Annotated in this window: 65 protein-coding genes and 3 tRNA genes (2 of these 68 only partly in view); 34 read left to right on the forward strand and 34 right to left on the reverse strand. The window is 62.1% G+C overall.

The window, feature by feature from the left end:
- From AC1RUK_RS09870 to AC1RUK_RS09880, 3 genes are all read left to right on the forward strand, one after another.
- Nucleotides 1-479: the 3' portion of a DNA-3-methyladenine glycosylase I gene (locus AC1RUK_RS09870; RefSeq protein ID WP_481835765.1), read on the forward strand. 235 nt of this gene lie to the left of the window's left edge; the window shows 479 of its 714 coding nt (coding positions 236-714); its start codon lies beyond the left edge, outside the window; its stop codon occupies nucleotides 477-479.
- A gap of 107 nt (nucleotides 480-586) precedes the next feature.
- On the forward strand, nucleotides 587-2,263 hold the full coding sequence (locus tag AC1RUK_RS09875; RefSeq protein ID WP_481835764.1) for an NAD+ synthase: 1,677 nt from the start codon (nucleotides 587-589) through the stop codon (nucleotides 2,261-2,263).
- Between the two features lie 607 nt (nucleotides 2,264-2,870).
- Complete coding sequence (locus AC1RUK_RS09880; protein WP_481835763.1) at nucleotides 2,871-4,676, forward strand: ABC transporter ATP-binding protein; 1,806 nt, start codon at nucleotides 2,871-2,873, stop codon at nucleotides 4,674-4,676.
- A 66-nt stretch (nucleotides 4,677-4,742) separates the two neighbouring features.
- Here AC1RUK_RS09880 and AC1RUK_RS09885 read toward each other — a convergent pair whose 3' ends face one another.
- The 5 genes from AC1RUK_RS09885 to AC1RUK_RS09905 form a co-directional block, all read right to left on the reverse strand.
- Complete coding sequence (locus AC1RUK_RS09885) at nucleotides 4,743-5,054, reverse strand: PilZ domain-containing protein (protein ID WP_481835762.1); 312 nt, start codon at nucleotides 5,052-5,054, stop codon at nucleotides 4,743-4,745.
- Between the two features lie 121 nt (nucleotides 5,055-5,175).
- Complete coding sequence (locus AC1RUK_RS09890) at nucleotides 5,176-5,664, reverse strand: NUDIX hydrolase (RefSeq protein ID WP_436171938.1); 489 nt, start codon at nucleotides 5,662-5,664, stop codon at nucleotides 5,176-5,178.
- 209 nt (nucleotides 5,665-5,873) lie between these two features.
- Nucleotides 5,874-6,374 carry a xanthine phosphoribosyltransferase gene (gpt, locus tag AC1RUK_RS09895; protein ID WP_481835761.1) on the reverse strand — a complete coding sequence of 167 codons (501 nt, stop codon included), beginning with the start codon at nucleotides 6,372-6,374 and terminating at the stop codon, nucleotides 5,874-5,876.
- Between the two features lie 214 nt (nucleotides 6,375-6,588).
- Nucleotides 6,589-7,422, reverse strand: coding sequence for a universal stress protein (locus AC1RUK_RS09900; RefSeq protein WP_481835760.1), 834 nt, complete (start codon nucleotides 7,420-7,422; stop codon nucleotides 6,589-6,591).
- Nucleotides 7,423-7,512: 90 nt separating this feature from the next.
- The gene (locus AC1RUK_RS09905; protein WP_481835759.1) at nucleotides 7,513-8,262 is read right to left on the reverse strand and encodes a competence/damage-inducible protein A; all 750 of its coding nucleotides are present in this window, start codon (nucleotides 8,260-8,262) and stop codon (nucleotides 7,513-7,515) included.
- Between the two features lie 152 nt (nucleotides 8,263-8,414).
- On the opposite strand from AC1RUK_RS09905, the gene AC1RUK_RS09910 reads away from it, so the two are divergent.
- Nucleotides 8,415-9,410: an alpha/beta fold hydrolase gene (locus tag AC1RUK_RS09910; RefSeq protein ID WP_481835758.1), complete on the forward strand. Its 996-nt coding sequence runs from the start codon at nucleotides 8,415-8,417 to the stop codon at nucleotides 9,408-9,410.
- A 159-nt stretch (nucleotides 9,411-9,569) separates the two neighbouring features.
- The gene (locus AC1RUK_RS09915; RefSeq protein WP_481835757.1) at nucleotides 9,570-9,860 is read left to right on the forward strand and encodes a hypothetical protein; all 291 of its coding nucleotides are present in this window, start codon (nucleotides 9,570-9,572) and stop codon (nucleotides 9,858-9,860) included.
- 86 nt (nucleotides 9,861-9,946) lie between these two features.
- On the opposite strand, the gene AC1RUK_RS09920 is transcribed toward AC1RUK_RS09915, so the two are convergent.
- Nucleotides 9,947-10,186, reverse strand: a complete 240-nt coding sequence (locus tag AC1RUK_RS09920; RefSeq protein WP_006200877.1) for a DUF2188 domain-containing protein — start codon at nucleotides 10,184-10,186, stop codon at nucleotides 9,947-9,949.
- Between the two features lie 31 nt (nucleotides 10,187-10,217).
- On the reverse strand, nucleotides 10,218-10,496 hold the full coding sequence (locus tag AC1RUK_RS09925; protein WP_120017346.1) for a DUF982 domain-containing protein: 279 nt from the start codon (nucleotides 10,494-10,496) through the stop codon (nucleotides 10,218-10,220).
- Nucleotides 10,497-10,802: 306 nt separating this feature from the next.
- On the opposite strand from AC1RUK_RS09925, the gene AC1RUK_RS09930 reads away from it, so the two are divergent.
- The 4 genes from AC1RUK_RS09930 to AC1RUK_RS09945 all read left to right on the forward strand — a co-directional run bounded on the left by AC1RUK_RS09930 (nucleotide 10,803) and on the right by AC1RUK_RS09945 (nucleotide 12,764).
- Nucleotides 10,803-11,360: a hypothetical protein gene (locus AC1RUK_RS09930; RefSeq protein ID WP_481835756.1), complete on the forward strand. Its 558-nt coding sequence runs from the start codon at nucleotides 10,803-10,805 to the stop codon at nucleotides 11,358-11,360.
- A 123-nt stretch (nucleotides 11,361-11,483) separates the two neighbouring features.
- Nucleotides 11,484-12,062: an NUDIX domain-containing protein gene (locus AC1RUK_RS09935; protein ID WP_481835755.1), complete on the forward strand. Its 579-nt coding sequence runs from the start codon at nucleotides 11,484-11,486 to the stop codon at nucleotides 12,060-12,062.
- A 215-nt stretch (nucleotides 12,063-12,277) separates the two neighbouring features.
- A complete protein-coding gene (locus AC1RUK_RS09940; protein WP_481835754.1) occupies nucleotides 12,278-12,526 on the forward strand; it encodes a hypothetical protein in 249 nt (82 codons plus the stop codon).
- Between the two features lie 152 nt (nucleotides 12,527-12,678).
- Nucleotides 12,679-12,764: transfer RNA gene (locus AC1RUK_RS09945), tRNA-Leu, on the forward strand.
- A gap of 413 nt (nucleotides 12,765-13,177) precedes the next feature.
- Here the strand turns inward: AC1RUK_RS09945 and AC1RUK_RS09950 are convergent.
- A complete protein-coding gene (locus tag AC1RUK_RS09950; RefSeq protein ID WP_436171929.1) occupies nucleotides 13,178-13,468 on the reverse strand; it encodes an HdeA/HdeB family chaperone in 291 nt (96 codons plus the stop codon).
- A gap of 662 nt (nucleotides 13,469-14,130) precedes the next feature.
- Between AC1RUK_RS09950 and AC1RUK_RS09955 the strand changes: the two genes are divergently transcribed.
- Nucleotides 14,131-14,204: transfer RNA gene (locus tag AC1RUK_RS09955), tRNA-Gly, on the forward strand.
- A gap of 13 nt (nucleotides 14,205-14,217) precedes the next feature.
- On the opposite strand, the gene AC1RUK_RS09960 is transcribed toward AC1RUK_RS09955, so the two are convergent.
- From AC1RUK_RS09960 to AC1RUK_RS09970, 3 genes are read right to left on the reverse strand one after another with little or no spacing between them, the layout of a single operon-like run.
- On the reverse strand, nucleotides 14,218-14,889 hold the full coding sequence (locus AC1RUK_RS09960; RefSeq protein ID WP_481835753.1) for a hypothetical protein: 672 nt from the start codon (nucleotides 14,887-14,889) through the stop codon (nucleotides 14,218-14,220).
- Nucleotides 14,873-15,043, reverse strand: a complete 171-nt coding sequence (locus AC1RUK_RS09965) for a hypothetical protein (RefSeq protein ID WP_481835752.1) — start codon at nucleotides 15,041-15,043, stop codon at nucleotides 14,873-14,875. Before AC1RUK_RS09965 ends, AC1RUK_RS09960 begins: the two co-directional genes overlap by 17 nt.
- Entirely contained in the window at nucleotides 15,040-15,234 is a 195-nt protein-coding gene (locus AC1RUK_RS09970; protein ID WP_481835751.1) for a hypothetical protein, read from the reverse strand. The genes AC1RUK_RS09965 and AC1RUK_RS09970 overlap by 4 nt, the downstream gene beginning before the upstream one ends.
- Nucleotides 15,235-15,337: 103 nt before the next feature.
- Here AC1RUK_RS09970 and AC1RUK_RS09975 point away from each other — a divergent pair, with 103 nt between their 5' ends.
- On the forward strand, nucleotides 15,338-15,559 hold the full coding sequence (locus tag AC1RUK_RS09975; protein ID WP_481835750.1) for a helix-turn-helix domain-containing protein: 222 nt from the start codon (nucleotides 15,338-15,340) through the stop codon (nucleotides 15,557-15,559).
- Nucleotides 15,560-15,686: 127 nt separating this feature from the next.
- Nucleotides 15,687-16,025 carry a hypothetical protein gene (locus AC1RUK_RS09980; RefSeq protein WP_481835749.1) on the forward strand — a complete coding sequence of 113 codons (339 nt, stop codon included), beginning with the start codon at nucleotides 15,687-15,689 and terminating at the stop codon, nucleotides 16,023-16,025.
- A 228-nt stretch (nucleotides 16,026-16,253) separates the two neighbouring features.
- Here the strand turns inward: AC1RUK_RS09980 and AC1RUK_RS09985 are convergent, their stop codons facing one another.
- The 4 genes from AC1RUK_RS09985 to AC1RUK_RS10000 all read right to left on the reverse strand — a co-directional run bounded on the left by AC1RUK_RS09985 (nucleotide 16,254) and on the right by AC1RUK_RS10000 (nucleotide 18,000).
- Nucleotides 16,254-16,469: a hypothetical protein gene (locus AC1RUK_RS09985; RefSeq protein ID WP_436174863.1), complete on the reverse strand. Its 216-nt coding sequence runs from the start codon at nucleotides 16,467-16,469 to the stop codon at nucleotides 16,254-16,256.
- Between the two features lie 75 nt (nucleotides 16,470-16,544).
- Nucleotides 16,545-16,718 (reverse strand): hypothetical protein, encoded by a 174-nt coding sequence (locus AC1RUK_RS09990; RefSeq protein WP_481835748.1) that lies wholly within the window; start codon nucleotides 16,716-16,718, stop codon nucleotides 16,545-16,547.
- A 459-nt stretch (nucleotides 16,719-17,177) separates the two neighbouring features.
- Nucleotides 17,178-17,480 carry a hypothetical protein gene (locus AC1RUK_RS09995; protein WP_481835747.1) on the reverse strand — a complete coding sequence of 101 codons (303 nt, stop codon included), beginning with the start codon at nucleotides 17,478-17,480 and terminating at the stop codon, nucleotides 17,178-17,180.
- A gap of 316 nt (nucleotides 17,481-17,796) precedes the next feature.
- On the reverse strand, nucleotides 17,797-18,000 hold the full coding sequence (locus AC1RUK_RS10000; RefSeq protein WP_481835746.1) for a hypothetical protein: 204 nt from the start codon (nucleotides 17,998-18,000) through the stop codon (nucleotides 17,797-17,799).
- Between the two features lie 77 nt (nucleotides 18,001-18,077).
- Here AC1RUK_RS10000 and AC1RUK_RS10005 point away from each other — a divergent pair, with 77 nt between their 5' ends.
- The gene (locus tag AC1RUK_RS10005) at nucleotides 18,078-19,238 is read left to right on the forward strand and encodes an acyltransferase family protein (RefSeq protein WP_481835745.1); all 1,161 of its coding nucleotides are present in this window, start codon (nucleotides 18,078-18,080) and stop codon (nucleotides 19,236-19,238) included.
- 288 nt (nucleotides 19,239-19,526) lie between these two features.
- Here the strand turns inward: AC1RUK_RS10005 and AC1RUK_RS10010 are convergent, their stop codons facing one another.
- Nucleotides 19,527-19,901, reverse strand: coding sequence for a laminin G domain-containing protein (locus tag AC1RUK_RS10010; RefSeq protein WP_481835744.1), 375 nt, complete (start codon nucleotides 19,899-19,901; stop codon nucleotides 19,527-19,529).
- Here AC1RUK_RS10010 and AC1RUK_RS10015 point away from each other — a divergent pair.
- The 3 genes from AC1RUK_RS10015 to AC1RUK_RS10025 all read left to right on the forward strand — a co-directional run bounded on the left by AC1RUK_RS10015 (nucleotide 19,891) and on the right by AC1RUK_RS10025 (nucleotide 20,590).
- Nucleotides 19,891-20,199 (forward strand): hypothetical protein, encoded by a 309-nt coding sequence (locus tag AC1RUK_RS10015; protein ID WP_481835743.1) that lies wholly within the window; start codon nucleotides 19,891-19,893, stop codon nucleotides 20,197-20,199. The genes AC1RUK_RS10010 and AC1RUK_RS10015 overlap by 11 nt on opposite strands.
- Nucleotides 20,200-20,265: 66 nt before the next feature.
- Nucleotides 20,266-20,421, forward strand: a complete 156-nt coding sequence (locus AC1RUK_RS10020; protein ID WP_481840303.1) for a hypothetical protein — start codon at nucleotides 20,266-20,268, stop codon at nucleotides 20,419-20,421.
- Between the two features lie 83 nt (nucleotides 20,422-20,504).
- A tRNA-Leu gene (locus tag AC1RUK_RS10025) sits at nucleotides 20,505-20,590 on the forward strand.
- Nucleotides 20,591-20,858: 268 nt separating this feature from the next.
- Here the strand turns inward: AC1RUK_RS10025 and AC1RUK_RS10030 are convergent.
- From AC1RUK_RS10030 to AC1RUK_RS10040, 3 genes are all read right to left on the reverse strand, one after another.
- Nucleotides 20,859-21,524 carry an outer membrane protein gene (locus AC1RUK_RS10030; RefSeq protein WP_481835742.1) on the reverse strand — a complete coding sequence of 222 codons (666 nt, stop codon included), beginning with the start codon at nucleotides 21,522-21,524 and terminating at the stop codon, nucleotides 20,859-20,861.
- A gap of 106 nt (nucleotides 21,525-21,630) precedes the next feature.
- Nucleotides 21,631-22,482 carry an alpha/beta fold hydrolase gene (locus tag AC1RUK_RS10035; RefSeq protein WP_481835741.1) on the reverse strand — a complete coding sequence of 284 codons (852 nt, stop codon included), beginning with the start codon at nucleotides 22,480-22,482 and terminating at the stop codon, nucleotides 21,631-21,633.
- Between the two features lie 110 nt (nucleotides 22,483-22,592).
- Nucleotides 22,593-22,805, reverse strand: a complete 213-nt coding sequence (locus AC1RUK_RS10040; protein ID WP_481840229.1) for a hypothetical protein — start codon at nucleotides 22,803-22,805, stop codon at nucleotides 22,593-22,595.
- Between the two features lie 158 nt (nucleotides 22,806-22,963).
- Here AC1RUK_RS10040 and ade point away from each other — a divergent pair, with 158 nt between their 5' ends.
- Nucleotides 22,964-24,775: an adenine deaminase gene (ade, locus tag AC1RUK_RS10045; protein WP_481835740.1), complete on the forward strand. Its 1,812-nt coding sequence runs from the start codon at nucleotides 22,964-22,966 to the stop codon at nucleotides 24,773-24,775.
- 21 nt (nucleotides 24,776-24,796) lie between these two features.
- Here ade and AC1RUK_RS10050 read toward each other — a convergent pair whose 3' ends face one another.
- From AC1RUK_RS10050 to AC1RUK_RS10060, 3 genes are all read right to left on the reverse strand, one after another.
- Nucleotides 24,797-25,960: an alpha/beta hydrolase gene (locus tag AC1RUK_RS10050; RefSeq protein ID WP_481835739.1), complete on the reverse strand. Its 1,164-nt coding sequence runs from the start codon at nucleotides 25,958-25,960 to the stop codon at nucleotides 24,797-24,799.
- Between the two features lie 119 nt (nucleotides 25,961-26,079).
- A complete protein-coding gene (locus AC1RUK_RS10055; RefSeq protein WP_481835738.1) occupies nucleotides 26,080-27,153 on the reverse strand; it encodes an alpha/beta hydrolase in 1,074 nt (357 codons plus the stop codon).
- A gap of 90 nt (nucleotides 27,154-27,243) precedes the next feature.
- On the reverse strand, nucleotides 27,244-28,647 hold the full coding sequence (locus tag AC1RUK_RS10060; protein ID WP_481835737.1) for an aminopeptidase P family N-terminal domain-containing protein: 1,404 nt from the start codon (nucleotides 28,645-28,647) through the stop codon (nucleotides 27,244-27,246).
- Between the two features lie 80 nt (nucleotides 28,648-28,727).
- Here AC1RUK_RS10060 and AC1RUK_RS10065 point away from each other — a divergent pair, with 80 nt between their 5' ends.
- The 3 genes from AC1RUK_RS10065 to AC1RUK_RS10075 all read left to right on the forward strand — a co-directional run bounded on the left by AC1RUK_RS10065 (nucleotide 28,728) and on the right by AC1RUK_RS10075 (nucleotide 31,447).
- Nucleotides 28,728-29,549, forward strand: a complete 822-nt coding sequence (locus AC1RUK_RS10065; RefSeq protein ID WP_481835736.1) for an O-fucosyltransferase family protein — start codon at nucleotides 28,728-28,730, stop codon at nucleotides 29,547-29,549.
- A 67-nt stretch (nucleotides 29,550-29,616) separates the two neighbouring features.
- Entirely contained in the window at nucleotides 29,617-30,873 is a 1,257-nt protein-coding gene (ilvA, locus tag AC1RUK_RS10070) for a threonine ammonia-lyase IlvA (protein WP_436175970.1), read from the forward strand.
- A gap of 10 nt (nucleotides 30,874-30,883) precedes the next feature.
- Nucleotides 30,884-31,447, forward strand: coding sequence for a DUF1697 domain-containing protein (locus tag AC1RUK_RS10075; RefSeq protein ID WP_481835735.1), 564 nt, complete (start codon nucleotides 30,884-30,886; stop codon nucleotides 31,445-31,447).
- Between the two features lie 8 nt (nucleotides 31,448-31,455).
- Here the strand turns inward: AC1RUK_RS10075 and AC1RUK_RS10080 are convergent, their stop codons facing one another.
- Nucleotides 31,456-31,749 (reverse strand): DUF2218 domain-containing protein, encoded by a 294-nt coding sequence (locus tag AC1RUK_RS10080; protein ID WP_481835734.1) that lies wholly within the window; start codon nucleotides 31,747-31,749, stop codon nucleotides 31,456-31,458.
- A 158-nt stretch (nucleotides 31,750-31,907) separates the two neighbouring features.
- On the reverse strand, nucleotides 31,908-32,348 hold the full coding sequence (locus tag AC1RUK_RS10085) for a VOC family protein (RefSeq protein WP_481835733.1): 441 nt from the start codon (nucleotides 32,346-32,348) through the stop codon (nucleotides 31,908-31,910).
- Between the two features lie 214 nt (nucleotides 32,349-32,562).
- Here AC1RUK_RS10085 and AC1RUK_RS10090 point away from each other — a divergent pair, with 214 nt between their 5' ends.
- The 4 genes from AC1RUK_RS10090 to AC1RUK_RS10105 all read left to right on the forward strand — a co-directional run bounded on the left by AC1RUK_RS10090 (nucleotide 32,563) and on the right by AC1RUK_RS10105 (nucleotide 35,200).
- Nucleotides 32,563-33,159: a cold-shock protein gene (locus AC1RUK_RS10090; RefSeq protein WP_481835732.1), complete on the forward strand. Its 597-nt coding sequence runs from the start codon at nucleotides 32,563-32,565 to the stop codon at nucleotides 33,157-33,159.
- A gap of 116 nt (nucleotides 33,160-33,275) precedes the next feature.
- Nucleotides 33,276-33,839, forward strand: a complete 564-nt coding sequence (locus AC1RUK_RS10095; RefSeq protein WP_481835731.1) for a DUF192 domain-containing protein — start codon at nucleotides 33,276-33,278, stop codon at nucleotides 33,837-33,839.
- Nucleotides 33,840-33,856: 17 nt separating this feature from the next.
- Entirely contained in the window at nucleotides 33,857-34,624 is a 768-nt protein-coding gene (locus AC1RUK_RS10100) for an alpha/beta fold hydrolase (protein ID WP_481835730.1), read from the forward strand.
- Between the two features lie 75 nt (nucleotides 34,625-34,699).
- Nucleotides 34,700-35,200, forward strand: coding sequence for a GNAT family N-acetyltransferase (locus tag AC1RUK_RS10105; protein ID WP_481835729.1), 501 nt, complete (start codon nucleotides 34,700-34,702; stop codon nucleotides 35,198-35,200).
- Here AC1RUK_RS10105 and AC1RUK_RS10110 read toward each other — a convergent pair.
- On the reverse strand, nucleotides 35,197-35,805 hold the full coding sequence (locus AC1RUK_RS10110) for an HD domain-containing protein (RefSeq protein WP_481839532.1): 609 nt from the start codon (nucleotides 35,803-35,805) through the stop codon (nucleotides 35,197-35,199). The genes AC1RUK_RS10105 and AC1RUK_RS10110 overlap by 4 nt on opposite strands.
- A gap of 123 nt (nucleotides 35,806-35,928) precedes the next feature.
- Between AC1RUK_RS10110 and cysE the strand changes: the two genes are divergently transcribed.
- Nucleotides 35,929-36,777, forward strand: coding sequence for a serine O-acetyltransferase (cysE, locus tag AC1RUK_RS10115; RefSeq protein ID WP_006200853.1), 849 nt, complete (start codon nucleotides 35,929-35,931; stop codon nucleotides 36,775-36,777).
- A gap of 137 nt (nucleotides 36,778-36,914) precedes the next feature.
- Nucleotides 36,915-37,118 carry a DUF3126 family protein gene (locus AC1RUK_RS10120; protein WP_027166457.1) on the forward strand — a complete coding sequence of 68 codons (204 nt, stop codon included), beginning with the start codon at nucleotides 36,915-36,917 and terminating at the stop codon, nucleotides 37,116-37,118.
- 81 nt (nucleotides 37,119-37,199) lie between these two features.
- Here AC1RUK_RS10120 and AC1RUK_RS10125 read toward each other — a convergent pair whose 3' ends face one another.
- On the reverse strand, nucleotides 37,200-37,931 hold the full coding sequence (locus AC1RUK_RS10125; protein ID WP_481835728.1) for a hypothetical protein: 732 nt from the start codon (nucleotides 37,929-37,931) through the stop codon (nucleotides 37,200-37,202).
- A gap of 66 nt (nucleotides 37,932-37,997) precedes the next feature.
- On the opposite strand from AC1RUK_RS10125, the gene AC1RUK_RS10130 reads away from it, so the two are divergent.
- The gene (locus tag AC1RUK_RS10130; protein WP_436175962.1) at nucleotides 37,998-38,399 is read left to right on the forward strand and encodes a DUF6949 family protein; all 402 of its coding nucleotides are present in this window, start codon (nucleotides 37,998-38,000) and stop codon (nucleotides 38,397-38,399) included.
- A gap of 67 nt (nucleotides 38,400-38,466) precedes the next feature.
- The gene (locus AC1RUK_RS10135; RefSeq protein ID WP_481839531.1) at nucleotides 38,467-38,994 is read left to right on the forward strand and encodes a gamma carbonic anhydrase family protein; all 528 of its coding nucleotides are present in this window, start codon (nucleotides 38,467-38,469) and stop codon (nucleotides 38,992-38,994) included.
- A gap of 24 nt (nucleotides 38,995-39,018) precedes the next feature.
- Here AC1RUK_RS10135 and AC1RUK_RS10140 read toward each other — a convergent pair whose 3' ends face one another.
- The 6 genes from AC1RUK_RS10140 to AC1RUK_RS10165 all read right to left on the reverse strand — a co-directional run bounded on the left by AC1RUK_RS10140 (nucleotide 39,019) and on the right by AC1RUK_RS10165 (nucleotide 43,363).
- Entirely contained in the window at nucleotides 39,019-39,579 is a 561-nt protein-coding gene (locus AC1RUK_RS10140) for an ankyrin repeat domain-containing protein (RefSeq protein WP_481835727.1), read from the reverse strand.
- A gap of 295 nt (nucleotides 39,580-39,874) precedes the next feature.
- The gene (locus AC1RUK_RS10145; protein WP_481835726.1) at nucleotides 39,875-40,480 is read right to left on the reverse strand and encodes a transglutaminase-like cysteine peptidase; all 606 of its coding nucleotides are present in this window, start codon (nucleotides 40,478-40,480) and stop codon (nucleotides 39,875-39,877) included.
- Nucleotides 40,481-40,758: 278 nt separating this feature from the next.
- Nucleotides 40,759-41,376, reverse strand: a complete 618-nt coding sequence (locus tag AC1RUK_RS10150) for a PilZ domain-containing protein (protein ID WP_481835725.1) — start codon at nucleotides 41,374-41,376, stop codon at nucleotides 40,759-40,761.
- Between the two features lie 128 nt (nucleotides 41,377-41,504).
- Nucleotides 41,505-42,143, reverse strand: a complete 639-nt coding sequence (locus tag AC1RUK_RS10155) for a PAS domain-containing protein (protein ID WP_481835724.1) — start codon at nucleotides 42,141-42,143, stop codon at nucleotides 41,505-41,507.
- A gap of 518 nt (nucleotides 42,144-42,661) precedes the next feature.
- A complete protein-coding gene (locus tag AC1RUK_RS10160; RefSeq protein WP_481835723.1) occupies nucleotides 42,662-43,072 on the reverse strand; it encodes a RidA family protein in 411 nt (136 codons plus the stop codon).
- A 120-nt stretch (nucleotides 43,073-43,192) separates the two neighbouring features.
- Complete coding sequence (locus AC1RUK_RS10165) at nucleotides 43,193-43,363, reverse strand: hypothetical protein (RefSeq protein ID WP_481835722.1); 171 nt, start codon at nucleotides 43,361-43,363, stop codon at nucleotides 43,193-43,195.
- Between the two features lie 377 nt (nucleotides 43,364-43,740).
- Here AC1RUK_RS10165 and AC1RUK_RS10170 point away from each other — a divergent pair, with 377 nt between their 5' ends.
- From AC1RUK_RS10170 to AC1RUK_RS10195, 6 genes are all read left to right on the forward strand, one after another.
- Nucleotides 43,741-45,144 (forward strand): S8 family peptidase, encoded by a 1,404-nt coding sequence (locus AC1RUK_RS10170; protein ID WP_481835721.1) that lies wholly within the window; start codon nucleotides 43,741-43,743, stop codon nucleotides 45,142-45,144.
- 173 nt (nucleotides 45,145-45,317) lie between these two features.
- Entirely contained in the window at nucleotides 45,318-45,668 is a 351-nt protein-coding gene (locus AC1RUK_RS10175) for a hypothetical protein (protein WP_436175953.1), read from the forward strand.
- A gap of 240 nt (nucleotides 45,669-45,908) precedes the next feature.
- A complete protein-coding gene (locus AC1RUK_RS10180) occupies nucleotides 45,909-46,655 on the forward strand; it encodes a rhomboid family intramembrane serine protease (protein ID WP_436175952.1) in 747 nt (248 codons plus the stop codon).
- A 101-nt stretch (nucleotides 46,656-46,756) separates the two neighbouring features.
- Entirely contained in the window at nucleotides 46,757-47,188 is a 432-nt protein-coding gene (locus AC1RUK_RS10185; protein ID WP_436175951.1) for a CBS domain-containing protein, read from the forward strand.
- 184 nt (nucleotides 47,189-47,372) lie between these two features.
- Complete coding sequence (gatB, locus tag AC1RUK_RS10190; RefSeq protein WP_481835720.1) at nucleotides 47,373-48,872, forward strand: Asp-tRNA(Asn)/Glu-tRNA(Gln) amidotransferase subunit GatB; 1,500 nt, start codon at nucleotides 47,373-47,375, stop codon at nucleotides 48,870-48,872.
- A 4-nt stretch (nucleotides 48,873-48,876) separates the two neighbouring features.
- Nucleotides 48,877-49,365: a GNAT family N-acetyltransferase gene (locus tag AC1RUK_RS10195; protein ID WP_481835719.1), complete on the forward strand. Its 489-nt coding sequence runs from the start codon at nucleotides 48,877-48,879 to the stop codon at nucleotides 49,363-49,365.
- A gap of 90 nt (nucleotides 49,366-49,455) precedes the next feature.
- Here AC1RUK_RS10195 and panC read toward each other — a convergent pair whose 3' ends face one another.
- Both panC and panB read right to left on the reverse strand, forming a co-directional pair.
- Entirely contained in the window at nucleotides 49,456-50,307 is an 852-nt protein-coding gene (panC, locus tag AC1RUK_RS10200; protein WP_481835718.1) for a pantoate--beta-alanine ligase, read from the reverse strand.
- A protein-coding gene (gene panB, locus AC1RUK_RS10205) for a 3-methyl-2-oxobutanoate hydroxymethyltransferase (protein ID WP_481835717.1) crosses the window boundary here: on the reverse strand, nucleotides 50,304-50,892 show its 3' portion. Its footprint extends 239 nt past the window's final position; the window shows 589 of its 828 coding nt (coding positions 240-828); its start codon lies beyond the right edge, outside the window; the stop codon is at nucleotides 50,304-50,306. The genes panC and panB overlap by 4 nt, the downstream gene beginning before the upstream one ends.

The following is a 50,892-nucleotide window of genomic DNA, read 5'->3' on the forward strand; positions in this document are numbered from 1 at the left end:
TGTTGTTCCAGCCCGACGATTTCTGGCACGAGCTGGCATCCGACAAGCGCATCGTGCGCAATCCGCAGAAGATCAAATCCGTCCGCGACAATGCCGTCTTCGTCGAGCGCGTGTCGAAAGAGCATGGCGGTTTCGGCAAGTTCCTCGCCCAATGGCCGGCCGACGACCAGGTCGGGCTGATGGCCTATCTCGGCAAGCATGGCAGCCGGCTCGGCGGCAACACCGGTCAGTATTTCCTGCGCTGGCTGGAATGGGACGCCTTCATCGTCTCGGCCGACATGGCGGCCGCGCTGCGCGATGCCGGTCTCGACATCGCCGAAAGCCCGACCTCGAAGAAGGACCTCGACAAGATCCAGGCTCAGCTCAACACATGGGCCGCGCAAACCGGCCTGCCGCGCCGGCACATCTCGCGCATCCTGGCGATGTCGATCGGCGAGAACCATTCGCCCGAAGCGTTGCGCGAGTATATGGGCGAGTAGGACACGATCGGCGATCGGTCCAACACGATCGACATCCTTCGATCAGTCCGGTTTGGTCCAAACGAACGCCATTGCCCGGCGAATTCTGCCACGCTAAACCCGCAGGCATGACCAAGAAGCCCGACATACTGCGCATCGCCGTTGCCCAGCTCAACCCCACTGTCGGCGATGTCGCCGGCAATCTCGCCAAGGCGCGCGAGGCGAGGGCGGATGCCGCCCGCCAGGGCGCCGATCTCGTGCTCTACACCGAGTTGTTCCTCGCCGGTTATCCGCCGGAAGATCTGGTGCTGAAGCCGGCGTTCCTGAAGTCCTGCGAACGGGCGGCGGAAGAGTTTGCCAAGGATACGGCCGATGGCGGGCCGGGGGTCATCATCGGCACGCCGCTGAAGCGCAAGAGCGGCACGCACAATTCGATCATCGTCGCCGATGGCGGCAAGATCCTGGCTGAGCGCTACAAGCTCGACCTGCCCAATTACGGCGAGTTCGACGAGAAGCGCGTCTTCCAGGCCGGACCGGAACTGCAGGGGCCGGTCAATTTCCGCGGCGTGCGCATCGGCATCCCGATCTGCGAGGACATCTGGGGCGATGTCGCCGTCTGCGAGACCCTGGCCGAGAGCGGGGCGGAGATCCTGCTGGTGCCGAACGGCTCGCCCTACTACCGCGCCAAGATGGACGTCCGCCACCAGGTCGTCATCCGCCAGGTCATCGAATGCGGCCTGCCGATGATCTACGCAAACCAGCTTGGCGGCCAGGATGAGCTGATCTTCGACGGCGCGTCCTTCGCCATCGGTGCCGACAAGACGCTCGCCTTCCAGATGAGCCAATTCGAGGAGGCGGTCGACGTCACCATCTGGAAGAGGACGTCCGACGGCTGGATCTGCTCCGAAGGGCCGATGTCGAAAATCCCCGAAAGGGAGGAGGCGGATTACCGCGCCTGCATGCTCGGCCTGCGCGACTACGTCAACAAGAACGGCTTCAAGAACGTTGTGCTCGGCCTTTCCGGCGGCATCGATTCGGCGATCTGTGCCGCCCTTGCCGTCGATGCGCTTGGCGAGGAACGGCTGCGCGCCGTGATGATGCCTTACCGCTATACGTCGAAGGATTCGCTGAAGGACGCCGAGGATTGCGCGCGCGCGCTCGGCTGCCGCTACGACATCGTGCCTATCTTCGAGCCTGTCGAAGGCTTTCTGCACGCGCTGACGCAGATGTTCGAAGGCACCAAGGAAGGCATCACCGAGGAAAACCTACAGAGCCGCGCGCGCGGCACCATTCTGATGGCGATCTCCAACAAATTCGGCTCGATGGTGGTCACCACGGGCAACAAGAGCGAGATGTCGGTCGGCTACGCCACGCTCTATGGCGACATGAATGGCGGCTTCAATCCGATCAAGGATCTCTACAAGATGCAGGTCTATGCACTGTCGCGCTGGCGCAACGGCCATGTGCCGCCGGGCGCGCTCGGCCCTTCCGGCGAAGTGATCCCGAAGAACATCATCGACAAGGCGCCGTCGGCGGAATTGCGCGAGAACCAGACCGACCAGGATTCGCTGCCGCCCTATCCGGTGCTGGACGACATTCTGGAATGCCTGGTCGAGCACGAGATGGGCGTCGACGAGATCGTCGCGCGCGGCCATGACCGGGCGACGGTGACGCAGATCGAGCACCTGCTTTACATCGCCGAATACAAGCGCCGCCAGGCGGCGCCCGGCGTGAAGATCACCCGGAAGAACTTTGGCCGCGACCGCCGCTATCCGATCACCAACCGGTTCAGGGATCGCGGCTAAGGCATGTTGATATTCAGGTGATGCCGGCCTGCAATCGCCGGTTTCCTGCGCTTCCGGTGCTCACGTACCTTAAGTACGCTCCGCTCCGGTTCTCGAAAACCACCCAGTTTGGTCGCTTCGCGCCCGTCTTCGACTCCGGCTCGGCCTGACCTGAATCTCAACTTACCTTAGATCATGGCGTCCGCTTCGGTATGCGGTTTGACCGCACCGCGCAGCCTGAGCAATAACGGCGCGCAACCAGCCGTTGTTGCAAAATCGTCTCACTGCTTGGACCAGTTGCGCTTTTGGCCACGGCCTCACTTGGCGATGCGCCGGGGCGTCTCTATAAGAACTCCTCCGCGCTTCCCCTTCAGGAGGAACCGAATGCCACGATTTGACATCGCTATGCGAGGCCGCGAAGCCTAGGTCCTGGTCAGCATGCCGCGAGGGTTCGCCTTCGCGACAAGAGCTGGACTGAGGACAGGCATTTGCCGCTGCCGGTCGCCGCCCCCTACGGGCGTGCCGCCAATATGCCGAACCTCCGCATCTTCGGGCGCCAATGGCGCCAGCGCGGTTTTTTCAATTTCTACCTTACCGGGACCGGGCATTTTTGCGCCCGGATGACATCATGGCTCGTTTTCGACTCGACTTGCGCGCCGACGCCTTCCGCAGCGTTCTCGGCTTCACACTCGCCCACTGGCGGCGTCAGCCGTGGCGGCTTTCGCTGATCATGGGCGCCTTCCTTTTGTCGACGCTAGCCGACGTGCTGACGCCGCTCTATTCGGGGCGGCTGGTCGATGCGGTTGCCAGCAGCGCCGCGGCGGACGACGTCGCCTGGAATGCGGCGATCGCTGCCTTTTCGATGCTGGTGGCCCTGGCGCTGGCCGGGGTCGTGCTGCGCAACGCCGCTTTCATGGCCATCGTCGAACTGACGCTGAAGATGATGGCCGATATCGCCGCCGACGCCTTCCACCGCGTCCAGCGCTTTTCGACCGACTGGCACGCCAACAGCTTTGCCGGATCGACGGTGCGCAAGGTCACGCGCGGCATGTGGGCGCTCGACCTGCTCAACGACACGATCCTGATCGCATTGTTGCCATCCGTGGTCATGCTCGTCGGCTCGACGCTGCTGCTCGGCTGGTTCTGGCCGTTTATGGGCGCGGTGGTCGCCGCCGGATCTGTGCTGTTCATCGCCGTCACGGCGATGCTGTCGCTCGGCTATGTCGCGCCGGCGGCGAGGCTTGCCAACACATGGGACACGCGCCTCGGCGGCTCGCTGGCCGACGCGGTGAGCTGCAACGCCGTGGTCAAGGGTTTTGGCGCCGAGGCGCGCGAGGAAACGCGGCTGGCGAGGGTCGTCGCCAAGTGGCGGGCGCGTACGCGCCGCACCTGGGTGCGCGGCACCGTCAACGGCACGACGCAAGGCACGATGCTCTTGCTGCTCAGGACGGCGGTGATCGGCCTGGCGCTGATGCTGTGGGCATGGGGCGAGGCGAGCGCCGGCGACGTCGCCTTCGTGCTGACCTCGTTCTTCGTGCTGCAGGGCTATCTGCGCGACATCGGCACGCATATCCGCAATTTGCAGCGCTCGATCAACGACATGGAGGAACTGGTCGACTTCCAGTCCGAGCCGCTCGGCATCGAAGATCGGCCCGGCGCCGGACCGATCCGCATCGGTGACGGACGCATCACCTTCGACAAGGTCACCTTCCACTATGGCAACCACCGGCTGCCGCTTTATCGCGACTTCTCGGTAGAGATCGCGTCCGGCGAACGTGTCGGCCTGGTCGGCCATTCCGGTTCGGGCAAGACGACCTTCGTCAAGCTGATCCAGCGTCTCTATGACGTTAGCGCCGGGAGGATCCTGATCGACGGACAGGATATTTCCGAGGTTGCGCAGGCATCGCTGCGCGGGCAGATCGCCATTGTCCAGCAGGAGCCGATCCTGTTCCATCGGTCGCTGGCGGAAAACATCGCCTATGCCAAGCCGAACGCCAGCCAGGCCGAGATCGAGCATGCCGCGAAGCTGGCCAGCGCGCACGACTTCATCGCCAACCTGCCGAAGGGCTACGGCACGCTGGTCGGCGAGCGCGGCGTCAAGCTGTCCGGCGGCGAGCGCCAGCGGGTGGCGATCGCGCGTGCCTTCCTTGCCGATGCGCGCATCCTGATCCTGGACGAGGCAACGTCGAGCCTCGATTCGGAATCGGAAGTGCTGATCCAGCAGGCGATGGAGCGGCTGATGGTCGGCCGCACGACGCTGGTTATCGCGCACCGTCTGTCGACGGTGCGGGCGCTCGACAGGCTGCTGGTGTTCGATCGCGGCCGCATCGTCGAAGAGGGCTCGCATGGCGAGCTGATCCGGCTGAATGGCGGCATCTACCGCCGGCTGTTCGAGCGTCAGGCGCTCGAATTGACCAAGGGTCTGGTGGTCTGATTTTGCCAGACGCCGGATAAACGGCACCCGGATCGAAATGGTCTGGGTGCCTCGATGGGAATGGCGTCAGCCGTAATGCAGCTTCGGCTTCGGCGCGGTGCCGGTGAAGCGGACACCGACGCGGTCATTGCGGCGCCAGCGGACTTCCGCGCGATAGGCAATTCCATCGACCGGCACGTAGAGCAGGAAATTATCGGGAACCCGCGAGTCGGGAGCAACCTTCAACTCGGCGCCGCCAGCATGCTGATTGCGCAAGGTGCAACTGACTTCGGAATTCTGGATGCCGGTGATGATCGTGCCGCCCTTGAGCACACGCTGGCGATGCTCGCGCTTGTGTTCGCCGGAATTCTTTTCGAGTGGTCGTGCGGTGTTCGTCATCGGTAAAACGCCAGAGCAGTCAAACCAACTCTAGACGCAATAGCCGCAATAGCAAAGCATTCGTCCCCGGCGCCTGGCGACGTCTGGCCGGGCTGGCGCCCCTCGGCCGGTCAGCTCCAGATCAGGCGTATCCGTGCGGATCGGCGCAGAAATGGGCGATGATCTGGCAGAGGTCCGGCTCGTTGATCATGCGCACGGCCTCTGCCGAGCTTACCCATTTGCGGGTGCGCGCGCGCTTTTCCTTCCAGCGCTCGGCGACGCGGTCGACCTGCAGCGGAAAGACCAGCACCTCGCAAGGCACTTCCTCGCCGGAAGCCAGTGCCTTGGCGTAGAAATAGCGACCGGCCTCGAAATGCGAGACTGTGCCGCGCAATCCGGCTTCCTCGCCGGCTTCACGCGCCGCCGCTTCGCAAAGCGGCTCCCTGGCCTCTGGCCAGCCCTTCGGCAGCACCCAGCGGCCGGTGTCGCGGCTGGTGATCAGCATGATCTCAACGCCACTCCCGGCCTCTCGCCAGGGCAGGGCGGCAACCTGCAGGCGGCACGGCGCGCTGCCGAAGAGTCGTCGGACTCTTTCGACCAGGTGGTTGTGCGTCGTTGGCCTCGTCAACATCGGAGAAGCTGCCCCAGCCTCCAGAATCATTTGCCGCCTGACAAATCTTACGACGTATCTTGGGCATTAAAAGTAAAAAACTTCACTCGGATTGGTTAAATTCCACCAAGACGGACTGGTTCCACAGAATATCGTGCCCTGCGATCCTCCTCGAGGAGCAAAGGGTGCTCGCCGAAGCGGGCTGGGTGGAAAAAATGGCTTCCGACGAATCAGCCGGCGTGGTCGTCGGCAATCGGCTTCTGGTACGTAAAACCCATGTCCCACGGAAAGTAGATCCAGGTGTCCTGGCTGACCTCGGTGACGAAGGTGTCGACCATCGGTCGGCCTTTCGGCTTGGCGTAGACCGTCGCGAAATGCGCCTTCGGCATCATCGCGCGCACGATGCCCGCCGTCTTGCCGGTGTCGGTGAGGTCATCGATGATCAGCACGCCGGCGCCGTCGTCGACGAGCAGCGCCGGCGTGATCTCCTTCAGCACCTGCAACTGCCCTTGCGAGGTGTAGTCGTGATAGGAGGCGACGCAGACCGTCTCGATGACCCGGATGCCGAGTTCACGCGAGATGATGGCGGCTGGCACGAGACCGCCGCGGGTGATGCAGACGATCGCCTTCCACTGACCCTTGCTGGCGCCTGCAAGCCGCCAGGCTAGCGCGCGGGCGTCGCGGTGGAACTGGTCCCAGGAGACCGGGAAGGCTTTTTCGGGAAGAGACATGGTCGCGCACTCCGCAGGCGCGCTCGCCGCGCGCAGTCACGATTGAATGCGCGCGGAATTAGCCGGAAAGCGCCGGCATTGGCAAGGGCGTCCCAGCTATTGGCTGTGGACTTGAAGCGCGTCGCATTCAAACGGCCATATGCGACGCGCTTCAAGTTCTTTGCGTGTGCATGTCGTTATCCCAAAACCGCTACGCACTTTTGGGCGACAGGCATTACCGCGACAGGAAGGCCGCAACCTGCACTGTGCGCAGCACTGTGCGCGTCACGCCGCCGAACAGAAGCTGGCGCAGCCAGGAGTGGCTGTAGGCGCCGAGCACCAGAAGGTCGGCGCTGGTTTCGGCGATCCTGGTCTGGATGATGTCATCGACCGAAATGCCGCCCGACTTCTGAACCGAGACGCTGACGTTTGCGCCGTGCCTGGAAAGTGCTGCGGCGATTTCGGCGCCGGCGGCGTCTGGGCTCTCGTCCAGCGTCTCCGGCGGGTCGATGACCAGTATGTCCGTCTTTTCGGCCTCGATGATGAATGGCAGGGCGTCGAAGGCCGCGCGTGCCGCTTCTTTGCTGCCGTTCCAGGCGAGCAGCACATGCTTGAAGGTGGTGACAAGAGGGCCGGCATGCGGCACGACGAGCACTGGCCGGCCGGCATCGTAGACCAGCGTGTCGACATCGGCGCTAGGATCACCGCCGGTGTCGCGCTGGGCGGCGATGACCAGATCGGCGGCGCGGACATTGGAGATGCCGGTCAGCGCGCTGTCGCCAGAAAAACTCTCGAGGCTGCGCCATTCGAAGGACAGGCCGGACTCCTCGATGCGCTTGAGGAAGAGAGCCTGCAATTTCTCGGCCCGCTCCTTGTTCATTTCGGCGGAGACCTGCAGGAACTCAGTGTCGGGAAAACCCGTCGCGGACGTGTAGGGGACGGGAAGCGCCTCGGCATGGATGCCGACGAGATGGCTCTGGAAGCGGTCGGCGAGCGGGATGGCGCAGTCGAGCACGCGCTCTGCATCCTGTTCGTTCTGCAATATCGCGACGATGGTCTTGAAGCGCATGGGAATCCCTCAAAGTCTGCTGGCGCAGGGTGCGCCCGGGGGAAACGTCAGAATGCCGCGCTTGGTTCCGGGCCGATCACGGCCCCGGGATCACGGATCAGTTGCGCCGCCGGCGATGCCGGCCACCATGGCTTCGACATCCTTGCGAGCCGCCTCCAGCGCCTCTTCGCTGCGGGCGCGGACGACGAGTTCGGTCCAGAACTTGCCGTCGCCATATTTCGGATAGGAGCCGATGATCGTGTCCGGATGGGCTTTCTGGATGTCGCCCAGCGGTCCGCCGACCAGGCCTTCGCCGAACGGGCAATGGACGGTGGCCGAGAGCATTTTGGTGCCCGCCTTCAGTGTCGGCACGACATTGTCGAGCATGGCCTGGAAGATCGACGGCACGCCGGCCATGACATGGACGTTGCCGATGCGAAAGCCGGGCGCGATCGAGACGGGATTGTCGATATGGTCGGCCCCGCGCGGCATGCGCGCCATGCGCTTGCGTGCGTCGGTGTATTCGATGCCGCGCGCGGCGTAGCTCGCTTCGAGCATGGCATAGGCCTTGGCGTCGTATTCGCACGGCACGCCGAAGGCCTTTGAGATCGAATCCGCCGTGATGTCGTCATGCGTGGGGCCGATGCCGCCAGTGGTAAAGACATAGGTGTAGCGGGCGCGCACGGCATTTACCGCGGCGACGATCTCGTCCTCCTCGTCGGGAACGATGCGCACTTCCTTTAGGTCGATGCCGATCGCGGTCATGATGTCGGCGAGATGGCCAATGTTCCGGTCCTTGGTACGGCCGGACAGGATCTCGTCGCCGATGACAAGCATGGCGGCGGTGACGATTTCAGGCATGAGAAACTCCGGCAACAAGTCGCCTTGGGAAGATTGGGTCGCCTGAGATAGCGCGGCGGGCGGCCGGCGGCAATGCGCCACGGATCGCGCGTCGATAGGCTTGCGGCGGTACCGGCGGCAGGTATGGTGCGGGGGTTCGCTTCGGGTGAAAAATGCTTCTGTCTGTTCTGTCGTGGTTGTTCGGCGGTCTACTGCTGCTGGCGGTGATCGTGGTCACCGGCCTGGCTCTGGCGACATGGAGGATTGCCGCGAAGGCGGAAAGGCTGGTGCCGGCACACGGAAAGTTCATCGAGATCGACGGCAACCGCATCCACTATGTCGAGGAAGGCGAGGGCAGGCCGATCGTCTTCCTGCACGGGCTTGGCGCGCAGCTCCACCATTTCCGCCACACGCTGTTCGGCCGTTTCGGCCCGGGTTACCGTCTTGTCGCGCTCGATCGCCCGGGCTCGGGCCATTCACTACGGGCAAGCGGAGCGACAGGCCGGTTGCCGGAGCAGGCGCAACTGGTGCGGCGCTTCATCGAGGAGCTCGGGCTGGAACAGCCTTTGGTCGTCGGGCATTCGCTCGGCGGCGCCATCGCGCTGACCCTGGCGGTGGAACATCCCGAGACGATTTCGGGCATCGCCCTGCTGGCGCCGTTGACGCATCTGGAAACCAGGGTGCGCCAGAGTTTCGACCTGCTCTATGTTCGTTCACGCCTGGTGCGCTGGGTCATGGCCTATACGGTGGCGATACCGGCAAGCTTGAAATACGCGGAGCCGACGATGAAATTCATCTTCGCGCCGCAAGCCGTTGCCGACGACTACATGATCGGAGGCGGTGGCTGGCTCGGGCTGCGGCCCGCCCATTATCATGCAACTTCGACCGACGTCGTGGCGGTGGAACAGGATCTCGGCCGCATCGCGCAGCGCTATGGTGAGATCGCCATGCCAGCCGGCATCCTGTTCGGCACGACGGACCGCGTCATAGGCATCGCTATCCATGGCGAGCCGATGCGGGACAGGATCAAAGGGCTCGATTTCGAGGCCGTCGATGGCCTTGGACATATGCCGCAATTCGCCGAGCCGGAACGCGTCACCGCTTTCGTCAAGCGCATTGCCGAGCGTGCATTTGCCGTCAGGAGTCTTTCGGGCGCCGATCGAGCCTGACCGAACGGCTGGCCGCGACTTCACGCATCACTCACAAAAAGGTGTCGAAGTTTCAGCGCTTTAACGGCTTTTGCCGCGGAACTTCGAGTCGGCGCATGGGTTCTAGCCCTGTCGTGCAAAGCGACGCAATCGAACCCCTAGACGAAATGGAGCATCTCCATGCTTAGCAGACTTCTCTCGGCCGCGGTCCTCACTGCTGGTCTCGCCACCTCGGCGATGGCGCAATCCAGTGATGTCTATGCATCGCACACCCGCCATCGCCCTGCTGCCACGAGCGAACAGTCGACGACCGTTGATCCGAACACCACAAGCAGCGTCAACGCCGGCGCTGGCAATCCGGGCCTGAACAGCCTGGGCAACACCGGTCCGCTTGGACCATGCGCGTCGGACACGGCAGGGCCCGACGCCAACGCCGGGCTGAGCGTAAACGACAAATACTGCGGCAAGTAGTCAGGCCGCAGGCTGTTGACTGACCGGCAGGATGCCTCCAGCGGGCATCCACGGCCGGCCGGCGGAGAGACAAGCAAAATCAAAAACTAATCGGAAACTTCGGTTTGCGGCCGATCCCGGCCGTCGGCCAGTTCGTCATGCCAATTGCCGTCGGCGTCCTCATACTGGATGCCGTCCGTGGTGCCGGCAATCTGCTGCTCGGCCGATGCGATCTCGGCGGCGCGCAGCGCATCCTGATGACTGGGGAACGTTTCCGAGAAGGTCGAGCCGACCTTGTAGGCCCAGCCGCCATCATGCTCGACGATCTTGTAAGTCAGCTTCGCCATGAAGTCCTCCGGTTGAAAATGCCCCCGTCGTTCAATGCAGCTTGCTGTCGAGCAGCCTGTCGTCGGGAACCAGCACTTCCGATTCCTTGGCGGCTTCGATCAATGCCCGCCGCGCATCCGCGGTCGAACGATATCCCTCCAGCACTTTGAGGCAAGTGTCGAGCGCATCACGATGCCGGGGGCCGCGGTTGAGCGGCCACACCGTCATCAGGCACTCAGCGGCTTCCCGGGTGCTGCGGATCTGGCGATATTTGCCGACATGGCCGAGTTCGACCACCACCGGCTTTTCAAAAGGTTTGCTGTCCATCATGGCCGCCAACGCAAAGCAGCCAATTTGGTTGCAACCGTGTCTTCAGCGTGCGCCCAAACGTCTCAGCAGCCGAAATCTTGGTGTTGTCAGCCCGTTGTCGACGAAGCCGGTCAACCCGTTGTCGATGAAGTCGATCAACCGCCGCCTTCATCCAGTGCCGCATCGTCGCCATCGAGCGGGCAAGCTTCGACGCCGGGTGGATTTCCTCGCCGAGGGTGGCCGCCGCGCGCCATCCTCAGCGCGGGCCAGCGCTTCTCTGGCGCGAAACAGGCAATGAGACTAGTCTTGAAGTCGGAGAGAGACCCAATGCCGGGCCCGTTCGAAGCCGTTAACACATACTTCTATGCGAAGGATGGGAACCGTCCATTCTTGATGCGGCGCGCCTTTACTGAAGACGTGCATCTGGAAATGGTCGTGAAGACCGAAGCCATCTCCTTTCCAAGTTCGGCCGACGGCGTGGCCGCGATCGAAGAGATTCTCAGTCGTGGTTTCGCGAATGATTTCGAGAACGTCTACACCTTCTGCCTAGCGCAACCAACGGAGGCCAACCGGCGCCATTTTCCCTGCCATTGGCTGGTCGGCATGTCGGGCAAGAACAATGGTCCAGTTCGGGTCGGGAGCGGGCGCTACGACTGGTATTTTACGCGGAATGCGCCGTGCAAGGTCGAAAAGCTAGTCATCACCATAGATGAGATGCAGATATTCCCTGCAGATGAACTCGACCGGATCATGGGCTGGATTACAAAGCTGCCTTATCCTTGGTGCGAGCCCGACGAGATGATGAGAGAAATGCCGCCCCTTGAGGGGCTTGCACCCATCCAGCGCTACCTGAAGGAGATTCGGCCAATTCCGCCGGAGCGCTGATGCCCGCCAAGTGCGCCCGTCAGGGCCTTTATCGCTGATCCAGACCAATCGCTGCCTGGATTGCATGAATGGCGGTTCGCGGCTACGCCTCGTGCGAGAGCACGCTGGTTATCGGAGTTCATCATGGAAGACCGCATTCGCATCCGTTCGGAGGAAGTGCTTTCCGATGACTGGGCGGTTCTGAAGAAGACTGTCCTCGACTATCGCCGCCGCGACGGGCAGTGGGAGACGCAGGTCCGCCAGACCTACGATCGCGGCGACGGCGCGGTGATCCTGCCGTTTGACCCCGAGCGCTCGACGGTGCTGCTGGTGCGGCAATTCCGCTATCCGGCCTATGTCACCGGCCATCGCGAGCCGCTAATCGAGGCTTGCGCCGGCCTGCTCGACGAAAACGACCCGGAAACCTGCATCCGCAAGGAGGCGGAGGAGGAACTCGGCTACCGGCTGAAAGACGTCGAGCGGTTGTTTTCGCCCTATATGAGCCCCGGCAGCGTGACCGAACGGCTTTGGTTCTTCATTGCCCGCTACACGCCCGCCGACCGCATCTCGGCCGGCGGCGGCGCGCCGGAGGAAGGCGAGGACATCGAGGTCCTGGAAATGACCCTCGACGATGCACTCGCCGGCATTGCCGACGGCCGCATCGTCGATGCCAAGACGATCATCCTCATCCAGCACCTGAAATTGTATCCGATTCCGGCCTGAAACGACGGGCTATTCCAGCGCATGAGTGCGTCTGGCGCCTGGATACCGAGGCGCTGCGCCGGACCTTGCCGTCCCGGGATCACCAAAGGCTCGTTACAATCTGCGAATTTGCTAATATACTGTTAACCAAGCCGTCGGCTCCGGGACAGGAGGATGTTGGCGGCAGGCATGGAGGCGCCTGTCGCAGGGCGCCTGCAAAAGTAAGGAGTAGTTCCATGCAACGGTTCATGCTCACATCACTGGTACTGGCGCTGTCGGCAGGCTTTGCCCTGGCGCAAACGGCCACCCCCAACGCCACCAAAGAGATCAAGGTCAATTACGGCGCGGCCGGCGGGATGAAGCTCGACCCGACGACAACGGGGGGCACAACGGCTGCGCCCGCGAAGGAATGCCCGACCGGCCAGCAGGCAAACAGCACGACGGCGAGCAGCCAGGACGCGAATGCTCCTGCTCCCAAGTGCTGAACAGATCATCCCGATCGATCGTCAGCGCACCAGCTGAGCCTCGGCTGTAAGCCTATTGCGACCTCCGGAGCCCATGTTCAGGAGGTGACGCATTCTTGTGCCTGCACAGAGGCGGTTGACGTTTTGGCGCGAAGCCCCGAAAAGCAACGGGCGCGGACGTGGCGGAATTGGTAGACGCAAGGGACTTAAAATCCCTCGATCTCTGATCGTACGGGTTCGATTCCCGTCGTCCGCACCACGTTGAAATCAAACATTAATTTACAATTTATGGGTTTGCTGGATACCCAAGAGAAAACCCACTTGGGTAGCCGTGGGGGTATCCTCCCTCCCGTCCGGTGCCAATTGCGGTGCCAATTCTTTCCTGCAACTATCGGCAAGTCCACGCGACATGGACGCGACATGGGAGAGAGCAGTGGCAGACGACAAATCGAAACGCGGCAAGCAGGATCGGGCGCGGGTTTCTGTAAAAGCCGTACGAGGTGAATTACTTCGCTAGGAAGCACACCATCACAAAGGACCAAGCCCTCAAAATCATCAAGGACACGAAGGGCAATCGGGTAAAGGCCAACGCTGCGGCCGAAAAACTCAAATAAGGATGCTCGCTGGCGGAAGAGTTTTCCGCCGCGTCAGTCTGTAGTCCGAATTATCGATCTACTTGGCGAGCTCCTCTATCGCGCTCGCCAGCGTGGCAGAATGGTTCTTTTTGCAATAGGCCGCGACCTTGGCTGCATTGGCCTCCGCCTTGTCACCATCCACCATGGTGTTGCCTGCCTTGCCATGGACATAGCCGTTCATCCACATGGCGACGGCAACAGTCTTGCGAGCCGACATGGCTCCGACTTCCTTGCAGGTGAGCTTCGACATGTCCACTTCCTTGGCCGTTGCTTGGCCGGCCAAGACGACACTTGCAACTGCGAGTGCAATTGGAAAATGGCGTTTCATGGTGAGGTCTCCTCCCAAAAAGCCCCCGCCTTGGCCTAGCCAATAAACACGCGTGTTCTGTTGGAAATATGACGCTCACCGCCATCTGGGGCGACGCTACGGCCGAGAGACGAAAACCTCCACCATCGCCGGCGCGGGTGTGAGGCTCAGGAAGGCTTTAGGCTTGGGCTCCGCAGGCGGCGTGTTCGGCTCTGGGCAATCAGGATTTGACCATTCCTCACACGGAGAAAGCCGACCGCCAACGCCGCCATAACGCTCCACAAGTTTTGCGAATCCGTAAGCGAAGGCGAAAAGCAGCGCCAGGACAACCACTATTCGAGCGGCCATAGGGGATTGTAGCAGGATTCCCTCATCCTGACGCGAAAAGGCCCGCCACCATGAGGCAGCGGGCGCTAGTTCGGGAGGAGTGTCGGGCGCGTCCCCTTTGCCCGTGAACACAACGGTACGCCTCACTTAGCTGGATAATAAGCGCGCGCCGGTTGAAGCTCTGCATATTCAATCTGCGTGACTTTTCTGCCACAAAATAAGAAAGCCCGCCACCGTGAGGCAGCGGGCGAAAGTGGCACTCAATCGAACCTTGCCCCTAATTCCAATGCATGTGTCGGTTACCCCCAATCTCTAAATTGTTCGAACGACCCTGTTCTTTTAGCCTGCCGAAGTTGGCGCTCGTAGCTCAATCTAGGACAGAGCGGGACCTCCCGGGCAGATGCAGGTTCGAGCCCTGCCGAGTGCACCAATTTTTTCTTGCTTCAGTAGTGGTCTGGCTGCTCCCGCTCATCGTCGCCTTTGCGGTCGTCGCCGGTGTCGCCGACCTGATAGCCTTTGCCGGGGTTGTTGCCCCAGCCTAGATCCGGCTCGCCGTCTGGAGTGTTCCAAGTGCCCTCAACGAGAATGACGGCCTTGCGCTGGTCGACATGCTCCGTCGTGCCTAGTTCGAGTTCTAGATCGCCCTCGCTACCAAAGCACTTCAGGTCGCCCGTTAGCGAAGCGGTCACGGTCCAGCCGAGCGAGTGCTCATCATCCTCCCACGTCCGCCCGTCGGCGCCGGCTTGAGGCTCGTCGTTGATGTCGCCTCCATGCTCGTTTTCTTCCTCGCGGTCGTCGTAGGCACTGCCCCTGCCATCGAGGAATAGATTGCTCGTGGCCTGCGGACCATTCGAGGTCCAGCCGAGGGACGGTTCGTCGTCGGCCGTCTCCTCTAGGTCTGGATCCGGGCTGATGTCGTCGAGCATGTCGATCAGCGCCTCGATCGAGGTTGCCAGCGCCTTCCGACTGGTGCGGTCGACCTGCAGGGTCAGAATGTCAAACGCGTTTGACTTTTGGCCGGTGTCAACAGTTGTTGTCGTGTCCGCCACGGCGGACATTTCGGCGGCGTAGCGCTGCCCCTTGCCCGTCAGGGCGATGTCAACCGTGGTTGTCATGGCGGACGTCCTCCTCGAGATTGTCGAGCACGCGGCCACCGGCGTCGTGCAGGGCGTTGGACGCCTTCAGGAGGACGAAGGCTAAGGTTACGCGTCCAAGACGCGTGCGGAGCGCCCCTGCGGCCAGCAGCATGGCTATGGCGGCGTAGGTCATGACTGCCTCACCACGAAAACAAACCCGGCCTCATGATCGATCTGGACGCGATATTCCGCGCCGCCGTCGATCAATGACATTGCAGTTGCGATAAAGGCGGCGTCGCGCGCGATCCGCAGCGCCGCAGCGCCGCAGCGCCGCAGCGGCCATCGGCTTGGCAGCGGGCATAGCTTCGCCGGCTGCCGGAACATGGGTGTTCGGCATTATAGTTGCTCCTTGAGCATGTTTAGTAACAGGGTTACTATAGCTTCAGGATCTGATTCACATCAAGCTAAAAAGTAACAGGGTTACTAAATGAACGCTGCGCAGTGCAAAATGGCGAGAGCGGCAATTGGCCTCGGCGTGCGAGAATTGGCGGTGAAAGCCGACGTTTCACCCAACACAATTGCTCGTCTTGAGCGCGGCGAAGCAATGCGAGAAAGCACGGTCGAAGCCATCCGCCGTACCCTCGAAGGGGCTGGCGTCGAGTTCATCCCCGAGAATGGCGGCGGCGCTGGGGTGAGGTTGAGGAAATGAAAGACGCGCGGATTTGACTCGCTAAGTTCGTCCGGAAGCGTACAGAAGGATCGTCGCCAGCCAACAGAACGGGCGCTGGCGCTTGGAAGAGTCGATCACGCTTTCGCCCATAATAAGGGAAAAGTGAATGTCACACGACACTTCAATCGATTCCAAGCAGCTTTCAATGCTCGCTGCCGTACTCAAAGGCTACTGCGACGAAGCAGGAATCCCCGAATGGCACCCGGCAAGGGAACACTTCGGGCGGTGGCTTATGAGCCTGTTCCAATCCGGGGTAATTGAGCCTGACGCTCTGAAAGCCAAGATGAACGATGGCTATGAAGATTGGCTAGGCGAGATCGGCGCAACCGGTCCTTTCATACCGCCCAAACTATCGTCCGATGACCGTCTGGTGGGCGACAATATCTTGCCAGGATCAGATCGAAGGGGCAGACCAGCGGTCGTCCGCGAAAACCCAACGACCTAGCTGACTTCTTCTAGAGGATCATTGAAATGCGTCGGGTCCGCTGTCGACGGCTCCAAAGCGCGAACGTTGCGCAACTGGACACTTCCGGGAGACAGCGGACTCAAACTAGGGCCAAGAGGGGCAAGGCCCTTTATGATCCCTATGCGGGGATCATGGTGATAACAGCGGGCGGGTACAAACGTTCCGTCGGCTGAAAGATATATCCGGTCGATTGCGACAGCGCTCATGCTAGTCGTCCAAAAGTGGTGTCTCATTGTGACGATTGCCATCATCAGGAGGCCATATCTGCCTGTCGCCCAGCATCAAGCGGTAGCGCCGGTCCAGATGATTGATGACCTCGTGCGCTTCGGCCGTCGTGTAAAAGATGGCTATGCCTTCCACCGTTTCGCCGTCGACGCGCTCAAGGCGATAAGCATCCTGCCGCGGAGGGTCTTTGTAGGCCAATGATAAGCGCTCCCCAAGATGGGTATTTTAGGCGCGTTTCATGAACATTTCTTAAGGCGGCAAAGCGAGCAGCCATCAGCGCCGCTTCGGCTTCGGCGTGATCTCCTCGATCTGCGCCTTAGCTCCGTCCTGCACCATCGCCTGTTCAAGCGCCTCGGCTTCGGCCTTGTCTCTGGTGGTCAGCACCGTGCGCCAACTCGGCTTCTCGAACACGCTCACGACGTAGGTTGTCGCGGGCTTTTCGGTCATGCTCCACCTTGCTTAGATCATTTGGGTGTGTTCCGATTATATTAGCAGGAGCGTATATATTAACCAGCCGGTGCCGCCACTGAGCCTCGCCGGTTAGGCTCGGTATTTGCTGGCCTACCCCGCTCGCGAGTGCCGGGCCGCTCCGGTCAGCGCGCCGCTGTATTAACCACTTGCGCCGACAAGGCGGAGCCAAAACCAATGTGCGGGGTTTACCTGCATGGAACATTCTCAACACAGGTTCTATTGCCACATTGAGGCCGGTGGAACCTGGGGCGTTTGGGACCGCATCACTAACAGGCCGGCCAGGTTGGGAGGACGCGATCTCCTCGGTTGCAAACCCCAGAGAGCTGAGGCTGCCGAAGGCGTTCTGACGCGGATTTATGACAACGGATTGGAAGCGCTCGGCGTTCGCATAGCTGGGATAGCACGCTAGCGCTTTCCTCGGCTTCGCCCCGTTTCTTAGCGATCTCGATCGGCCTTACCGAACGTCGGCTTCCAGTCGCGGTTGCGCTCCTCCTGCTGGCCTTCGTAGTCAGGAATGCATGTGAAGAATACCGGGCGGCGGTCGCGGCCCTCGGCTTTGCATTTTGAGCAGCCAAAGAGGCCGACCAAATCCTGATGCATGGAGCCGTGATCCGGTCCAAGCCTGTCGACCAGCGCCTGGATATCGAGCTTTGTCGATTTGCAGCACATCGGGTGTCCGCAATTGACGTAGATGGTTTCGCGGGCGGCGAGGGTCTCGGCGACGGTCTTTTGGGGCATGGCGATCTCTGTTGAAGGTTCGCCGCAACGGAGAGGATTATATTCCTGAAAGGGCAGAGCCTTGCAAGCAGGAAACAGCGCTTGGGTGCAATGGGGGCCGGTGAGGGAGGAGACCCTTTAGGCCCTGGTCGATCAGGGCACTCAGTCTTAATTGAGTGATTTGAGCGGTTCAACGCTTGTAGCCGGTCGGCAGAGCGGCCATTGCCTCTCGGAAGCTGTGTTCCATTGCCGCCGGGTATATTCCTTTGTTGAACAGCCCGTCCCATAGGAAAAGGCAGGCCACAAAGGCAATCACGACAAGTACGGGACGCATCGGCTACCAGCCCAAGTGAATTATCTGGGAAAGATCGGCGATGTCGCCATAGATCATCGAACCTTTGACGAGAAAACACTTGCCACCCAGGACGTCGAAGAGTGGGCTTGACGCGGTGCAAACCGGCGGGACCTTATGGTCCTTGGCTTCGGCATAGCCGACACTGATCACGAGGATAGCGATAGCACAGAGACTGGTTTTGCTCATATCTAACCCCTAAAGCCAACTGGCTTTTTTGGGCCGCAAAACCGGGTTGCCGTCCCTTTAAGGTAGCATCGGGCCACATGAGCTTCATTCTATCGATTGGAGACACGGGCTCATCTATTAGCCGTAGGCGCAAAAAACGGGTTCACCCCGCCAGCGAGGCATCACTACCGGCTGGCATCCGTGGGCCTGTATGGGCCGGCGCCAATCCATTCCTGCCGGCCGCTGGCCTACGCCGCCGAAACGCCTCGCGGGCAGGTTGTATTTCTGACCGGGTTCAGCAATATGGCGGGATGGGGGGACGGCTCTACGGATTGGATGCTCTGCGCGGAGTCGCGGCAATTGCGGTCGCGCTTTTCCATTTGGCGCGCACCTATCACTTCACGCCGCTGCCGCTGGACCCTTCGCTCGCAGTTGACCTGTTCTTCATCCTGTCCGGCTTCGTGATGACGCGGACCTACGAAGATCGCCTGCGCAACGGGCTGACGACTGTAAGCTTCATCGCCTTGCGATATCGCCGGCTCTTCTTGCCCCTGGCCATCGGGTCGACCGTCGGCTTGGCTCTAATGATTGCCACCTATGGACCCGAAGTCGAGTTCGCCTTGGCCTACTTCCTGATCCTGTGGTTTCTCCCCGCCATCTGGACGTCGGCATTCTTCCTAAACATCCCGGCTTGGTCGCTGTTTGTGGAAATCATCAGCAACGCTCTGCACGGCACGATCTTCGCCAAGATGTCGAACTCGCGGCTTCTGGTGCTGATCGGTGCCTGCGGACTGCTTTTTGCCGCTAGCCTTGTAACAGGCCACTCACATTGGAGCCCGGCGATCACATCGATCTTGTGGCTGATCCCGCGCGAACTGACCTGCTACCTCGTCGGCATCTGGATGTTCCGCCGCTATGGCGATGCACACCTCGGGGATCATCCAGCATGGGCGGTGGCGGCGTTCGTGGTCGCGCTGGCGCTTGCCTCGATCAATTCCACTTTCGAGATCGCAGCGCTCGTCGCGGCACCCTTCATCGTTAGAGCGACACTCGGCCTGCCTCGCATGCGATGGGCGATGTGGGCTGGCGCGCTATCCTATCCGCTCTATGCGACGCACGTTCCGGTGATCAAGGCGGCGAACCTGATGGGGTTAAATCCTTTCGTCGGCCTAGCTCTGGCGGCAACAGTTGCGACCGCCGTGACCTTGGCCTTCGAAATTCGCCGCCCCGCCAGACGCGCCATTCCAGCGCTGGCTTAGATCACCGGGTAAATGACCCGACAACTATGATCGCTGACAGTCGTCCCTGTCGGACCAGTCATGGTAGCGCCACACCGATCCCGTGCCGGGCGGACCAGCGGGGCATGGAATTTCAGGAACCTGGGAGCGATCTTGCTGGGTGAGAAGCCGTTGCGGGGCAGCCCAAGCGCTTCGTGCTCGGCGACGTCCAACTGTCGGCCTACCCACACGGCTACTTCGGCGATGTCGCCGACATAACTGGCCCAGAACGAAGGGGCACCGCCAAGCGTCAGCGGGGTGCCGGGGATGTCAAAGAACCAAATTTGCTGATGAGTTCGCCGTGGCTTCCGAGACGCCATCCACGAACAGAGCATTGGCGCCACCGTTAACTCCATTCCAGTTGAACCCAATGGTGTGCCAGTTGCCATCGTTTACGCTGGTTGTGCTGGCGATATTAACCCGAGCATCACTGGCATCATACGCCTGCGCAGTTATTTTGTTTGCCGTGTTGTTAAGGATGAAGGCAACGCCATGGCGCGAACTGCTCGTCCATATTGACAGAGGGAGGGCAATAGCCGTCGTCTGTGTGGTCTTTAACTTGAATGAAATGCAGCCTGTAAAAGCATTCCAGTCGGTGCCTGCGTAAGAAATGCGGTCCGTCCCGCCAGCGAAGTTGATCGCCATCGTTAGGTCTCCTCATCTTTCGAATATTGCGATGGGAGTACGGCTTACAAACCGAGCGCGCGATGTCACGCACGTTGGCCGTAATGTCGACCACGGCGCCGTCGATGAGATCATCAACATTCTCAACGACGATCTCAGATGGATCGAAGCCACCGCCGTGGACAAACAGGTCCGTGAGGAAGTCGGAGAGCTGGCGCTTCTCGCCATTGCCCGCAATCACGCGAAGACGCTGCGGTTGGCCGCCGCTGGTAGTCAAAACAACCTCATTCTCTCCGTCGTAGAAGAAAATAGTGGGTGATGACGGATCAACGAGTTTCCTAAGGTTCGTTTTCACGACCTACGGCACACTCACGCTTCCGCACTGATCGCCAGCGGTCTCGACGTGGTTGCAATCAGCCGTCGTCTGGGGCATGCGTCACCCGTGGTCACGCTGTCGGTCTACGCCCACCTGTTCAAGAGGTCGGACGAAGGCGCTGCAGCGGCGATCGAAGCTGCGATGAGAACGGGCGCAGAACAGTAATCCGACCTTTCGGTGCCAATCCGGTGCCAATTGCGCTCATATGGCTGGACCTGTTTTCGCTTAAGTGCTTGTAATCGCGGCGCGCGGACGTGGCGGAATTGGTAGACGCAAGGGACTTAAAATCCCTCGATCTCTGATCGTACGGGTTCGATTCCCGTCGTCCGCACCAATTCTTGGCGGTTAGCCCCAATGGTCGGACTCTGGAAGCGAGTTCATGCGCGCTGCACATGGATGCGCATAACAAGGGGAAAACGCCAAGTCGGGGTTTTGTTGCGCGGTTGCTAATATTACGCTTGGCCCAGCCGGCTTGCCCCCCAAGCCGGTTAGGCCCGGCAGTCGGTCAATCTCACCCCAACGGACTGTCGGGCCGCTGCCGTCGTACGTCGCGGCTCAGGCTGCTTTGAATTCTGTGTCTGGTATTGCGGCTGCGGCCGCGCTCAGAACTTGTAGCTCAAGTTGATGCCGACGGTGTTAAGCTTCACATTCTGATCGCGGTCGGCAAAGGCGTCCGGCGCGTCAAAGTGCTCGGAGCGGAAATCATAGTAGCGATACTGGGCGCCGACGACGAATTGGTCGGTCAGCGCGTAGTCGACGCCGGCACCAACGGTCCAGCCGACACTCGTGCGCGTCGTGGCGAATGACGTGGCTGCGTTCTGCGACGTTTCGATGCCGGCAAAGGCGATGCCGCCAACACCGTAGAGCAGGAAGCGGTCAATGGCGTAGCCGGCCTTGGCGTTTACCGATCCGAGCCACTTGATGTCGGTGCCGAATGTGTTTCCAGGGCCGAGTTCAGTCGAGCCGTCAATGGAAGAGTAGTTGAGTTCGGCCATGGCGCCGACCACCGCCTGGTCGAACTGCCAGAGGCCGGCGACATGACCGCCAATGAAGCCTCCGTCGAGGTCGGGCGAGGCCGTTAATGGCTCGCCTTCCGTTCCGGATATGTCGGAGCTGCCCCAGCCATAGCCGGCCTGCAGACCGGCATAGTAGCCCGTCCAGTCGAAGCCTGGCGCCGTCATCGGCAGTTCGGCGCCCATGTCCGCGGCGAAAGCCGACCCGCACATGAGGGCAAGAAAGCCGGCACTGGCAAGCGTCAGACGACGCATCGAGTTCTCCGAAATGGCGGTTCAGAAGATCCCTAGGTTGCAGGGTAACCTTATTCGCCGCAAAACGGAATCCCTTTGCAAATCCGCCCGTCGCGCACAAGAGTGCCTATTTGGCGTCGATGAAATCCTGCGCCGCCTGGCTATATTCATCCGGCGCTTGCAGCATGGCGAAATGACTGGCGTTGGGCAGGATGATGAGCTTGGCGCCCGGAATGGCGGAGGCCATGTATTCGGTATGCTCGCGCTTTATCGCCTCGTCGTGATCGCCGGCGACGATCGCCGTGGGCGTGGTTATCTTGCCGAGCTGTTCCTTGGTCCACGCCGGCTCCGTCTCCCACATGTGGCTGAGCTGCGCCACGAAGGCATCATACTGGTCCGGGGTCTTGGACATCTTCTTGTAGTCGCGGCCGGAGCGGTCGATGTAGGCGGCAAAGGTCTTGTTGGTCATCACGCCCGGATCGAGGCCATCGGTGGTAACGTTGGCGGCTTGTGCAAAGAGCCTCGTCAGCCGTTCCGGATGATGCAGCGCGATGTCGATACCGATAATGCCGCCATCGCTCCAGCCGACAAGCGCGGTCTTGTCGATCTTCAGGTAGTCGAGCAGCGCCAGATAGTCCGACGCCATCAAATCGTAGCCATAAGGCTGTTCGGTACGGGTCGAGCGGCCGTGGCCACGGCTGTCGGCGACGATCACCTTGTGGGTTTTGGAAAGTGTCGCCACCTGGCTGGCCCAGATGTCGGCGTGGCCGAGGCCGCCATGGATCAGCAGCACCGGGTCGCCCGCGCCGAAAACGGCGTAGTACATCTGGATGCCATTGACCGGCGCATATCCGCTTTGATCAGGCTTGGGCATGGCCGCCGGCTCCGGCAAGGTCTGCCAACGTTCCTCGGCGACGGCAAAAGCGGTTGAGGCTGTGAACAAGATGACGATGGCGAACGCTTTCCAGAAACGGATCATGGTTCCCTCTTACGGTCGGTTCGCAGTCAGCATTGCGTTCTAACCACATTAGTCAACAAGCTCGGGTCTACCCGGCGGGTGCCGCCGACGGCCGAGCCACGGGCGACGGCTCATGCCGGCGGGTTGCGCGTCCGATCCTCCAGGTCGCGCTGTTTCTCCAGAGGCGATGCGAGCCGGTTGAAAGCATATTCGGCCAGCATGGAGCCGGCGACGAAGATCAGGATCGGCGTCAGCCACATCCAGAACGAATGCAGGGTGAAAAAGGCCAGGCCGGCCAGGCATGCCGACAGCGCGAAAACTGCAAATCGCATCGTCTGTGCCATCGTCCTCACCAATCCAGACAGTCGCCAGATGTGAGCCTAGAGCATTTCGCCTTGCCGGAGGAGCCGCTCATGAGACGGTTCTGCATCAAGCACAATCCGGCTTTGCCAACTGGTCAAAACCGCGCCGGATTGGCACAGTGGGCAAACAGGAGTCCCCAATGGCAAGCAGCGCGAATACCACGAGACCAAAGCCCTGGACCGAGATGGCGACGCATCTCGTCGATGTCGCCATGGGGCGCAAGCCGGCCGACCTCGTCATCCGCAATGGGCGCTGGGTGAACGTCCATTCCGGCGAGATCATCGCCGGCACCGATATCGCCATTGCCGGCGGCCGCTTCGCCTATTGCGGGCCGAATGCCGGTCACGCCATCGGCCAGGGCACCAAGGTGGTCGACGCCGGCGGGCGCTATCTGGTGCCAGGCCTTTGCGACGCGCATATGCATGTCGAGAGCGGAATGGTGACGGTGACGGAGTTCTGCCGCGCCGTCATCCCGCACGGCACCACCTCGATGTTCATCGATCCGCATGAGATCGCCAATGTGCTCGGGCTTCCAGGCGTGAGGCTGATGCATGACGAGGCCGTCGCCATGCCGATCAATGTGCACGTGCAGATGCCGTCCTGCGTGCCCTCGGCGCCGGGGCTGGAGCATGCCGGCGCCGAACTGACGGTCGCCGATGTCGCCGAAGCCATGACATGGGAAAACATTATCGGGCTCGGCGAGGTGATGAATTTTCCCGGCGTCGCCGCCAACGATCCAATCATGTCGGGCGAGATCGCGGCGACGGTAAAGGCGGGCAAGACGGTCGGCGGCCACTATGCCTCGCGCGACCTCGGCCTGCCGTTCCATGGCTATGTCGCCGGCGGACCGGAGGACGACCATGAGGGCACTCGCGCCGAGGACGCCATTGCTCGGGTGCGCCAGGGCATGAAGGCGATGCTGCGGCTGGGCTCAGCCTGGTATGACGTCGCCTCGCAGATCAAGGCCGTGACCGAGAGCGGGGTCGATCCGCGCAATTTCATCCTGTGCACCGACGACAGCCATTCCGGCACGCTGGTCCAGGAAGGCCATATGGATCGGGTGGTGCGGCATGCCATCCAGCAGGGATTGAAGCCGGTGACGGCGATCCAGATGGCGACGCTCAACACCGCCCAGCATTTCAAATTGGAGCGCGAGATCGGCTCGATCGCGCCGGGGCGGCTCGCCGATTTGCTGATCGTCTCGGATCTGGCCGCGATGACCATCGACGAGGTCTATGCTCGCGGCGTCAGGCTGGCCAAAGGCGGCAAGCTCGACATCGACATTCCCGCCTACAACTATCCGAAGACGGCGAAGAACACCGTCAAGCTCGGCAAGAAGCTGAAGGCGAGGGATTTCGACGTGGTGGCGCCGAAGGGCGCCAACGAGGTGCGGGTGCGGGTCATCGGTGTCATCGAGAACCAGGCGCCGACGCGGGCGCTGGAAGCCGATCTTCCGGTCGAGGACGGGCTGGTCGCCATGGACCGCCGCAACGATGTCTGCCAGATCGCGCTGGTCGAGCGCCACCGGGGTACGGGCGGCGTCACCAACGCCTTCGTCTCCGGTTTCGGCTATATGGCCGACTGCGCCATGGCCTCCAGTGTCGCGCACGACAGTCATCACATCATCGTCGTTGGCACCAACAAGCAAGACATGGCGCTGGCCGTCAACCGGCTGGGCGAAGTCGGCGGCGGCGTCGTGCTGTTCTCCAAGGGCAAGGAGCTGGCGCTGGTCGAAATGCCGATCGCCGGCCTGATGTCAGACGAGCGGGCGGAAATCGTCGCGGCCAAGGCGGAGAAACTCACTGAGGCGATGCGCAAGATGGGCTGTTCGTTGAACAACGCCTATATGCAGCACTCGCTGCTGGCGCTGGTGGTGATCCCCGAACTCAGAATCTCCGATGTCGGCCTGGTCGATGTCACGACATTCCAGAAGGTCGACCTTTTTATCTGAGAACCAGGCGGCGTGCCTTTACTATCCGCCGGTGGCGATGGTCAGCACCTTGAACGGCGTCGTGATGACGATTTCGGCGACCGAGCCGACGGCCTTGCCGAGGCCCTGACCAAGATTGTTGAGCTGCGTTGGGTCGGGTTCGTCCGAGGCTAGGCCGGCCGGCGTGCGCAGCCGGTCGCCCAGCAGTTGGACCAGCATCGGATTGTCGGCGAATTTGGCGTGGTTCAGACGGTCGCCGCCGTTGGTCTGGCTGAGGTCGACGACGGACACGCCGTAGCTGGCGAGGTCGGCGGCATTGCCATAGTCGCCGACGCGCGGCTTGTCGCCGGAAATGATGGAAGACAGTTTTAACGCGCGGTCGTCGGCGGAAAGCAGGATGGCGAACGGCTTGTCGGGCTTGCCATAGCGGATCATCTGCTTCTTGAACACGTCGACGTCGATATCGGGCGAGGCGAGGATCACATAGCCCAGCTTGCCGTCGAGGTCGCGGTCGTCGGTGATGGCCAGCTGGCGCAGTGCCTCCATGGTCACCCAGGTTCCCATCGAGTGCGCAATGATATCGATGCTCTTGACGCGTGTTTTCGCCAGCATGCGCAGCGTCGCTTCAAGGTCGTCACGCGCCGCGTTGGCACTTTCCTTGTCATAGATATAGCCGGTGGTCTTGCCGCTCGACGCCCATGAGAACAGCACCGGCGTGCCCGGATATTTGGTGTCGTGCGCGATCTGCGTCAGCCGGTAGATGCCGTCGTCGAAGCCGTTGTTGAAGCCGTGCACGAAAACCAGGGCGCGGTCGCCGCGCATGGCGATGTCGGCGCCGACCGCCTTGCCGAATTGCGCCGCGTCCTCGTAGTGGACGACGCCGGTCGCGGTGAATTGTTTGGCCGGGTTGCTGTCGGCGGAGCTCTTGGCGCGCTCGATGGCACCGACATGATGGACCTTTGGGACGGTCACGTCGACGCGAGCGTAGCTGGTGGTCAACGAGCGGTCGCCGTCGAACACCTGGCGTGGGTCTTTCGTTGCCTTCTGACGGGTGGTGGCAACGAAGATCTCATGCGTGGCCGCAATGTCGGAGGCGGGTGCTGCGACCGTCGTCTTGTTGAGCAGGTCGTGCGTGTTCTGGCCGGCGCAGCCTGCGAGAGCGAGCGCGAACGCCACGACAAGGAAGCTCTTCGAACGCACGGTCACACGCCGGCTCCCGCTGGTGACGCCATGCTCATGACGTCTGTGCCCGTTCGATAAAGGCAGAGTGCAGCCCGGTCCAGTTCAAAGTGATCCGAGGGGCTGCAGCCGAGCAGGTGGCCACCTCATTGCCCGAGCAGGTTGATGCGGTCGGTCACTTCCTGGTCGCTGGCGAAGCCGTCATCGGCGCGCAGCCGCTGTCCGATCATCTTCACCAGTTCTGGATTGTCGGCGAATTTGGTGTGGTTGAACCTGTCCGATCCCTTGACGCTTGAGAGATCGACGACCGTCACGCCGTAGGTGGCGAGATCGGCTGCGTCCTTGTAGTCGCCGACGCGCGGCCGCGCACCGGCGATCAGGCCGGATAGCCTCAGCGCCCGGTCGTCGTCGGAGAGCAGCAGGATGAATGGCTTGTCCGGCTTGCCGTAGCGGCGCATCTGGCTCTTGAACACGTCGACGTCGATATCGGGCGAGGCCAGCACGACATCACCCAGCTTACCGCCGAGATCGCGGTCGCCGGTGATGGCGAGTTGCCGCAATGTCTCCATGGTGACCCAGGTTCCGAGCGAATGCGCGACGATATCGATGCGTCGGGCGCCGGTCTGCGCCAGCATCCTCAGCGTCACTTCCAGCTGGTCGCGGGCCGCACTGGCGCTCTCCTTGTCATAGACATAGTCGGTGGTCTTGGCGCCTGACGCCCAGGAAAACAGCACCGGTGTGCCCGGATAGCCGGAATCGTGGACGATCTGGGTCAAACGGTAGACGGCGTCGTCGAAGCCGGTGTTGTAGCCATGGACGAAGACCATGACGCGGCCGCCGCGCGCTGCGATGTCGGCGCTCAGCGCGCTGGAGAATTTCGGCTGGGTATCGTAGCCGACAACCTCGGAGGCCATGAAATATTTGGCAGGGTCGTTCGACTTGCCGCGCGAGCGCCGCTCGATCTGGCCGGTCTCGTGGATTCCCGGAACGGTGACGTTGACGCGGGCATAGTTCAGCGTGGCCGAGCGCTCGCCGTCGAACACCTTGTTGGGGTCGTCGGATTTCTTGCGCGTGGTGGCGATGAAGATCGAGTGGTTGCCGGCGATTTCCGTCACCGGAGTGGACACGACGGCGCTGCCGAGAATTTCCTCGGTCTTGCGGCCGCCACAGCCGGCAATCAGCAAGGCAAGGGCAAAGATGCAAATCGTCTTCAAACGCACTTTTTGAAATTCCACTCCGGCCCAACCTCCGCGACACCTCCCCAGCAGGCGAAGTGCGGCAGAAGTAAGTCGTGTCCAGCGGAAATGTGATCAGCGCCGCTCGACGGCCATCGCAGTGTTGCGCGAAAGCCAGTACGGCGGCAGGAAGGCCGGAATGTTGGAGAAGGGCAGTATCTCGGGCTTCAGCCGGATGCCGAGCACATCCACCATGAACGCGCGGCGCCCCTCGATGCGACGCCAGGCTTCCGGGTAACGGGCAGCGATCTCCTCGCGCAGCGCCTCGTCGGCGAGCGCGATGCCGTCCTCGATGTTGGTGGTGAAATAGTCCGTCCCGGTCGCCGGGATTATGTCGACCTGCAGCGCCATGCCCGATTGCAGCTTGACCTGCGAGCCCGAAAACACCGGCGAATGCATCCATTCGTCGATATGGACGAGATGACCCGGATTGAGCGACACGCCGAAGAAGGGATCGCCGATGCGGTCATGCACCGCCTTCCACAATGCGCCGCCGGAAACGCCGATGCCGACCGTCTCGTACCAGTCGACGACGGCGGAAAAATACGGCGCGACCAGTTTTTCGACATAGTCGCGGATGGCAGGCGGCAGGTCGGTGGCACTCTCGGCCAGAAAGCCGGCACGGGCATTGAGTGCGCCCTGGATGCCATAGGCCATGGTGATCGGGTCACCGCGCTTGATGACGTCGAGGCGGGGGCTCGGCAGGCCATAGGGCGCCCGCCTGCCGGCCGACAGCATCGGGTGGCAGCACAGGGGCAGGCCATTGATGCCCATCAGCCGCGCCGCCTGCAATTCGCTCATGCCGGGTTCGATGCCCTTGAGGACGTTGCGCAGGCCTTGCGAGGAAAAGGTTGCGGCGAATTCGAAGGCGGCCAGCTGGTCGGCCTCGTTGATCGCCCGCAGGCCGTCCGCCGGGTTCATCAGCAGATCCGCCGCGTTCAACACCGCGCCCTTGTCGCCGGCAAGTGCGCGCAGCGTGTCGGCGATGAAGGAAGGCAGGTCGAGCGTCGTCTCGCCGAAGCCGGCGTCACCGGCGCCGAATGGTTTCCAGCCGATGGCGCCGATTTTCTGGCCGGCTTTCAGGCCGCAAACGGCAAGGATGTCGGGCAGCGCGTCGGAGCGGTCGCGCGGCTGCGCCGGCAGCGAGAAGGTCTGGTAGAGGACACGTTCATAGGGCCCGTCACAGATCTCGGCGTAGCCCCAGCCTTCGTTGCCGACCAGCAGCCTCGGCTCTCTGCCGGGAACGACGACCAGCAACGTCTCCTCGAAGCGGGGATCGTAGCCTGAGAGATAGGCGACATTGGCGGCATGCTCGCGGTCGCCATAGACGACGAAAGCATCGAAGCCTGTCCTTGAGCCGCGCACAGCCAGCGCTCCGATGCGTGCCTCACAGGTGGTACGCGGGACAAGCGGCATCACCGTCGGCTCGCCGAATTCCGGCAACGACATGGTTTTCAGGGACACGGCTGAAACGGGCATTGCGACCGGCTCCGATGCATTGTGATGGCGGTGCCGCATCGGTGGCCGCTTGCAGCGAATTATGCAATAGGCTTCGGCTCATGTTCGGGTTCAAGCGTCGCAAGTTCAATAATCGTGGCGTGCTGGACCTGTCCGGCAGCAACAGGGGCTCGTTGCTCGGCATCACCTGTGCCGGCAAGCACGATGGCGGCGGTGCCCAGGTCCATGCCGTCATGTCGGCGCTGCTGTTTTCGCGGGCGACGAAGGTTCCATATTTCCATTCGCCGTTCAGATCAGTCCCTCACGGTGATCAGCTCGAGGCTTTCGCCAACCGGTGGGAGGCGGCCTTCAATCTCGGGCAGGGATCTCCCGGCCTGCCCGAAGGGGTTCCTGTGATCACCGGAGAAGCGTTCAACAATGGCTATCGTGGCGCACCGGCGATTGTCGCCGAGCCGCATTTCCACGGCTTTGCCGAAGGAAAGCTCGACCTCTACGCCACGCTGGCCGATGAGTTTCGCGCCGGGCTTGCCTTGCCGCGGCGGACGTTTGCCACCCCCACCATCGCCGTTCATGTCAGGCGCGGCGACATCGTCGGCGATCCCGCCTATGCAATGCGCCTGACCGGCAACGACATTGTCCTGCGAAACATCCAGCGGGTGCAGCGCGACCATCCTCGGCATCATGTCGTCATTTTCTCGGAAGGCGTCGAAGCGGATTTTCAGCCACTGGCCGGCATCTGCGAGTTCGAGCTGAATTCGGACGTCTTTGCGACGATCTCGGGATTGATCGAGGCCGAATGCCTGATCATGGCCAAGAGCTCGCTGAGTTACGTCGCCGGCTTGCTGTCGAGGGGCAGCGTGTACTACGAACCTTTCTGGCACGGGCCGCTGCCGTCATGGCGGGTGCTGCCCAAGGCGAGGTAGAGCCGCGCCACGGCAATCCGTCGACCGCGCCGGCCGCCGGCAACATGCGACCTGAGGTGATTTTCCGATGAACAGTTTCTCCTCCCGCGTCGCCGCCGCCGCCGCCGCGATCCGCCAGATCTTTCCGGAAACGCCGCTGCAGGAAAACGACTATCTGTCGAAGAAGACCGGGGCGCGGGTGCTCTTGAAGCGCGAGGACCTGACCCCGGTGCGCTCCTACAAGATCCGCGGCGCCTTCACCTTTTTCCGCAAGGCGCTCGCCGCCGGCAACGATGCCGAGCTGTTCGTCTGCGCCTCGGCCGGCAACCATGCACAGGGTTTTGCCTTTGTCTGCCGCCATTTCGGCAAGAAGGGCGTGGTGTTCATGCCGGTGACGACGCCGCAGCAGAAGATCGACAAGACACGGCTGTTCGGCGGCGACTTCGTCGAGATCAGGCTGGTCGGCGATTTCTTCGACGACTGCTACCGCGCCGCCTTCGAATTCACCGAAAGCGCCGGCGCGCATATGGTGCCGCCATTCGATCACAAGGACATCATCGAGGGGCAAGCGACCGTCGCCTATGAGATCGCCGATCAGATGCCTGGCGCGCGCATGCCCGACATCATCATGCTGCCGGTAGGCGGCGGTGGTCTGGCCGCTGGCGTCACGCATTACTTCGCCGACCAGAACCGCGACACGCGCTTCGTGTTCTGCGAGCCGGCCGGAGCGCCGAGCCTGAGCGAGAGCCTTTCCAACGGAAAGCGGATCAAGCTCGCCAAGGTCGACAATTTCGTCGACGGCGCCGCGGTCGCCGAGATCGGCCGGGAGCCGCTGCGCCATCTCAAGGAGTTTGCCGCCGATGCCGTGCGGCTGATCCCGGAAAACCGGCTCTGCGCGACCATGATCGAGATGCTCAACGTCGAAGGCGTGGTGCTGGAGCCGGCCGGCGCGTTGGCGATCGATGCGCTGAAGGATTTTTCGCGCAAGGAGATCAGGGGCAAGACCATCGTCGCGGTGGTCTCGGGCGGCAATTTCGACTTCGAGCGGCTGCCAGACGTCAAGGAGCGGGCACTGCGATTCGAAGGGTTGAAGAAATACTTCATCATCCGCTTTCCGCAGCGGCCGGGCGCGCTGCGCGACTTCCTCGAAATGCTTGGGCCTGACGACGATATCGCCCGCTTCGAATATCTGAAGAAATCGGCGCGCAATTTCGGCTCGGTGCTGATCGGCATCGAAACCAAGGACCGGCGCAATTTCGACCTGCTCAAGGCCAATTTCGACGCCGAGGGCGTCCAGTATCAGGACATCACCGACAACGAGACGCTTGCCGGGTTCATCATATGAGCGGGCTAGAATGAGCGAAAAAGGGACGGTTTTCGTCGCGCTGTTTTCCGGCATCAATGTCGGCGGCAACCGCATCGTCAAGATGGCGGAGTTGCGAGCCGTCTTCGAGGAACTCGGCTTTTCCGGTGTCGCCACCTATGTGCAGAGCGGCAACGCCGTCTTCCGGGCGAAGAATGGCGACGCAGCCAGCCTGACCAAACAGCTGGAAGCAGCCTTCGAGAAGAAATGGGGCTTTTACTCGCGCATCATGGTGCGCGACCTCGGCTGGTTCGAGCGGCTGGTGAAAGAAAATCCCTATCCGCAGATCGCCGGCGATCCGACCAAGCTGCATGCCTATGTGCTGGAGCGCGAGCCGACCGCCGAGGAGATCGAGCGGCTCGCTGAAAAATGCACCGGCCCGGAAAGCTTCGAGATCAAGGGCGACGTGCTTTACCTGCATGCACCGGACGGGCTCGGCAAATCGGTGTTTGCCGGACTGATCCCACGCACCCTCAAAGTGCCCGGTACCGCGCGCAACTGGCGCTCGGTGCTGGCGCTGCTGGAACTGGCAGGCGGGGCGAGCAGCTCCGGCTGACGCGCGGCCTAGGCCGCCGGAGCCTGTTTCCAGTCGAAGGTCAGTTCCTCGCGGAAAGCAAAGCGCTTGATGTGGTCGGCGACGACCGCTTCCAGGCGCTCGAGCGAACCGGCCTCATCCGATGTCACCGCGATGTGTAGGGCGGTTGCGTCGGCGTCCATGACGGTGCGGCCCATGGAGAGGTCGATGGTGCCGTGGGTCGGGTCGAATTCGACGGGGAATTTGTGCGCCCAATGTTTGCAAAGCTGCTGCAGATAGCGGCTGGCATGTTCGGTGGCGACTTCGGCGCGGCTGGTCGGCATGAAATGACTTCTCCTGGAGGGCAGGCGCCCGTTGCTTGATATCGCGCCGGCCTTGCAAAGCTGGCGCAATAGCCGGGTAGATAGGTGCCGTCAGGCGAAACGGCAAAGGCCGCCGGGCATCTCCGCCTGGCGGTATCCGCTCAAGATGGCGTGATCGGTTACCAGCTTCCGGTGTTCGGCATCGAAGCCCAGGGCTCGGCCTTGGGCTTGGCCGGGCCCTTCTGCAGGAGTTCGATCGAAATGCCCTCCGGCGAGCGGATGAAGGCCATGTTGCCGTCGCGCGGCGGCCGGTTGATGGTGACGCCATTGTCCATCAGATGCTGGCAGGTGGCGTAGATGTCGTCGACCTCATAGGCGAGGTGGCCGAAATTGCGGCCGCCCTTGTAGTCCTCCGGATCCCAATTGTAGGTCAGTTCGATCAGCGGCGCCTTGTCGGCAATGCCGCTCTGCTCGTCCTCGGACGCGGCAAGGAAGATCAGCGTGAAGCGCCCCTGCTCGTTTTCATAGCGGCGCACTTCCTTCAAACCGAGCTTGTTGCAGTAGAAATCGAGCGACGCATCGATGTCGGCGACGCGAACCATGGTGTGCAGATAGCGCATGAGATTTCCTCGATATGTTGGGGTGCGGCGCAACATAGGGGCCGCCCGGCCAAAGGGCAATTGCCGTATCCGGATGCGCCGGATACGGCAAATCCGGTTTTCCTGTATTGAACCGTGAAAAAAGGCACGTCAGGCCTTGCACAGACCGGAATCCCCGGTGTTAATCTGATGTCAAGAATCAGTTGTGGTGTTCTTGAAAAAAGGGGGCGTTCTTATGGGGGAAAAGGCCTCTTTCACGGGGCGGGACGGAAGCCTTGACGACGCCTTGACGCGAGACAGTGGTGGCGACTCCGCCGATCTTGTCGAAATCGCCGGTGCCATCAAGTGGTTTGACGTGGCCAAGGGCTACGGTTTCATTCTTCCGGACGATGGTACATCCGGCGACATCCTCCTCCATGTGACATGCCTTCGAAAGGACGGGTTCCAGACCGCTCTGGAAGGCGCGCGCGTCGTCTGCCTCGTCAAGCAGGGCGAGCGCGGCCTGCAGGCCTTCCGGGTGCTGTCCATGGATGCCAGCACGGCGGTCCATCCGGCGGAGATGCAGGAGCAGCGCACCCACATCACGGTGACGCCGGAAAGCGGTCTCGAGCGGGCGCTGGTCAAATGGTTCAATCGCACCAAGGGATTCGGTTTCCTGACCCGCGGTGAGGGCACCGAGGACATTTTTGTCCATATGGAAACATTGCGCCGCTACGGCATCACCGAGCTCAGGCCCGGTCAGGTCGTTCTGGTCCGCTTCGGGCGCGGCGACAAAGGCCTTATGGCTGCCGAAATCCACCCGGATGTGGGCACTTTGCCGGTCTCGCATTAGAGCTTGATCCATCCCGACTGAATCGGGATGGCGCTCTATCTTTTACTTGACCATCACCTTTTCCGAACCGAAGTTCTGGATTATGGCCCGGGACGAATTCCGGCCGAGGAAAATGAATGGCTCCCACGAACTGGCTAACAGCGGGCGCGGTCTGCGCCGCCTTGGCTTTCGCCGCCGCAGCGAGTGCCTATTTCTATTCGCAGCAACCGACCTCGGCAGACGGCCAGGCAATGATCCTGCCCGTCGATCCGACGCCGCTGGTCGCGGTGACGAAGGCGGGCGAGCGTTCCTTTTCCATTGAGATCGCCGACACGTCCGACGAACGCGAGGCCGGCCTGATGTTCCGCAGGGACATGGCTGACGACCACGGCATGCTGTTCGTGTTCGAGAGCTCCGGGCCGCTGACCTTCTGGATGAAGAACACACCGATGCCGCTCGACCTGATCTTTGTCGGCCAGGACGGCAAGGTCCGCTCAATCAAGCGAGGCGAACCGGAATCCGAGGCGATCATCTCGTCTGGCCTGCCGGTGCGCTTCGTGCTTGAACTCAAGGCGGGCACCGCCGCCAGGGACGGCATCGCGTATGGCGACCTGTTGCGTCACCCGGCAATCGGCACCGAACCCGGGTCCGCGATGCCGCCGGCGGACAAGGGTGACGCGCCGAACGTCCATTCCAACTGAGCATTCCGGACTTACCGATGCAATTTCTCTCCCATGACGGCCTCGACCTTGCGTTCCTCGATCGCCAGCCGGCGTCGGGTCACGGCGATCCGGTGCTGATGATCCACGGCTTTGCCTCCAGCCACTACGTCAATTGGGTGTCGCCCGGCTGGTTCAAGACGCTGAACGAAGCCGGCTACCGCGCCATCGCGTTCGACAATCGCGGCCACGGTTCGTCGTCGAAGAGCTACAACGAGGCCGACTATACGCCCGCAAAAATGGCCTCGGACGGGGCAGCGCTGCTCGACCATCTCGGCATCGAGCGCGCGCATGTCATGGGCTATTCGATGGGCGCGCGTATTTCTGCATTCCTGGCATTGTCCGACCCGGACAAGGTGGCGACGCTGGTGTTCGGCGGTCTCGGCATCGGCATGGTCGACGGCGTCGGCGACTGGGATCCGATCGCCGAAGCACTGCTTGCCGACGAGCCCGATGCCACGACCCATCCGCGTGGCCGCTCGTTCCGCGCCTTCGCCGACCAGACGCGCAGCGACCGCCGGGCGCTGGCCGCCTGCATTGCCACGTCACGCGAATTGCTCAGCGAGGACGACATGGCGCGCATTGCCCAGCCGACCCTGATTGCCGTCGGAACGAAGGACGACATCGGCGGCTCGCCGGACGAGCTGGCGGCGCTGATGCCGAACGCCAGGGCTTTTCACATCGAGGGCCGCGACCATATGCTGGCCGTCGGCGACAAGAGCTTCAAGCAGCGCGTGTTGGAGTTTTACGCCGAAAACCCGCTCTGAGCAGCAGCCACCTCGATATCATCCTGCGCGGCTGCAATCTGGCGCCGCACCTATCAGCCTCGAACCCAAATTGCCATGGTCGACCTTCTCGTCACCTATATGGAGATGACCGCGCCGCCATCCGGCGACGCCCTTATGGCTCCGGCGCCGGGTGCGAAGGTCGCGCACGAAACGCTCGATATTGCCGGCTATGTCAGCCTCTACCGCGCCGTCGGCGAGCCTGTGCAGTGGGACCAGCGGCTGCGCATGGCTGCACGCGAACTCGAACGGCTGCTCGCCCTTGCATCGACGCATGTCCATGTCCTGCGCGTGGATGGCGAGGCGGCGGGTCTGTGCGAATTCAACGGCGTCGGCCAGACGGACGTCGAGTTGACCCATTTCGGGCTCATCCCAGCTTTCCAGGGCCGCAAACTCGGTCCATTCCTGCTCGACCGATCGCTTCGCGCCGCCTGGTCGCATCGGCCCGAAAGGCTGTGGCTCCACACCGACACATACGACCATCCCGGAGCGCAGTCGGTCTACAGGCGCGCCGGCTTCAAACCCTATGCGCAACGCATGGAGACGTTTCCGGATTAGGCTTCGAGCGCCGCGATCGACCGCGCCATGTTTTGTCGCGCTTGCGGTTCGAACCGCTGCCTGAATTCCTCGGTGTGATAGATATGCGGGCGTGCGAGGAAAGTCTTCAGCACCGCACTGCGGCCGGCGCGCCACATCGGCTCCTCGACCCAGCCATATTCGCGGCGGACCGCCTGTTCATAGGCGTCGAACACCTCGGGTGTGGCGCCGAGGATCGAAAGGTCCATGTCAAGGAACAGCGCCGCGTCGCGGATGAAGTGCTCGTCGCCAAGCCTTTGAAGGCCGGGCAGTTCGTGCGTGGCGGTGGCGACGATCATCGCCGCTATGCGGCCAAGGCGCTCCGCATCGCCGCGGCCTGCGAGTTTTTCCTCGACAAGCGTAGCACTCCTGGCCTCATTGTCCTTGGCTCGGCTGTCATAGATTGCGTCGTGGAACCAGATCGCCGCTTCGACGGCCTCGGGGTCATGCAGCGAGGCACGATAGTCGCCGGCCAGCGCCAGCATCGCCTCGATATGGGCGAGGTTGTGGTAGTGCCGATCCGGTGCCTGGTAGAGCAGGGAAAGCTCGCATTTTAGCGGCTCGTCGATCAAGGGTTCGTTTTCCATGGCTGCTTGATTTTCCATGAACCAAATCCATTTGACAGTGCACTAAGGAAAATTGAGTTCAATCCTGCTATGATCTGGCTTATATGTGCGGCCGGAGAATAGCCGGTAGGCCGGAGACCGTCGATGAACAGCATTACGATTGCCCGTCCCAGTGTGGTGCAGCCGGTCGATCCGATCTGGCGCTCGATCCGCGATGAGGCGATGGAAGCGGTCAACCGCGATCCGCTGCTGGCGGCGTTCCTCTATTCCACTATCCTCAACCAGGAGAGCCTGGAAGAAGCGGTGATCCACCGGCTGGCCGAGCGGCTCGACCACCAGGACGTCGGTTCCGACCTCATCCGCCAGACCTTCAAATCGATGCTGGCCGATGACAAGGACTGGCCGACGACGGTGCGCGTCGACATCCAGGCCTATTACGATCGCGATCCGGCCTGCGACCGCTTCATCATGCCGGTGCTCTATTTCAAGGGTTTTCATGCCATCCAGACCCATAGGCTGGCGCATTGGCTGTGGAACCAGGGCCGCCGGGATTTCGCGCTCTATTTGCAGAGCCGCTCGTCCTCGGTGTTCCAGACCGACATCAATCCGGCCGCCCGCATCGGCAAAGGCATCTTCATCGATCATGCCACCGGCCTCGTCGTCGGCGAGACCGCGGTGATCGAGGACGACGTGTCGATCCTGCACGGCGTGACGCTGGGTGGTACCGGCAAGGCCGGTGGCGACCGTCATCCGAAGATCCGCCGTGGCGTGCTGATCGGCGCCGGCGCCAAGATCCTCGGCAACATCGAAGTCGGCCATTGCTCGAAGATCGCGGCCGGCTCGGTGGTGCTGTCACCGGTGCCGCACAACAAGACGGTTGCCGGCGTGCCGGCGCGTGTCGTCGGCGAGACCGGTTGCGACCAGCCTTCGCGGCAGATGGATCAGCTTCTGCCGTCGCAGACGATGGACCACGTCGTCAGCTTCGACATCTGAGGCCAGGCGCCTGGCTTGAATTTCGGCTGTCCGCGCCGGGCGGTGTTCCGTTCTGTCGCCGGCTTGCCTTTACATCGCCATTGTCGGCGTGCCAGAAGCGCCTTCAAACTCGCAAGCCCGACGATCGGAGAGGACTTTTGAAGCCGGACGAAATCAGAAAACTGGACGCCTATTTCAAGCGCGTCTTCCAGAATCCCAAGCTCCAGGTGAAGGCACGTCCGCGCAAGGAGGATTCGGCCGAGGTCTATGTCGGCGACGAATTCCTCGGCATCGTCTTCAAGGACGAGGACGACGGCGACTATAATTTCTCGATGGCGATCCTCGACATCGACTTGGCTTGAGCCGGAAATCGCGGCTGGCCGGTGCTGCAGCGATGCGGCCCGGCCAGCCGTTTGCATTTGTGCATAGGCAACGAAGAGGCTTTAGCGCCCTGTCTTCAGCGTATGCGCGGTCTGGGCGGCAATCGCGGCGTCAAGCGCCTGCCAGTCGCCGAGAAACTCCCGCGGAAAGCGATAGGTGAGGCTGAGGCCGTCGCCGACATGGATATCACGCTCGCAGGGCGCCAGCGATTCCTCGGCAGTCGGTCCGCTAAGGCAACGCGCGACGAACGGGTCCTTGCCTGGGCGCTTGGCGACCGCAAGCACCTCGCTGAGGTAGCCTGATTTTTCGGTGAAGCGATACAGCGTCGTTGCGCCTGGTCCTGCTGTGCCCGGCTGGGCGATCAAGGCGCTGTAGATCGGGGCGAAGCGGCCGCTCATGTCGCGCGACATCATCTGCTGCTCGAACGACAGGAAGACGATGTCCTTGCTCGATCCGGTGTGATTGAAGTCGTCGCGGGCGGCGGCGCTGTAACCGTCCATCTCGGGATAGCGCAGATAGAGGTCGAGCCGCGAGGCGATGCCGTCGCGCCGCGCCTGCTCGAATCGGATCATGTTTGCCGGCACGGCGATGACATTGTTGCCGATCACCACTTCATGGATCGTCACGTCGTCGGTGTAGCCGGCCATGGCAATCGAGCGGCCAAGCCATTTGCCGCCCAGACTGATCACCACCGACAACAGCGCCAGCGCTGCGAAGATATAGAACACCCGCCTCATCAGCGTGGAATCGACGATGTCGAATTCCGGACCGTTCGCGGCCGCTGCCTGCTTCATCGCAAATCCCCGATGTCGTCCGCCCGAAACCCCGGAGGTGTCCTGGGGCGGCACACATGGCGCGGCATGGCTCTTGCAGCGCCCATTTCGGAATCGACTGTGCGATTTCATGGTAAACGGGAGGTAAAGATGGGCGCTGTGGAGCTCGTTCTGTTTGCTTTTGCGGTCGGCCTGACAGCATGCGGCCTGGCCGGATCGGCGATGGAGCTGATGTCGGGTCGCCGGCTTGCCTTTGCCGAACCCTATGTTTCGCCAACGCGTATCCTGCGCTCTCTGGCCGCGGCGGCTTGCGCCGGGCCGTTCATGCTCGTCAACGCTGCCTTGGATGCCCGCAAGCAAGGCCGCATTTCGATGCTGGCACTGATCTCCTGCGGCTGCACCGCGGTCGCCTGGGCGCTGGCGCTGGGCGTTGTGCTGATCGCCATTGCGTCGTGGGCGAACACTCCCCTGGAGCAGTTCAGCTTTTGATGGAATCGCTGTCTGGAATTGCACTAATCTCGATCGACGATGCCGCTTGAGACGAATCGGAGACGAGATGCCGGCCTATGCGATAGACGGGAAAGCACCCAGCTTCGAGGATGCCGACAGCAACTGGATCGCGCCGGACGCGACGCTGATCGGCGACATCAGGGTCGGCCGCAATGCCGGCTTCTGGTTCGGCGTCGTCATCCGGGGCGACAATGAGCCGATCGTCATCGGCGCCGGCTCGAATGTGCAGGAACATACGGTCATGCACACGGATCCGGGCTTTCCGCTGACCATCGGCGAGGGCTGCACGATCGGCCATCGCGCGCTGCTGCATGGCTGCACGATCGGCGACAACAGCCTGATCGGCATGGGCGCGATCGTGCTCAATGGCGCCAGGATCGGCAGGAATTCGCTGGTTGGCGCCGGCGCCCTGGTCACCGAAGGCAAGGAATTCCCGGACAATTCGCTGATTGTCGGCGCGCCCGCGAAGGTGGTGAGGGAACTGGACGAAGCTGCGGTCGCCAGGCTGCGCGGCTCGGCCGCACACTATGTCGCCAACGGCAAGCGGTTCAAGGCAGGGCTGAAGAAAGTCTGAGCTGCTGGCGCTGGCCCGGCCTGTTCACCGTTCATTCGATCCGCGCCTGCGCATCGCATCACGCAGCAATGAAGCGCCGGCTTCGAAGCCGGCCGCGTCAGCTTCGCCTAGGGCTGTCGTATAGTCATCGATGCGGGTCTTGAGCCACGGGTCGGCGCCCGCCGCCAGAAGCAGACGGATCGCTTCGGCGTCACGCTTGGCCACCGCGTAGTGGAGCGGTGTCCAGTCGTTCACGCCCCGCATGTTGGCGTCGGCGCCGTGATCGATCAGGATGCGCATGATGTCGAGCTTGTCCGTCCGTTCGGTGGACAATGCCGCGATGATCGACGGAAATCCGGCATGGTCCTCGTAGTCCGGGTTCGAACCCGCATCGAGCAGGATCGAGATGAAGGCGGCAGGACTCCAGTAGATCGCATACTCCAGCGGATGGCCGAGGCCGAGCTCGAACGGCATCGCCTCGTCGAACCAGCGCGGCGAGCCGCCGAGGGCCTTGCCAAGGCCCTCGAAATTGCCAACCTTGAACGCATCGTCGATGGCCTTGAACAGCCTGTGACGCTCGCATCGGTCTTCCGGGATTTCCAGCATCGCAGCGATCCGAAGGCGGAATGATCGCCCATATTGCTCCCATCCGTCGCCGCCAGAAAGCCTCATCAGCGGGCGCGCGGTCTGCGGATGGTGCCGCTGGCCATAGACCAGAAATGGCGGAGCCGGCCCGGGGACGGGGCCGGCTCCTAAAACCCGGTCGTTGGGGACGGGGAGGGTGGGGACTCGACCGGGTTTTCTCCCTAGCGCGTCGCATTCATGCGACGCGCTTAACCTGTTTTATGCATGTCGTTGTCCAAAACCGCTGCGCACTTTTGGGCGATATGCATCGGCGTCCTCAGCGGACGCTGGCGACCGCGTCCTCGCGGCCGTCGTTGATCGTCACCCAAACGCCCGAATTCTCCGTCGATTGGCGCTTCAGGTAGGTGTAGTCGGTGTCGGTCCAGGACAGCACCTTGAGCTGCAGATTGTCGAGGATGAACTCGCCGAGGCTGGTGCGCACGGTGAGCACCGCATGGCCGTCGCCATTGGGCTGGCGCGCCACCGTCATCAGGAGGTCGCCGGCCGGAACGCCGATGTTCATCAGCTTGCGGCGCTTCTCCAGCGCATAGTCCTCGCAGTCGCCGAAGCCGCTGTCGGGATAGGACCAGACCTCTTCCTTGCCCCACATTTCCATGTCGGTGCGCGGCGTGATCCTGGTGTTGACCGAATTGTTGATGCTGACGATCTTCGCCCAGAGCTTGCGGGTCAGTTCGATCGGCGCCTGCTTCGGCGTCCTCTCGGCGCATTCCTGCGGAAGCTTCTGGCAGAACTCGTAGTGGCCGACCGGCTGGGTGGTGCGGCCGCCCGTGTGCATGAAAACCGGGCCTGCATAGGCTGTAGCCAAAGCGGAAAGCTGCATCGCCATTGCCATGAGCAACAGCTCGCCCCTCGTCTTCTTCATTGTTTTAGTCTCCCCGTTTGAGGAGACCTTGTCACAGGCGGATTTATTTGACGCAAAAACCCGAAGTAGACATTGAGTAAAACGCCAATAGAATAAACATAAAATTTGAATTAGCTTGATCTAAAATTTCTTGGACCTTCTCCGGAGCCGATTTTTGCCGGGGCGCTGTGTCTCCAGTGCGGGTCATGCGCCGGTCATTTTGCGTTGCGGGCGTCGCTGCGAATAACAAAAAACCGGCCGCGACGGCCGGTTCGGTTGTCTGGCGTATCGCCGTCCCGTCAGGAGCGCGGCGCGTTGAATTCGGAGTCCAGGGTTTCCGGGCGCTGGATGACGGCGAATTCGACGGCGACGCCATCCTCGAAGTGACGCACCACCTGGCCGCGCATCGTGCCCAGCATGACCTGGATGCCGATGGCCGGCTTGACGTCGATCTCGATTGCCGCGCCCGACAGCGACAGGTCGATGATGCGACACTGGTACTGGCGCCCGTCGGTAAGCTGGAGCACGCTCATCGGATTGCGCGGCGCGACGCGCTCGTGGCGGCGGTCTTCCGGCAGGTCGAGCTCGTGCTTGTTGGCGAGCCAGGTCAGCTGCGCGGCGAGCTTGTCCTTCTTGCGCTCCGAGGCAATGACCGTCATCGCGAAACCGTCCTGCGAGGTGCGGGTGACGACGCCTTCGATGCGGCCGATGTGGTCGATATAGGCGATGACTTTTTCGCCGGGCATGCCGATGCGATCGGTGCGCAGCGCAACATTGCCAGGCGACATGTCGATCACCTGGCACGGGTGCTCGGTGCGGTCTTCCAGCATGAAGCGCCCGTAGATCTTGACCCGGACGCGCTGAAAGTTACGCCTTTCGGCGCGGGACGGTGCGTAGTCGACCGCCGCTGACCTCATGACTGCCTACACCCCGTTGGCATTCCCGCGCGTGGATGCGAGGAATTTCACTCGGAAAAGTACAGCCATGCAGGTTAACAAAGGGGAAAAATCCGCCGTCAACCTTAAGATACGACTTCAGATTTGAACTATTCCCCGCGCCCGCCGTCGAACACCACGAGATGGCGGAAGCGGCGCGCGCGGCCAAGCGCCGAAATCGTTTCGGGCGGCTCGTATTCGGACGGGACAAGCGAGGGAACGCTGATCGCCGGCCGGTTCTTCAGGAACATCGGCTCCTTGTCCGGATCGACGACGCGGATCGAATCGATCAGCGCATCGATGATCGGGTCGGCGCCCAGCCAGAATGGTCGTTCGGCGGCGCTGATGACGCCCAGGCAGCGCGGATTCTCGACGCCGCCGTCGAGCGGCAGGGCGAGCAGTTCGAACTTGTTGGAGCGACCGTTGCGGCTAAAACCCTCATAGGTGATGAGCACCACCGACTTCTGGTCGAAGACGCCGTGAACCAGCCGCGCGACGAGCCGCTGGTCCTTCTCTCGCCACAGGGAGGGGAAGGAGAACCCCTTGAGTTCGCGGCCATATCCGGCGCAAAGCCTGGTGCCGGCAAGCCGGAACACCGCTTCGCCGCGCGTATCCCTTTCGAGGATGAACGTGTCGGCAAGCAGCGATTTGATGCCGGCGGGCTCCACTTCCGAACGCTTCGGGGCGGGGCGCCCATCACGCAGCCGGTTCCAATAATGGAACAGCGTGATTGATCCGTTCTGGTTCATTTTGTGCTCTTCCGCGCAATCTGTCTTTTCATGTCCCATCGGCGAACAGACAGGGCGCCCTCCGATGACTACATGCGTTGCGTTGCAGGATGCGTGCCAGCATCGTTAACACTTGTTCACGGGTCGGGGACGTTAAGGTTAACAAGTGGTTTACGTTGCTGTCCGGCGGCGGCTGTGGCACATAAAAACCACTCCAAAAACGGTCGTTTCGCAACGATCGGCAGCACTTCAGTCAAGAGTTCAGGGGAGCAGGGGACTCGACCAGCCGTTCAAGGGGGGACCTTGAACGGCTTCTTTTTTTGATTCGCGCCGGATGATTCGTTTCGGCGATTCGCCGCCGGTGCGATCTGCCAGCTGCGCCGCGGTCGCGTCCCCGCCTGTGCAACCGCATGCGGATGGCCTTGCCCGGGCCGCGCCAGCTCCAGCGCGGAAGAGCCGAATGGCTGAATGGAGAGATCAGGTCGTGGCAATCCTGGAGCGAGTTCCGGGATTGGTTTGGCGACTTGGCGCGTCCTCGCTTAGCCTACGGCGGTGTGGTCGATGACCGCGATCGCATCGATCTCTATCAGGTAGCCAGGAGACATCACCGCTATCCCGACCACTACGTTTGCTGGCTTGTGATCCCCGAACAGCTCGATCTGGGCCTCTTCGATGATCGGCACGTGTTCGTCGCGTTTGTAATCGACGATGTAAATTGTGATCTTGCAGACTTGCTCAGGCCGAGCGCCGACGGCAGCAAGCGCACGGCCAAGATTCCCGAACGCCAGGCGCGCCTGGACTGCGAAATCACCATGGCCAACGAGCTTGCCGTGTATGTCTTCTGGCTGCTGGCCCGAGACGAACACCAGCTTGCTTCCTGTCGCGACGACGACCTGGGTGTACATTTCCGGAATCGGCAGATCATTGGGATTTATGCATTCGAGCGTCATTGAATAGGTCTCCTGCTATGGCTGACGGGAACTGGCTGCTTCGCGCAGATCAAAATACGAGGGTCTATTTACGGGTCTACGACATTGTCGCCGAAGCGAGCAAACCTGGGTGATAGGGGGTCAATCTTCAACGCCGTTTGACATCGATCCCGTGGATGGCACCGAGAAGCGCCAGCTCGTCGGCTTGGCGAGCGCTCGCGACTTCATCTCCGCAACGCCTCGTGCGTACCACAGGATCAGCGCGGCCCAGTCATTGCCGAGTTCCCAGACGTTCTTACGCATATACGGCATGATCGCCTCCCTCAAACATGGCCGATGAATTATTTGCTCGACGTTATGCCCCCAAAGCATTGATGTACAAATTGAGTCACCGTTGCTTCGACAAATATTTTCCTATGTGAATAATTTCACAGATCATGAGAGGAAGACCAACTAAGATTGCCGACGGCGCAAGACAAGCATCGAAGCAAGACAAGCATCGAAAATGTTTGCAATGCCGCCGAATTTTCAAAATCGAAATAAGTGGGCGCCTCCACGAAAACAATCGTCGACCACGGTCCCGGCATCTGCTTCGGCAAGGCGGCCGGTTTCGACCTGGTCCGCCATGGATGGCGTCGGCGCATTGGCAGCAGTGCAACGCAGCTTGAAACCATAGACGGGAGGACATCATGGCCAATCAGGACATCGCAGAAACCATCGCGTCGGTCGGCTACGCGAAGGTCATCGTAACGCTGACCCCGGTTGGGCTCGGGGCTGGTCCTGCCGCAGCGGCGCAAGGGGGCGTCGACAGCTCGATGTCTCGCGCCGCCGAAGCGCAGTTGCAGGATCACTTTATCGTCCCCAGCGAAGCACAGCAGGAAAGCCTGGCGCTCGACGCGCGGGCTTCCGCCAGCCGCAGCTTCCGGCGCGCCGTGGATCCGGCCACGCGCCGCATGCGCGTCTATCCTCATCTGGGCCTCGCCACGGGCTTTGTCGATGCAGCCGGCATGGCTGCCCTCGAGACGAGCCCGACTGCGGGGAGCATCGTCAAGGCGCCGGAATTGAGCCTCATCCGGCCGACGAGCATCAGGCCGGCACGGCCCAGGAAAACGGTGAGCTGGGGGCTGCGCCGGCTGGGCGTGGAGGATATGTGGAATGCAGGGTTCGACGGCAAGGGTGTCGTCGTTGGCCATCTCGATACGGGCATCGACGGTGACCATCCGTCGCTCAAGGGGGCGATCTTCGATTTCGCCGAGTTCGACCTGGCAGGCGACAAGGTCCCCGACGCCAAGCCGCATGACAGCGACGAGCACGGCACCCACACGGCCGGCACCATCGTCGGACGGGCGGGAGACAAGGGTGCCTTCGGCGTTGCGCCGGGAGCGCAGATCGCCAGCGCCATGGTGATCGAAGGCGGCCAGGTGATCGACCGGATTTTGTCCGGGATGGATTGGATCATCGAAAAGGAGTGTCCCATTCTCAGCATGTCGCTGGGCTTGCGGGGCTTTACGCCCGCATTCCAGCAGATCATCAATGCGCTGCGTGCTGCCGGCGTGCTGCCGGTTTTCGCGGTCGGCAATGAAGGGCCGCTGACCAGCCGTTCCCCGGGCAATTATGACAACGTCCTTTCCGTCGGGGCGATGGATCAGGCGGACGCGGTGGCGTCGTTCTCGAGCAGTCAGAAATTCGACCGGCCGGCGGATCCGCTGGTGCCAGATCTGGTGGCGCCTGGGGTCGGGATCCTGTCCTGCATCCCAGGCGGAAAGTTTGCCGAAATGGACGGCACGTCCATGGCGACGCCGCATGTCGCGGGGCTGGCGGTGCTGCTCAAGCAGGCAAAGCCGGCAGCGAGCATCGACCAGATCGAGCAGGCGATCATCGGCTCCTGCACATTGCCGGCGGGCATGCTGAAGGCACGCGGCAACCGAGGGCTGCCCGACGTGCGGCGCGCCTTCCAGTTGCTGACGGGTTCGCCTTTGCCAGTGGCTGGTCCCGTGGTCGTGGCTTTGCGGCGGAAGGCCTCGAAAGCAAAGCCGGTCACCAGACACGCGACCAAATCGACCGGCAAGAAAGTTGCTGCCGCCAGAATCTAGACCTTTGCGCGTCCCAAATGATGCGCGGTGCTGCAATGTGGTAATCCGAAATTCGCATCATCCCAAAAGGGGCTGCGAATTTCGGACCCATGGCCGTCAGAGCCGAACCCTGCCGCCTGTCATTCGCAAAATCGAGCCTATATATTGCTGCAGGGAAACCGGAGGCTGGCAAGATGGCCGATGAAAAGACATCTCAGGAATGGAGCCCGGCGGCGATCAAAGTCGAGCTGCAACGTCAGGCGCGCTCCGGCAAGCCGGTGAGTGCGCAGGTTTTCTTCAACGACGACGTCGCCGGCGCAGCATTGCCGGAGACCGTTTCGCGCGTGATCGAGCAGGCCGAAAAAAGCGTGGGAAAGCCTGGCGCGGTGACACTGGGAAAGGTCCGCCCTTCGGCCAATTCCGCATCCGTGAGCGGCGATCCCGACGCCATAGGCGCCATGCTCGAGAGCGCCGAGGTCAAGACCGTATTGCCGAACGTCGTCGACGACATCTTGCCGAAGCCGGTCAAGCGGGAGTTGCGCTAGGGCGCCAAGCAGCCTCTTTTGAACGCGTGGCGAAATCGCGCCAATGTAGTCGCCAATCGAGCAACCTGGCGGCGCTCAAGCCTGCCGTGAAAACAAGTTTGCCCGCGGCCAAATGGCCAAGTGGGGTTCCCGTGGCACTCGCCAGGGAGAGCGCTCGTCCGGCGGGGCGGAGAGAAAAATTCCCGCTCAGACCCGCTTTGCTCTAAATGCTCTACATCCGAAACCCAGGAACAGATGTGAATGAGCGAACCGGCAAGTCCTTCCGAAACCGAACAGCAGGACGAGGCCCCGGAGCCGCGCCGCGAGCCGGTGTTCAACCTGCCGCCGGTGGTGCTGGCGGTGATCGGCGTCTGCGTCGCCGTCCATCTGATCCGCGTCTACGGGCTCACCGACGACCAGGATTTTGCCCTGCTGGTGCGGACCGCCTTTGTGCCGATCCGCTATTCCGGCCAGTTCGATCTCGATGTCTATGCATTCACCAGCCCTTTCACCTATGCCTTCCTGCATGGCGGCTTCGCGCATCTGGCCATCAACATGGTGTGGCTCGCGGCTTTCGGCTCGCCGCTGGCGAACCGGTTCGGCACGTTCTGGTTTTCGCTGTTCTTCGCCGCGACCGGGCTGGCGGCGGTGGGGCTGTTCTGGGCTGTGCATCCACTCGGCCAGGCGCCTCTGGTCGGAGCTTCGGGCGCCATTTCAGGCATGATGGGGGCGGCGGCGCGCTTTGGGTTCCGCATCGACCGCTCGTCGGGCAAGGCCGCCTTTGCCGGTGCGCCGCTGCCGATCGCGGACGTACTGCGCTCGCGCGGTGTCATGACCTTTCTCGGCGTCTGGATGGTGATCAATCTCGTCACCGGCCTTATAGGCTTTGCGCCCGGCGTTGACAGCCAGATCGCCTGGGAAGCCCATATTGGCGGCTTTGTCGCCGGCTTCTTCGGCGTGCGCCTTTTCGATCGGCGCCAGCAAGACGTCCACGCAGACGAGCAATGACCGCCGCACTTGAAATGCAACCAATCACGGCGCACGATGTTCACCGGAACGTGAATGCCGGTCAGGGCAGGAACCGGCAAGCAAAAGCTGAGGAGGACGCCATGACTGTTAAGGCAATTCTCGAGAAGAAAGGCCATGACGTGTTGACGCTCGGGCCGAACGAAAAGCTGAGCGAAGCTATTCGCATCCTGACCGAACACAGGATTGGCGCGCTGGTCATCACCAATGGCGATCACAAGATCGTCGGCATTCTTTCCGAACGCGACATCGTACGGGTGATCGCCAGGGAAGGAGCGGCAGCACTTGATATCCCGGTGCGCTCGGCGATGACGCCCAAGGTGAAGATCTGCAACGAGAACCACACCGTCAACGAGGTCATGGAAATCATGACCAAGGGCCGCTTCCGCCATCTGCCGGTGGAAAGAGACGGTCTGCTCTACGGCATCGTGTCGATCGGCGACGTGGTCAAGCGGCGCATCGAGGATGTCGAGCGCGAGGCCGAAGAAATCAGGGCCTATATCGCCACCGCCTGAGCGGTCAAGGACCGCCGGCCGATGCCGGCCGGCGGTCCTTGCTGCTAGGCCGGGAAGGCAGAAAACGCCAGTGCGCGGCTTTGCGCTTGTCTCTTTTGGCGGTTTGCACTAGCGAATGACTTTCACGCCCGACGTGAAACTCACGTTCAAACGTGAGTTCAGTCATCGAAATTCGCAGGCTCCCATGACCATCATCGACACCCGCACGCCCGACGCCAAACGCTTGATCCCCGGCGCCACCGGCGACTGGGAAATCATCATCGGCCTCGAGGTGCACGCGCAGGTGACCTCGGAAGCAAAGCTGTTTTCCGGCGCCTCGACGGCGTTCGGCGCCGCGCCCAACGCCAATGTCAGCCTGGTCGATGCGGCGATGCCGGGCATGCTGCCGGTCATCAACGAGGAATGCGTCAAGCAGGCGATCCGCACCGGCCTGGGCCTCAAGGCCGAGATCAACCACAAGTCGGTCTTCGACCGGAAGAATTATTTCTACCCGGACCTGCCGCAGGGCTACCAGATATCGCAGTTCAAGCAGCCGATCGTCGGCGAGGGCAAGGTCATCGTCTCGGTCGGCCCGGACAGGCAGGGCGAGTTCGAGGACATCGAGGTCGGCATCGAGCGGCTGCATCTGGAGCAGGATGCCGGCAAGTCGATGCACGACCAGCATCCGACCATGTCCTATGTCGACCTCAACCGCTCGGGCGTGGCGCTGATGGAGATCGTCTCCAAGCCCGACATGCGCTCGGCCGATGAGGCCAAGGCCTATGTTACCAAATTGCGCACTATTGTGCGCTATCTCGGCACCTGTGACGGCAACATGGACGAGGGTTCGATGCGCGCCGACGTCAACGTCTCGGTGCGCAAGCCGGGCGGCGAATTCGGCACACGCTGCGAGATCAAGAACGTCAACTCGATCCGCTTCATCGGCCAGGCCATCGACTACGAGGCACGCCGCCAGATCGCCATCCTCGAGGATGGCGGCAAGATCGACCAGGAAACGCGGCTGTTCGACCCCAACAAGGGCGAGACGCGCTCGATGCGCTCCAAGGAAGAAGCGCATGACTATCGCTATTTCCCGGATCCCGACCTGCTGCCGCTGGAATTCGACCAGGCCTATGTCGACGCCTTGGCGAAAGACCTGCCGGAACTGCCCGACGACAAGAAGGCGCGGCTGATCGCCTTGCTGGGGCTCTCGACCTACGACGCCTCGATCCTGGTATCGGAAAAGCCGATTGCCGACTATTTCGAGAAGGTGGCCTCGGGGCGCGACGGCAAGCTCGCCGCCAACTGGGTCATCAACGACCTGCTCGGCGCCCTCAACAAAGCCGGCAAAGATATTGAAAATGCTCCGGTTTCGCCTGAGCAGCTGGGCGCTGTTATCGACCTGATCAAGGAAGGCACCATCTCCGGCAAGATCGCCAAGGACCTGTTCGAGATCGTCTGGAACGAGGGCGGCGATCCGCGCCAGCTGGTCGAAAGCCGCGGCATGAAACAGGTCACCGACACCGGCGCCATCGAGAAGGCGGTGGATGACGTCATCGCCGCCAATCCGGACAAGGTCGAGCAGGCGCGCGCCAAGCCGACCATGGCCGGCTGGTTCGTCGGCCAGGTGATGAAGGCGACCGGCGGCAAGGCCAATCCGCAGGCGGTCAACGACCTCGTCAAGGCCAAGCTCGGCATCGAGTAGGGCAATGTTCATCCGCACCGCCAGCGAGCGCGATCTTGCCGCGGTGCGGGCCTTGCTGGTCGAGACCTGGCACGCTACCTACGACGCCATCTATGGCATCGAGCGGGTCACCGAAATCACCGATGACTGGCACTCGATCGCCTCGCTGAAGGCGCGGCTGACGCGGCCGAATTCCGAATTCCTGGTGGCCGATGACGGCAAGCGTCTCGGTGGCATGGCCTTTGCCGCTGCTACCACGGACCCGAAGATCATCCTGCTGAACCAGTTCTACGTGCATCCATCGTGCCAGCGGCAAGGCATCGGCCAGGCATTGTTGGAAGAGGTCGAGATCAGCTTTCCCGAAGCGCATACGCTGCGCCTCGACGTGGAGGAAGCAAACACAGCGGCAATCGGCTTCTACCGCGCGCAGGGGTTTTCGCCCGCCGGCAAAACCGCCGACTGCGGCGGCGGTTCAGGGTTGCCGGCATTGATCTTCGAGAAGACGATCGGATAGGCGGCCTGCAGCACATGCGGAGCGAGGAATGAGGCGCTCGCAAGGGTGCAGGCCGGCCGCAAAAGAGCTGGTTTGCGAGGGCTCTCTGAACTAACCGGCGGGAATCTCCACATTGTCGATCAGCCTGGTCTTGCCGAGCCAGGCGGCGGCGAGCAGGCGGCCGTTGCGGCCGCGCCTCCAGGGGGCCAACGTCAGGCTTTCGCGTGCGGCGACATAGTCGACCCGCTGGAAGCCCGCTTCGACAAGGGCACGCCCGGCCTCGCCGGTCGCGCCGGCTTCATCGGCGCCGGCCGCGAGCGCTGTCGCTGTCCGGCGAAGGATGGCGTTGAGTTTTCGCGCCACCTCGAGTTCGGCTTCGCCGAGATAGGCGTTGCGCGACGACATGGCGAGGCCGTACGCGTCGCGCACAGTCGGCGCGCCGATGATTTCGACCGGCAGGTCGAGGTCGCGGCAAAGCTGCCTGACGACGCAAAGCTGCTGGTAGTCCTTTTCGCCGAAGATCGCATAGTCGGGCAGCGCCTGCAGGAAGAGCTTGGCCACGACCGTGGCGACGCCGTCGAAGAAGGTCGGCCTGAAATCCGATTCAAGACCGGAAGAGGGGCCGCCGACCGAGATTTTTGTGGCGAAGCCGGTTGGATACATCCCGGCAACATCGGGCGTAAATGCCAGATGCGCGCCGGCTTCGGCCAACCGCTCGAGATCGCGGGCCAACTGGCGCGGGTATTTGTCGAGGTCTTCGGTGGGGGCGAACTGGGTCGGATTGACGAAGATCGAGACGAGGCAGCGATCGGCCTTTTCGAGCGCGATCCTGACCAGCGATATGTGGCCCTCATGCAGCGCGCCCATGGTCGGCACCATGGCGATGCGCAGGCCGCACTGTCGCCAGGCGCGGATTTGCGCGCGCAGGGCGGCGACGCTGTCGGTGACGATCGGCCGGTTCATGCCTTGTCCTTGCCTGACGTGGCGGGGAAAACGTGATCCGGGCCGGGAAATGCGCGGCTGCGCACCTCGGCGGCATAGCGTGCCGCCGCATCGGAGACGACACCGCGCAGCGCGGCATATTCCTTGACGAATTTCGGCACGCGGTCGACGGTCAGGCCGACCATGTCGTCGATGACCAGGATCTGGCCGTCGCAGTCGGCGCTGGCGCCGATGCCGATGGTTGGAATGGAGAGGCGCCGCGTGAGTTCGGCGGCGACGGTCTCGACCGTGCCCTCGATGACAACAGAAAAGGCACCCGCTTTCTCCACCGCCTCGGCGTCGCGAAACAGGGCCGCCACATTCTCCTCGGTCCGGCCCTTGATCTTGTAGCCGCCGTCCTTTTCCACCGATTGCGGCTGCAGGCCGATATGGCCCATGACCGGGATGCCGGCTGCGACGATTGCCGCGATCTGCTCGGCGATATCGGTGCCGCCTTCCAGCTTGACCGCCTGGCAGCCGGTTTCGTCGACGACCCGCCGTGCCGAGGCCAAGGCCTGCGCGGCGGAGGCCTCATAGCTGCCGGCCGGCATGTCGACGACCACGCAG

Source organism: Mesorhizobium monacense (genome assembly GCF_056781675.1).

What these genes read in the sequence shown, in the direction of transcription:
- AC1RUK_RS09910 (WP_481835758.1), top strand. Translation starts at nt 8,415, where the DNA reads ATGCTTCTGTCTGTTCTGTCGTGGTTGTTCGGCGGTCTACTGCTGCTG.
- AC1RUK_RS10130 (WP_436175962.1), top strand. Translation starts at nt 37,998, where the DNA reads ATGGCTCTTGCAGCGCCCATTTCGGAATCGACTGTGCGATTTCATGGT.
- cysE (WP_006200853.1), top strand. Translation starts at nt 35,929, where the DNA reads ATGAACAGCATTACGATTGCCCGTCCCAGTGTGGTGCAGCCGGTCGAT.
- AC1RUK_RS09995 (WP_481835747.1), bottom strand. Translation starts at nt 17,480, where the DNA reads ATGCCCCAAAAGACCGTCGCCGAGACCCTCGCCGCCCGCGAAACCATC.
- AC1RUK_RS10035 (WP_481835741.1), bottom strand. Translation starts at nt 22,482, where the DNA reads ATGATCCGTTTCTGGAAAGCGTTCGCCATCGTCATCTTGTTCACAGCC.
- AC1RUK_RS10135 (WP_481839531.1), top strand. Translation starts at nt 38,467, where the DNA reads ATGCCGGCCTATGCGATAGACGGGAAAGCACCCAGCTTCGAGGATGCC.
- AC1RUK_RS09935 (WP_481835755.1), top strand. Translation starts at nt 11,484, where the DNA reads ATGGAAGACCGCATTCGCATCCGTTCGGAGGAAGTGCTTTCCGATGAC.
- AC1RUK_RS09880 (WP_481835763.1), top strand. Translation starts at nt 2,871, where the DNA reads ATGGCTCGTTTTCGACTCGACTTGCGCGCCGACGCCTTCCGCAGCGTT.
- AC1RUK_RS10180 (WP_436175952.1), top strand. Translation starts at nt 45,909, where the DNA reads ATGAGCGAACCGGCAAGTCCTTCCGAAACCGAACAGCAGGACGAGGCC.
- AC1RUK_RS09920 (WP_006200877.1), bottom strand. Translation starts at nt 10,186, where the DNA reads ATGGCGAAGCTGACTTACAAGATCGTCGAGCATGATGGCGGCTGGGCC.
- AC1RUK_RS10060 (WP_481835737.1), bottom strand. Translation starts at nt 28,647, where the DNA reads ATGCCCGTTTCAGCCGTGTCCCTGAAAACCATGTCGTTGCCGGAATTC.
- AC1RUK_RS10000 (WP_481835746.1), bottom strand. Translation starts at nt 18,000, where the DNA reads ATGAGCAAAACCAGTCTCTGTGCTATCGCTATCCTCGTGATCAGTGTC.
- AC1RUK_RS10125 (WP_481835728.1), bottom strand. Translation starts at nt 37,931, where the DNA reads ATGAAGCAGGCAGCGGCCGCGAACGGTCCGGAATTCGACATCGTCGAT.
- AC1RUK_RS09890 (WP_436171938.1), bottom strand. Translation starts at nt 5,664, where the DNA reads ATGTTGACGAGGCCAACGACGCACAACCACCTGGTCGAAAGAGTCCGA.
- AC1RUK_RS10145 (WP_481835726.1), bottom strand. Translation starts at nt 40,480, where the DNA reads ATGAAGAAGACGAGGGGCGAGCTGTTGCTCATGGCAATGGCGATGCAG.
- AC1RUK_RS09925 (WP_120017346.1), bottom strand. Translation starts at nt 10,496, where the DNA reads ATGATGGACAGCAAACCTTTTGAAAAGCCGGTGGTGGTCGAACTCGGC.
- AC1RUK_RS10100 (WP_481835730.1), top strand. Translation starts at nt 33,857, where the DNA reads ATGCAATTTCTCTCCCATGACGGCCTCGACCTTGCGTTCCTCGATCGC.
- AC1RUK_RS10065 (WP_481835736.1), top strand. Translation starts at nt 28,728, where the DNA reads ATGTTCGGGTTCAAGCGTCGCAAGTTCAATAATCGTGGCGTGCTGGAC.
- AC1RUK_RS09885 (WP_481835762.1), bottom strand. Translation starts at nt 5,054, where the DNA reads ATGACGAACACCGCACGACCACTCGAAAAGAATTCCGGCGAACACAAG.
- AC1RUK_RS09965 (WP_481835752.1), bottom strand. Translation starts at nt 15,043, where the DNA reads ATGACCTACGCCGCCATAGCCATGCTGCTGGCCGCAGGGGCGCTCCGC.
- AC1RUK_RS10185 (WP_436175951.1), top strand. Translation starts at nt 46,757, where the DNA reads ATGACTGTTAAGGCAATTCTCGAGAAGAAAGGCCATGACGTGTTGACG.
- AC1RUK_RS10085 (WP_481835733.1), bottom strand. Translation starts at nt 32,348, where the DNA reads ATGCGCTATCTGCACACCATGGTTCGCGTCGCCGACATCGATGCGTCG.
- gpt (WP_481835761.1), bottom strand. Translation starts at nt 6,374, where the DNA reads ATGTCTCTTCCCGAAAAAGCCTTCCCGGTCTCCTGGGACCAGTTCCAC.
- AC1RUK_RS09970 (WP_481835751.1), bottom strand. Translation starts at nt 15,234, where the DNA reads ATGTTCCGGCAGCCGGCGAAGCTATGCCCGCTGCCAAGCCGATGGCCG.
- AC1RUK_RS09875 (WP_481835764.1), top strand. Translation starts at nt 587, where the DNA reads ATGACCAAGAAGCCCGACATACTGCGCATCGCCGTTGCCCAGCTCAAC.
- AC1RUK_RS10150 (WP_481835725.1), bottom strand. Translation starts at nt 41,376, where the DNA reads ATGAGGTCAGCGGCGGTCGACTACGCACCGTCCCGCGCCGAAAGGCGT.
- AC1RUK_RS09900 (WP_481835760.1), bottom strand. Translation starts at nt 7,422, where the DNA reads ATGCGCTTCAAGACCATCGTCGCGATATTGCAGAACGAACAGGATGCA.
- AC1RUK_RS09990 (WP_481835748.1), bottom strand. Translation starts at nt 16,718, where the DNA reads ATGACCGAAAAGCCCGCGACAACCTACGTCGTGAGCGTGTTCGAGAAG.
- AC1RUK_RS10105 (WP_481835729.1), top strand. Translation starts at nt 34,700, where the DNA reads ATGGTCGACCTTCTCGTCACCTATATGGAGATGACCGCGCCGCCATCC.
- AC1RUK_RS09960 (WP_481835753.1), bottom strand. Translation starts at nt 14,889, where the DNA reads ATGACAACCACGGTTGACATCGCCCTGACGGGCAAGGGGCAGCGCTAC.
- panC (WP_481835718.1), bottom strand. Translation starts at nt 50,307, where the DNA reads ATGAACCGGCCGATCGTCACCGACAGCGTCGCCGCCCTGCGCGCGCAA.
- AC1RUK_RS10090 (WP_481835732.1), top strand. Translation starts at nt 32,563, where the DNA reads ATGGGGGAAAAGGCCTCTTTCACGGGGCGGGACGGAAGCCTTGACGAC.
- AC1RUK_RS09975 (WP_481835750.1), top strand. Translation starts at nt 15,338, where the DNA reads ATGAACGCTGCGCAGTGCAAAATGGCGAGAGCGGCAATTGGCCTCGGC.
- AC1RUK_RS09950 (WP_436171929.1), bottom strand. Translation starts at nt 13,468, where the DNA reads ATGAAACGCCATTTTCCAATTGCACTCGCAGTTGCAAGTGTCGTCTTG.
- ade (WP_481835740.1), top strand. Translation starts at nt 22,964, where the DNA reads ATGGCAAGCAGCGCGAATACCACGAGACCAAAGCCCTGGACCGAGATG.
- AC1RUK_RS10040 (WP_481840229.1), bottom strand. Translation starts at nt 22,805, where the DNA reads ATGGCACAGACGATGCGATTTGCAGTTTTCGCGCTGTCGGCATGCCTG.
- ilvA (WP_436175970.1), top strand. Translation starts at nt 29,617, where the DNA reads ATGAACAGTTTCTCCTCCCGCGTCGCCGCCGCCGCCGCCGCGATCCGC.
- AC1RUK_RS10005 (WP_481835745.1), top strand. Translation starts at nt 18,078, where the DNA reads ATGAGCTTCATTCTATCGATTGGAGACACGGGCTCATCTATTAGCCGT.
- gatB (WP_481835720.1), top strand. Translation starts at nt 47,373, where the DNA reads ATGACCATCATCGACACCCGCACGCCCGACGCCAAACGCTTGATCCCC.
- AC1RUK_RS10080 (WP_481835734.1), bottom strand. Translation starts at nt 31,749, where the DNA reads ATGCCGACCAGCCGCGCCGAAGTCGCCACCGAACATGCCAGCCGCTAT.
- AC1RUK_RS09940 (WP_481835754.1), top strand. Translation starts at nt 12,278, where the DNA reads ATGCAACGGTTCATGCTCACATCACTGGTACTGGCGCTGTCGGCAGGC.
- AC1RUK_RS10170 (WP_481835721.1), top strand. Translation starts at nt 43,741, where the DNA reads ATGGCCAATCAGGACATCGCAGAAACCATCGCGTCGGTCGGCTACGCG.
- AC1RUK_RS10075 (WP_481835735.1), top strand. Translation starts at nt 30,884, where the DNA reads ATGAGCGAAAAAGGGACGGTTTTCGTCGCGCTGTTTTCCGGCATCAAT.
- AC1RUK_RS10165 (WP_481835722.1), bottom strand. Translation starts at nt 43,363, where the DNA reads ATGCCGTATATGCGTAAGAACGTCTGGGAACTCGGCAATGACTGGGCC.
- AC1RUK_RS10155 (WP_481835724.1), bottom strand. Translation starts at nt 42,143, where the DNA reads ATGAACCAGAACGGATCAATCACGCTGTTCCATTATTGGAACCGGCTG.
- AC1RUK_RS10175 (WP_436175953.1), top strand. Translation starts at nt 45,318, where the DNA reads ATGGCCGATGAAAAGACATCTCAGGAATGGAGCCCGGCGGCGATCAAA.
- AC1RUK_RS09905 (WP_481835759.1), bottom strand. Translation starts at nt 8,262, where the DNA reads ATGCCTGAAATCGTCACCGCCGCCATGCTTGTCATCGGCGACGAGATC.
- AC1RUK_RS10010 (WP_481835744.1), bottom strand. Translation starts at nt 19,901, where the DNA reads ATGGCGATCAACTTCGCTGGCGGGACGGACCGCATTTCTTACGCAGGC.
- AC1RUK_RS10095 (WP_481835731.1), top strand. Translation starts at nt 33,276, where the DNA reads ATGGCTCCCACGAACTGGCTAACAGCGGGCGCGGTCTGCGCCGCCTTG.
- AC1RUK_RS09930 (WP_481835756.1), top strand. Translation starts at nt 10,803, where the DNA reads ATGCCGGGCCCGTTCGAAGCCGTTAACACATACTTCTATGCGAAGGAT.
- AC1RUK_RS09980 (WP_481835749.1), top strand. Translation starts at nt 15,687, where the DNA reads ATGTCACACGACACTTCAATCGATTCCAAGCAGCTTTCAATGCTCGCT.
- AC1RUK_RS10030 (WP_481835742.1), bottom strand. Translation starts at nt 21,524, where the DNA reads ATGCGTCGTCTGACGCTTGCCAGTGCCGGCTTTCTTGCCCTCATGTGC.
- AC1RUK_RS10195 (WP_481835719.1), top strand. Translation starts at nt 48,877, where the DNA reads ATGTTCATCCGCACCGCCAGCGAGCGCGATCTTGCCGCGGTGCGGGCC.
- AC1RUK_RS10110 (WP_481839532.1), bottom strand. Translation starts at nt 35,805, where the DNA reads ATGGAAAACGAACCCTTGATCGACGAGCCGCTAAAATGCGAGCTTTCC.
- AC1RUK_RS10140 (WP_481835727.1), bottom strand. Translation starts at nt 39,579, where the DNA reads ATGCTGGAAATCCCGGAAGACCGATGCGAGCGTCACAGGCTGTTCAAG.
- AC1RUK_RS09915 (WP_481835757.1), top strand. Translation starts at nt 9,570, where the DNA reads ATGCTTAGCAGACTTCTCTCGGCCGCGGTCCTCACTGCTGGTCTCGCC.
- AC1RUK_RS10160 (WP_481835723.1), bottom strand. Translation starts at nt 43,072, where the DNA reads ATGACGCTCGAATGCATAAATCCCAATGATCTGCCGATTCCGGAAATG.